54 protein-coding genes and 1 pseudogene (2 of these 55 only partly in view) are annotated in these 56,253 nt (G+C 59.9%); 28 read left to right on the top strand and 27 right to left on the bottom strand.

What is annotated here, in order from left to right; genetic code table 11:
* A protein-coding gene (locus tag H8B20_RS14985) for a SulP family inorganic anion transporter (protein ID WP_047301884.1) crosses the window boundary here: on the top strand, positions 1-374 show its end. Its footprint begins 1,072 nt before the window's first position; only the last 374 of its 1,446 coding nucleotides appear in the window; its start codon lies beyond the left edge, outside the window; the stop codon is at positions 372-374.
* 303 nt (positions 375-677) lie between these two features.
* Here H8B20_RS14985 and H8B20_RS14980 read toward each other — a convergent pair whose 3' ends face one another.
* Positions 678-1,190 (bottom strand): carboxymuconolactone decarboxylase family protein, encoded by a 513-nt coding sequence (locus H8B20_RS14980; protein WP_210623704.1) that lies wholly within the window; start codon positions 1,188-1,190, stop codon positions 678-680.
* Positions 1,191-1,322: 132 nt separating this feature from the next.
* On the opposite strand from H8B20_RS14980, the gene H8B20_RS14975 reads away from it, so the two are divergent.
* Positions 1,323-2,138: an AraC family transcriptional regulator gene (locus H8B20_RS14975; protein WP_042559824.1), complete on the top strand. Its 816-nt coding sequence runs from the start codon at positions 1,323-1,325 to the stop codon at positions 2,136-2,138.
* A 3-nt stretch (positions 2,139-2,141) separates the two neighbouring features.
* Here H8B20_RS14975 and H8B20_RS14970 read toward each other — a convergent pair whose 3' ends face one another.
* The gene (locus tag H8B20_RS14970) at positions 2,142-3,035 is read right to left on the bottom strand and encodes a DMT family transporter (RefSeq protein ID WP_210623703.1); all 894 of its coding nucleotides are present in this window, start codon (positions 3,033-3,035) and stop codon (positions 2,142-2,144) included.
* 91 nt (positions 3,036-3,126) lie between these two features.
* Here H8B20_RS14970 and H8B20_RS14965 point away from each other — a divergent pair, with 91 nt between their 5' ends.
* On the top strand, positions 3,127-4,458 hold the full coding sequence (locus H8B20_RS14965) for an aminotransferase-like domain-containing protein (RefSeq protein WP_210623702.1): 1,332 nt from the start codon (positions 3,127-3,129) through the stop codon (positions 4,456-4,458).
* 81 nt (positions 4,459-4,539) lie between these two features.
* A complete protein-coding gene (locus H8B20_RS14960; protein ID WP_042562127.1) occupies positions 4,540-4,926 on the top strand; it encodes a c-type cytochrome in 387 nt (128 codons plus the stop codon).
* Between the two features lie 228 nt (positions 4,927-5,154).
* Here H8B20_RS14960 and H8B20_RS14955 read toward each other — a convergent pair whose 3' ends face one another.
* Both H8B20_RS14955 and H8B20_RS14950 read right to left on the bottom strand, forming a co-directional pair.
* Positions 5,155-6,006, bottom strand: coding sequence for an NAD-dependent protein deacetylase (locus H8B20_RS14955; protein WP_210623701.1), 852 nt, complete (start codon positions 6,004-6,006; stop codon positions 5,155-5,157).
* A gap of 88 nt (positions 6,007-6,094) precedes the next feature.
* Complete coding sequence (locus tag H8B20_RS14950; RefSeq protein ID WP_210623933.1) at positions 6,095-7,141, bottom strand: class I SAM-dependent methyltransferase; 1,047 nt, start codon at positions 7,139-7,141, stop codon at positions 6,095-6,097.
* A gap of 538 nt (positions 7,142-7,679) precedes the next feature.
* On the opposite strand from H8B20_RS14950, the gene H8B20_RS14945 reads away from it, so the two are divergent.
* Complete coding sequence (locus H8B20_RS14945) at positions 7,680-8,519, top strand: HvfB family MNIO-type RiPP peptide maturase (protein WP_210623700.1); 840 nt, start codon at positions 7,680-7,682, stop codon at positions 8,517-8,519.
* The gene (locus tag H8B20_RS14940; protein WP_210623699.1) at positions 8,512-9,261 is read left to right on the top strand and encodes an HvfC family RiPP maturation protein; all 750 of its coding nucleotides are present in this window, start codon (positions 8,512-8,514) and stop codon (positions 9,259-9,261) included. The genes H8B20_RS14945 and H8B20_RS14940 overlap by 8 nt, the downstream gene beginning before the upstream one ends.
* A 130-nt stretch (positions 9,262-9,391) precedes the next feature.
* Here H8B20_RS14940 and H8B20_RS14935 read toward each other — a convergent pair whose 3' ends face one another.
* Together H8B20_RS14935 and H8B20_RS14930 are read right to left on the bottom strand one after the other, a co-directional pair.
* Positions 9,392-10,693, bottom strand: a complete 1,302-nt coding sequence (locus H8B20_RS14935) for an ATP-binding protein (RefSeq protein ID WP_210623698.1) — start codon at positions 10,691-10,693, stop codon at positions 9,392-9,394.
* Positions 10,690-11,430 carry a response regulator gene (locus H8B20_RS14930; RefSeq protein ID WP_047301869.1) on the bottom strand — a complete coding sequence of 247 codons (741 nt, stop codon included), beginning with the start codon at positions 11,428-11,430 and terminating at the stop codon, positions 10,690-10,692. Before H8B20_RS14930 ends, H8B20_RS14935 begins: the two co-directional genes overlap by 4 nt.
* A 295-nt stretch (positions 11,431-11,725) precedes the next feature.
* On the opposite strand from H8B20_RS14930, the gene H8B20_RS14925 reads away from it, so the two are divergent.
* Together H8B20_RS14925 and H8B20_RS14920 are read left to right on the top strand one after the other, a co-directional pair.
* Entirely contained in the window at positions 11,726-11,989 is a 264-nt protein-coding gene (locus tag H8B20_RS14925; RefSeq protein WP_042559815.1) for a DUF2790 domain-containing protein, read from the top strand.
* A gap of 73 nt (positions 11,990-12,062) precedes the next feature.
* Entirely contained in the window at positions 12,063-13,274 is a 1,212-nt protein-coding gene (locus tag H8B20_RS14920) for a cytochrome c biogenesis protein DipZ (protein WP_210623697.1), read from the top strand.
* Between the two features lie 17 nt (positions 13,275-13,291).
* Here H8B20_RS14920 and H8B20_RS14915 read toward each other — a convergent pair whose 3' ends face one another.
* Complete coding sequence (locus H8B20_RS14915) at positions 13,292-13,753, bottom strand: GNAT family N-acetyltransferase (protein WP_210623696.1); 462 nt, start codon at positions 13,751-13,753, stop codon at positions 13,292-13,294.
* A gap of 208 nt (positions 13,754-13,961) precedes the next feature.
* Between H8B20_RS14915 and H8B20_RS14910 the strand changes: the two genes are divergently transcribed.
* Positions 13,962-14,774, top strand: coding sequence for a class I SAM-dependent methyltransferase (locus tag H8B20_RS14910; protein ID WP_115147390.1), 813 nt, complete (start codon positions 13,962-13,964; stop codon positions 14,772-14,774).
* 139 nt (positions 14,775-14,913) lie between these two features.
* Here H8B20_RS14910 and pcsA read toward each other — a convergent pair whose 3' ends face one another.
* Positions 14,914-15,636 (bottom strand): phosphatidylcholine synthase, encoded by a 723-nt coding sequence (pcsA, locus tag H8B20_RS14905; protein WP_042559811.1) that lies wholly within the window; start codon positions 15,634-15,636, stop codon positions 14,914-14,916.
* 259 nt (positions 15,637-15,895) lie between these two features.
* On the opposite strand from pcsA, the gene H8B20_RS14900 reads away from it, so the two are divergent.
* The 4 genes from H8B20_RS14900 to ligD all read left to right on the top strand — a co-directional run bounded on the left by H8B20_RS14900 (position 15,896) and on the right by ligD (position 21,732).
* A complete protein-coding gene (locus tag H8B20_RS14900) occupies positions 15,896-16,648 on the top strand; it encodes a tellurite resistance TerB family protein (RefSeq protein WP_210623695.1) in 753 nt (250 codons plus the stop codon).
* A gap of 124 nt (positions 16,649-16,772) precedes the next feature.
* Positions 16,773-18,149: an iron-containing redox enzyme family protein gene (locus H8B20_RS14895; RefSeq protein WP_210623694.1), complete on the top strand. Its 1,377-nt coding sequence runs from the start codon at positions 16,773-16,775 to the stop codon at positions 18,147-18,149.
* An 11-nt stretch (positions 18,150-18,160) separates the two neighbouring features.
* Positions 18,161-19,114, top strand: coding sequence for a methyltransferase (locus H8B20_RS14890; protein WP_210623693.1), 954 nt, complete (start codon positions 18,161-18,163; stop codon positions 19,112-19,114).
* Between the two features lie 17 nt (positions 19,115-19,131).
* Positions 19,132-21,732 carry a DNA ligase D gene (gene ligD, locus H8B20_RS14885; protein ID WP_210623692.1) on the top strand — a complete coding sequence of 867 codons (2,601 nt, stop codon included), beginning with the start codon at positions 19,132-19,134 and terminating at the stop codon, positions 21,730-21,732.
* Here ligD and H8B20_RS14880 read toward each other — a convergent pair whose 3' ends face one another.
* From H8B20_RS14880 to sodC, 3 genes are all read right to left on the bottom strand, one after another.
* Positions 21,733-22,134, bottom strand: a complete 402-nt coding sequence (locus H8B20_RS14880) for a hypothetical protein (protein WP_196304164.1) — start codon at positions 22,132-22,134, stop codon at positions 21,733-21,735. It lies immediately after the preceding gene.
* Between the two features lie 80 nt (positions 22,135-22,214).
* Positions 22,215-22,529 carry a DUF2388 domain-containing protein gene (locus tag H8B20_RS14875; RefSeq protein ID WP_042559656.1) on the bottom strand — a complete coding sequence of 105 codons (315 nt, stop codon included), beginning with the start codon at positions 22,527-22,529 and terminating at the stop codon, positions 22,215-22,217.
* Between the two features lie 129 nt (positions 22,530-22,658).
* Positions 22,659-23,180: a superoxide dismutase family protein gene (sodC, locus tag H8B20_RS14870; protein ID WP_042559655.1), complete on the bottom strand. Its 522-nt coding sequence runs from the start codon at positions 23,178-23,180 to the stop codon at positions 22,659-22,661.
* A gap of 244 nt (positions 23,181-23,424) precedes the next feature.
* Here sodC and H8B20_RS28300 point away from each other — a divergent pair.
* From H8B20_RS28300 to mqo, 3 genes and pseudogenes are all read left to right on the top strand, one after another.
* Positions 23,425-24,180 (top strand): annotated as a pseudogene (locus H8B20_RS28300) (MCP four helix bundle domain-containing protein); the annotation flags it as partial.
* Positions 24,175-25,038, top strand: coding sequence for a methyl-accepting chemotaxis protein (locus H8B20_RS28295; protein ID WP_414704601.1), 864 nt, complete (start codon positions 24,175-24,177; stop codon positions 25,036-25,038). The pseudogene H8B20_RS28300 and the gene H8B20_RS28295, both read left to right, overlap by 6 nt.
* 540 nt (positions 25,039-25,578) lie before the next feature.
* Positions 25,579-27,225, top strand: coding sequence for a malate dehydrogenase (quinone) (mqo, locus tag H8B20_RS14860; protein ID WP_210623690.1), 1,647 nt, complete (start codon positions 25,579-25,581; stop codon positions 27,223-27,225).
* An 81-nt stretch (positions 27,226-27,306) separates the two neighbouring features.
* Here mqo and H8B20_RS14855 read toward each other — a convergent pair whose 3' ends face one another.
* Together H8B20_RS14855 and H8B20_RS14850 are read right to left on the bottom strand one after the other, a co-directional pair.
* Positions 27,307-27,735 carry a nuclear transport factor 2 family protein gene (locus H8B20_RS14855; protein WP_210623689.1) on the bottom strand — a complete coding sequence of 143 codons (429 nt, stop codon included), beginning with the start codon at positions 27,733-27,735 and terminating at the stop codon, positions 27,307-27,309.
* Positions 27,736-27,879: 144 nt separating this feature from the next.
* Positions 27,880-28,101, bottom strand: a complete 222-nt coding sequence (locus H8B20_RS14850; RefSeq protein ID WP_210623688.1) for a hypothetical protein — start codon at positions 28,099-28,101, stop codon at positions 27,880-27,882.
* Positions 28,102-28,176: 75 nt separating this feature from the next.
* Here H8B20_RS14850 and H8B20_RS14845 point away from each other — a divergent pair, with 75 nt between their 5' ends.
* Positions 28,177-28,623 carry an NUDIX hydrolase gene (locus H8B20_RS14845; RefSeq protein WP_115147381.1) on the top strand — a complete coding sequence of 149 codons (447 nt, stop codon included), beginning with the start codon at positions 28,177-28,179 and terminating at the stop codon, positions 28,621-28,623.
* A gap of 9 nt (positions 28,624-28,632) precedes the next feature.
* On the opposite strand, the gene H8B20_RS14840 is transcribed toward H8B20_RS14845, so the two are convergent.
* The 9 genes from H8B20_RS14840 to H8B20_RS14800 form a co-directional block, all read right to left on the bottom strand.
* Positions 28,633-28,815, bottom strand: coding sequence for a hypothetical protein (locus H8B20_RS14840; RefSeq protein WP_042559650.1), 183 nt, complete (start codon positions 28,813-28,815; stop codon positions 28,633-28,635).
* Between the two features lie 198 nt (positions 28,816-29,013).
* Positions 29,014-30,402, bottom strand: coding sequence for an amidohydrolase family protein (locus H8B20_RS14835; protein WP_210623687.1), 1,389 nt, complete (start codon positions 30,400-30,402; stop codon positions 29,014-29,016).
* Positions 30,403-30,415: 13 nt separating this feature from the next.
* Positions 30,416-31,783 carry a nucleobase:cation symporter-2 family protein gene (locus tag H8B20_RS14830; protein WP_210623686.1) on the bottom strand — a complete coding sequence of 456 codons (1,368 nt, stop codon included), beginning with the start codon at positions 31,781-31,783 and terminating at the stop codon, positions 30,416-30,418.
* A gap of 247 nt (positions 31,784-32,030) precedes the next feature.
* A complete protein-coding gene (locus tag H8B20_RS14825) occupies positions 32,031-33,080 on the bottom strand; it encodes a CobW family GTP-binding protein (protein WP_210623685.1) in 1,050 nt (349 codons plus the stop codon).
* Between the two features lie 90 nt (positions 33,081-33,170).
* A complete protein-coding gene (locus tag H8B20_RS14820; RefSeq protein WP_210623932.1) occupies positions 33,171-33,785 on the bottom strand; it encodes a UbiX family flavin prenyltransferase in 615 nt (204 codons plus the stop codon).
* A gap of 11 nt (positions 33,786-33,796) precedes the next feature.
* The gene (locus H8B20_RS14815; RefSeq protein WP_210623684.1) at positions 33,797-35,182 is read right to left on the bottom strand and encodes a UbiD family decarboxylase; all 1,386 of its coding nucleotides are present in this window, start codon (positions 35,180-35,182) and stop codon (positions 33,797-33,799) included.
* A gap of 242 nt (positions 35,183-35,424) precedes the next feature.
* Entirely contained in the window at positions 35,425-36,330 is a 906-nt protein-coding gene (locus tag H8B20_RS14810) for an amidohydrolase family protein (RefSeq protein ID WP_034152486.1), read from the bottom strand.
* Positions 36,331-36,334: 4 nt separating this feature from the next.
* Positions 36,335-37,264: an amidohydrolase family protein gene (locus H8B20_RS14805; protein WP_210623683.1), complete on the bottom strand. Its 930-nt coding sequence runs from the start codon at positions 37,262-37,264 to the stop codon at positions 36,335-36,337.
* A gap of 330 nt (positions 37,265-37,594) precedes the next feature.
* Complete coding sequence (locus tag H8B20_RS14800) at positions 37,595-38,485, bottom strand: LysR substrate-binding domain-containing protein (protein WP_210623682.1); 891 nt, start codon at positions 38,483-38,485, stop codon at positions 37,595-37,597.
* Between the two features lie 118 nt (positions 38,486-38,603).
* Here H8B20_RS14800 and H8B20_RS14795 point away from each other — a divergent pair, with 118 nt between their 5' ends.
* The 5 genes from H8B20_RS14795 to H8B20_RS14775 all read left to right on the top strand — a co-directional run bounded on the left by H8B20_RS14795 (position 38,604) and on the right by H8B20_RS14775 (position 44,184).
* Positions 38,604-39,068, top strand: a complete 465-nt coding sequence (locus tag H8B20_RS14795; protein ID WP_210623681.1) for a (2Fe-2S)-binding protein — start codon at positions 38,604-38,606, stop codon at positions 39,066-39,068.
* The gene (locus H8B20_RS14790; protein WP_210623680.1) at positions 39,068-41,281 is read left to right on the top strand and encodes a xanthine dehydrogenase family protein molybdopterin-binding subunit; all 2,214 of its coding nucleotides are present in this window, start codon (positions 39,068-39,070) and stop codon (positions 41,279-41,281) included. Before H8B20_RS14795 ends, H8B20_RS14790 begins: the two co-directional genes overlap by 1 nt.
* Before the next feature lie 6 nt (positions 41,282-41,287).
* Positions 41,288-42,172: a LysR substrate-binding domain-containing protein gene (locus tag H8B20_RS14785; protein WP_210623679.1), complete on the top strand. Its 885-nt coding sequence runs from the start codon at positions 41,288-41,290 to the stop codon at positions 42,170-42,172.
* Between the two features lie 122 nt (positions 42,173-42,294).
* Entirely contained in the window at positions 42,295-43,791 is a 1,497-nt protein-coding gene (locus H8B20_RS14780; RefSeq protein WP_210623678.1) for a helix-turn-helix transcriptional regulator, read from the top strand.
* 135 nt (positions 43,792-43,926) lie between these two features.
* Positions 43,927-44,184: a DUF1652 domain-containing protein gene (locus tag H8B20_RS14775; RefSeq protein WP_047301839.1), complete on the top strand. Its 258-nt coding sequence runs from the start codon at positions 43,927-43,929 to the stop codon at positions 44,182-44,184.
* 635 nt (positions 44,185-44,819) lie between these two features.
* Here H8B20_RS14775 and H8B20_RS14770 read toward each other — a convergent pair.
* The 3 genes from H8B20_RS14770 to H8B20_RS14760 all read right to left on the bottom strand — a co-directional run bounded on the left by H8B20_RS14770 (position 44,820) and on the right by H8B20_RS14760 (position 47,825).
* Positions 44,820-45,587, bottom strand: coding sequence for an SDR family oxidoreductase (locus H8B20_RS14770; RefSeq protein ID WP_042559635.1), 768 nt, complete (start codon positions 45,585-45,587; stop codon positions 44,820-44,822).
* A gap of 38 nt (positions 45,588-45,625) precedes the next feature.
* Positions 45,626-46,693: a phosphotransferase family protein gene (locus tag H8B20_RS14765; RefSeq protein WP_210623676.1), complete on the bottom strand. Its 1,068-nt coding sequence runs from the start codon at positions 46,691-46,693 to the stop codon at positions 45,626-45,628.
* A gap of 163 nt (positions 46,694-46,856) precedes the next feature.
* Positions 46,857-47,825 carry a 2-hydroxyacid dehydrogenase gene (locus H8B20_RS14760; protein ID WP_210623674.1) on the bottom strand — a complete coding sequence of 323 codons (969 nt, stop codon included), beginning with the start codon at positions 47,823-47,825 and terminating at the stop codon, positions 46,857-46,859.
* A gap of 316 nt (positions 47,826-48,141) precedes the next feature.
* Between H8B20_RS14760 and H8B20_RS27840 the strand changes: the two genes are divergently transcribed.
* The 3 genes from H8B20_RS27840 (at position 48,142) to H8B20_RS14745 (ending at position 50,281) form a co-directional block, all read left to right on the top strand.
* Positions 48,142-48,396 carry a hypothetical protein gene (locus tag H8B20_RS27840; RefSeq protein ID WP_228732689.1) on the top strand — a complete coding sequence of 85 codons (255 nt, stop codon included), beginning with the start codon at positions 48,142-48,144 and terminating at the stop codon, positions 48,394-48,396.
* A gap of 168 nt (positions 48,397-48,564) precedes the next feature.
* The gene (locus tag H8B20_RS14750) at positions 48,565-48,747 is read left to right on the top strand and encodes a hypothetical protein (RefSeq protein ID WP_150597952.1); all 183 of its coding nucleotides are present in this window, start codon (positions 48,565-48,567) and stop codon (positions 48,745-48,747) included.
* A gap of 253 nt (positions 48,748-49,000) precedes the next feature.
* Positions 49,001-50,281: an HAAAP family serine/threonine permease gene (locus tag H8B20_RS14745; RefSeq protein ID WP_210623672.1), complete on the top strand. Its 1,281-nt coding sequence runs from the start codon at positions 49,001-49,003 to the stop codon at positions 50,279-50,281.
* Between the two features lie 266 nt (positions 50,282-50,547).
* Here H8B20_RS14745 and acnB read toward each other — a convergent pair whose 3' ends face one another.
* Positions 50,548-53,157: a bifunctional aconitate hydratase 2/2-methylisocitrate dehydratase gene (gene acnB, locus H8B20_RS14740; RefSeq protein ID WP_042559629.1), complete on the bottom strand. Its 2,610-nt coding sequence runs from the start codon at positions 53,155-53,157 to the stop codon at positions 50,548-50,550.
* A 470-nt stretch (positions 53,158-53,627) separates the two neighbouring features.
* Between acnB and H8B20_RS14735 the strand changes: the two genes are divergently transcribed.
* Positions 53,628-54,098, top strand: a complete 471-nt coding sequence (locus H8B20_RS14735; RefSeq protein WP_047301825.1) for a DUF1289 domain-containing protein — start codon at positions 53,628-53,630, stop codon at positions 54,096-54,098.
* A gap of 87 nt (positions 54,099-54,185) precedes the next feature.
* On the opposite strand, the gene H8B20_RS14730 is transcribed toward H8B20_RS14735, so the two are convergent.
* Positions 54,186-55,049 (bottom strand): universal stress protein, encoded by an 864-nt coding sequence (locus tag H8B20_RS14730; protein WP_210623670.1) that lies wholly within the window; start codon positions 55,047-55,049, stop codon positions 54,186-54,188.
* A 159-nt stretch (positions 55,050-55,208) separates the two neighbouring features.
* Here H8B20_RS14730 and H8B20_RS14725 point away from each other — a divergent pair, with 159 nt between their 5' ends.
* Positions 55,209-55,817, top strand: coding sequence for a MiaE family protein (locus H8B20_RS14725; protein ID WP_042559626.1), 609 nt, complete (start codon positions 55,209-55,211; stop codon positions 55,815-55,817).
* 238 nt (positions 55,818-56,055) lie between these two features.
* Positions 56,056-56,253: the beginning of a response regulator gene (locus H8B20_RS14720; protein WP_210623931.1), read on the top strand. It continues 510 nt past the right edge of the window; only the first 198 of its 708 coding nucleotides appear in the window; it begins with the start codon at positions 56,056-56,058; its stop codon lies off the right edge, out of view.

The raw sequence follows: 56,253 nt of genomic DNA, 5'->3' as shown, positions 1-56,253 counted from the left end.
TCACGGTGTTCACCGATCTGGCCACGGCTGTGCTGTGCGGCATCATCATCGCTGCGCTGAATTTTGCCTGGCAGCAGGCTCGTGAGTTGTATGCCGATGAGCATCTGGAAGCTGACGGCAGCAAACTTTATCGACTGCACGGCACACTGTTCTTCGCCTCGACCACGCCGTTCCTCAACCGCTTTGATCCGGCCAATGACCCGGCGCGGGTTACGCTCGATTGTCAGCATTTGAGTTTTGTCGATTACTCGGCCATCGCCGCGCTGAAAACCCTGCGCGAGCGTTACGCCAAGGCGGGTAAGCATTTGCAGGTGTTTCATTTGTCGGAGCGCTGTAAGAAGTTGCTTAAGCGCGCTGGTGTTGATCACGATTAACGGTGCATATCCATTGCTGCGGTAACGGCTTTTTGCGGTTCCGCCCCTACGGCGGGTCACTTTGGCAAACGCCGGAGTGCCGGCCCAGCCCAAAGTAACCAAAGGTCTTTGCCCTGACGTCCGGCCCGACGGGCCTTCGAGATCAAGAGCTGCACTCGAGCTCACGCTCATAGTGGTGAGAAGCGAAAAGCGGTCTGCTTTTGCTTTTCTGTAGGTTTGATCGGCTCAAATTTACGGGTCACCCACGATAGATTGTGGGAGCTGGCAAGCCAGCTCTCACAGGGTTTTCGTGTGTGGCCAGGTTTAGATCGCCGGGAAATCGATATCGGTCAGCGCCACGTTGTTCAGGTAGTTCGTCAGCGTTTGCACGGCGACCAGTGCGATCACTTCAATGATTTTCACGTCGTCGATACCGGCAGCGCGGGCGGCGGCGATTTGTTCGTCGCTCAAGTGGCCGCGGCTTTGCGTGAGTTGCTGGGCGAGGGCTGCGTAGGCGTTGAGTTCGCCTTCACGTGCCGCGATGATGTCCTGCGCCGACAGTCCGGCCTTGCCGGCAAACAGGGTGTGCGCCGCCAGGCAATAATCGCAACCGTTGACCTGCGACGTGGCGAGGTAGACCGCTTCTTTCTCCTTGGCGCTCAACGAGGTTTTGCCGAGGATGGCCGAGGCTTGTACGTAAGTTTCGAGGGCGGCCGGCGCCTTGGCCAGGGTGGTGAAAAGATTGGGCAGGAAGCCGATTTTCTTTTTCACGCCTTCCAGTACCGGGCGGGTGGTGTCGGTGGCGGATTCGAGGCTGATGGCGTTGATGCGGCTCATGGTGTTTCTCCGAAGATCCGGTGCGAAGTGCACCGGCGATGGAGGTGATGTTAATCAGCGCTAGTGGTGCTTTGGCGTCAAATCGTCGAGGATATGCGGCAGATCGTCCAGATATTCGCTCGGGAGTTGCCCATGGATCGCCTTTCCACGTTGCTCAGCCATTTCGCTGTGCATGCCGGTACGTTTCACAGCGGCGACTTTTGCGGCGTCAGTGTTCATGAGGGTGAGCCGAGTGGGCACGTGCATCTGTTGCAGGCGGGTGAGTTGCTGCTCAAGCCTGGCAATGAACGCGAGATCCGCCTCGATCAGCCGTCGCTGATTTTCTTCCCTCGACCCTTCGCCCATCGCATGATTGCCGACGCATCCATGGAGACCAGACTGGTCTGCGCAACGCTGACGTTTGACGGCGGTTCGGGTAATGCATTGGCGGCGGCGCTGCCGGATTATCTGGTGCTCGAACTCACCGATATTCCAGAGTTGAGCAGCACCCTGGAGTGGCTATTCAAGGAAGCCTTCGAAGGTCATTGCGGACGTGTGGCGGTGATGGACCGGTTGTTCGAGTTGTTGGTGATCCTGCTGTTGCGCCACCTCATCAGTAATCGTGATCAAGCCCCCGGGATGATGGCCGGCCTAGCCGATCCGCGCCTGTCCCGCGCCTTGAACCTGATGCATGAACAGCCCGAAAAGCCCTGGAGCGTGGCCGATCTGGCGACGGCTGCCAACCTGTCTCGCGCAGGATTTGCCGAGCAGTTTCACCGTGTTGTCGGGCAGACACCGGGCGATTACCTGCTGAGCTGGCGGGTCAGTCTGGCGCAGAAACGTCTGCGCGAAGGCCGGCCGATTGCGTTGATCGCCGAAGAGGTCGGCTACGAAAGTCCTTCGGCGCTGGCCCGCGCTTTTCGCCGCAAGACGGGGCTCAGTCCTCGGGAGTGGAAGGCTGGGATTTGAGGGTTATTTGGCGAACTTCTTCGCCCCGGCGACACACAAAATCACTCCCAATGTCACCGCAAGCATGCCGATGCTGACCTGTTCATGCAGCAACGTCGCCGCCAGCGCCAGGCCGAAAAACGGTTGCAGCAATTGCAACTGCCCAACCGCCGCGATGCCGCCCTGCGCCAGCCCGCGATACCAGAACACGAATCCGATCAACATGCTGAACAGCGACACATAGGCCAGACACAGCCACGCCGACAGGCTGATGTTGCTGAACGAGGCGGGCGCCAGCCACAGACTCAGCAACGCCATCGGCGGCAGGGACAAAACCAGCGCCCAGCAGATCACCTGCCAGCCGCCGAGGGTGCGCGACAGCTTGGCGCCTTCAGCGTAACCGAGGCCGCAGACCAGAATCGCTGCGAGCATCAACAAGTCGCCGGTGGGCGAAGCAGTCAGTCCCTGGGACAGCGCGAATCCAACCACCAGAGCGCTGCCCAGAATCGAGAAGAACCAAAACACCGGTCGCGGACGCTCACCGCCGCGCAGCACGCCGAAAATCGCCGTGGCCAGTGGCAGCAATCCTACGAAAACAATCGAATGCGCTGACGTCACGTGCTGCAACGCCAACGCGGTCAGCAGCGGAAAACCCAGCACCACGCCCATCGCGACAATGAACAGCGAGAACCACTGACTGCGCGCCGGACGCCGCTCGCGAAACAACCACAACAATCCCAACGCCAATACCCCGGCGATGGCCGCGCGCACCACTGTAAGAAACACCGGGTCGAACTCCAGCACCGCCAGGCGCGTGGCCGGCAGCGAGCCGCTGAAGATCACCACGCCGATAAAGCCGTTGATCCAGCCGCTGGTTTTTTCAAGTGCCGGGTTACCCAGGTTCGAAGTCCGTTCCATACGAGGTCGCGCTCAAAGGTGGGGTTGCGTGGGTTTAATCGTAGGGGCGAGAATCAGGACAATCAAAAAATTGTCATGGATACATCTCCACATGCCACGCTCCCGCTACAAGACCCTCGTTGATACCTATGCGGCAGACATCCGCTCGGGCCGTCTCGCGCCGGGCACGCGACTGCCGACCCACCGGCAACTGGCCGTGAGCGAAGGGCTGGCGCTGGTCACGGCCTCGCGGGTGTACGCCGAGCTGGAGGCGATGGGCCTGGTCAGTGGCGAAACCGGTCGCGGCACCTTTGTGCGGGAAACCTCGTTGTCGCCGGGGCAGGGCATTGATCAGAAGGATGTCGCGGTCGGCATGATCGACCTCAATTTCAACTACCCGTCATTGCCCGGTCAGGCTGAGCTGTTACGCACGGCGTTGCGCCAATTGGCGCTGTCCGGTGACCTCGAAGCACTGCTGCGTTATCAACCACACGCCGGCCGCCAGCACGAGCGCGCCTCGGTTGCGCGGCATCTGCTGAGTCGCGGGGTGAGCGTTGAGGCCGGGCAAGTGCTGATCGTCAACGGCGCCCAGCAAGGGCTGGCAGTGACGCTGATGGCACTGCTCAAACCGGGCGATGTGATTGCGGCAGATGCGCTGACCTATTCCGGGTTCAAGGTGCTGGCCGAAGCGCTGCATCTGGAAGTGGTGGCGATTCCGATCGGTGACCACGGGCCGGATCTGGCGGCGCTGGATAAACTCTGTCGCAGCCGCTCGGTGCGCGCCGTGTACAGCATGCCGACCCTGCACAACCCGCTGGGCTGGGTGATGCCGACTGAGCAACGCGAACAGTTGATATCGATTGCCCGTCAGCATGATCTGACGATCATTGAAGACGCGGCCTACGCCTTTCTGGTGGAAAACCCACCGCCAGCGCTGGTCGACATGGCGCCGGAGCGCACGGTTTATGTGTCGGGGCTTTCCAAGAATATCGCTACCGGTTTGCGCGTCGGTTTCATCGCTGCGCCGGAGGCCAAGGTGCCGGCGCTGGAGCGAATCATCCGCGCCACCACCTGGAACACTCCCGGCGTGATGACCGCCATTGCTTGCGCCTGGCTCGACGACGGCACTGTCACCTTGCTTGAAGAACAAAAGCGCAACGACGCCAAGGCTCGTCAGGCACTGGCCGCCGAGTTGCTCAAAGGGTTGCCCTATTTCGCACATCCATCCTCGTATTTTTTGTGGTTGCCGCTGCCGGAAGATGTGCGCGCCGATCGGATTGTCATGGAGTTGATGCACGAACAGATTTCGGTCACCAGCGCCGAACCGTTTTCGGTGGCGACGCATACACCGCATGCGATTCGGTTGGCATTGGGTTCAGTGGATATGAGCGTGTTGCGCCAAGCGTTGATCACCGTCAGAAACGTCGTCGGCGCTTATCTGTAGAACCGTTGGCAAGGGAACAAGCTCCCAGGCCACAAAATGTTAGCCTTGGCGCATTCGCATCAAATCGCTTTGGATCGCCTGATGAAAAACACCGCTTCACTGTCCCTCGCCCTGATACTCACCGCTGGCCTGCTCGGCACAACCGCCCACGCAGCGGGCGATCCTGAGGCCGGCGCAAAAATCTTCCCGCGCCTGTGCGGCGGCTGCCATCAAGTCGGCGAATCCGCCCGCTCGGGTTTCGGTCCGGAACTCAACGGCATCATCGGCCGCCCGGCCGGGACGTCGGCGAACTATGTGTATTCCGATGCGATGAAAAACTCAGGCGTGACCTGGGACCACGAAACGCTGAAGGCTTACCTGAAAGATCCGAAAGGCGTGGTGCCCGGTACGCGGATGATTTTCTGGGGGCTGAGTGATGAGGAGAAGCTTGAGAATTTGCTGGCGTACCTGCAAACATTTCCGCGATAACGCCAGCTTCTAAAGTGGTATCGAGGCAGTGGCCTGCCAGGCGAATCATTGCATGATCAATTGTTCGCCAGAGCAATACGTCACCGATCCCGAGACATTGCGCAAGGCATTTACCCATGTGTCTGACTGGGTCATGAACAAACTGGTCGATGATTTGAAACACTAGCCAGCGCCGACTTTCAAGGGTTGCCTGGGCTGCTGAAGGCTTGTCGCAACTTGCATCAACGCCTACATGGATTCAGTCGTCAGGTGTTGTGTCAGCAAGGGCAGCAGTTGTTCGCAAGCACCCTCAATCTTCAAATCCAGCAAATCATCCGCCCGTGTCTTGCCCATATTGATCGCAATCAGCGGCTTGCCGCGATCTGCGATCACCCGGCACAGGCGAAACGCTGAATAGGCCATTAACGAAGACCCCACCACCAGCATTCCCGCCGCCGTCTGCGCTGCATCCATGGCCCGAGCGGCGGTAGGTTGCGCGACGTTTTCGCCGAAAAATACCACGTCCGGTTTCATCCGCTCGCCCGCGCAAAACGGGCAGTGTGGCACCTGAAAGCGTGCTTCGAATGCCGGGTCAAGCAGGGTGTCACCGTCAGGCGCCTGCACTGCATCGACGCCGGTCAAATACGGATTCTGCCGTTCCATCAGTTGCTGAATCGAATCGCGATCGCTGCGCTGGCCACAATCCAGGCACAGCACGCGGTGCAGGCTGCCGTGCAGTTCGATCACATCATGACTGCCGGCCTGATCGTGCAAAGTGTCGACGTTCTGCGTGATCAAGCCGCTGATCCTGCCATGACGCTGCAAACTGGCCAACGCCTCGTGCGCTGCATTCGGTTGCGCTTGACGCACCCGAGGCCAGCCCAGCATCGCCCGCGCCCAGTAGCGGCGGCGTGACTCGGGGGCGGCGAGGAACTCCTGATACATCATCGGTTGCCGGCCACGTCGCACGCCGTCGCTGTCGCGGTAGTCGGGGATGCCCGAGGGGGTGCTGATGCCGGCGCCGGTGAGCACCAGGAAGTCGCCATCAATCATCGCCTGTTGCAGCGTGTCGAGGTGTTCGCGGATCGGGCTGTCGAGCATGGCTGGCATTCCATTAGCGATGAGTGCCCTGCAGGTTAGCACTGACCTCCGTGATGAGGGAGAGAGCTCCCGCGCCACAGATTCGCGATTACTTGCGAGCCTCCAGTATCAGATTGAACGGCGTCTGCGTGGCGCGCCGGAACTGGTTGAATCCGGCCTCGGTAAACACTTTGCGCAGACGCTTTTCACCGGCCTGCGCACCGAGGCCCAGGACGACTTCCTGGGACAGCGAGTTCGGCGTGCAAATGAACGTCGATGCCGCGTAGAAAAGCCGTCCCACCGGGTTGATGTTGTCGTCCAGCGCATCGTTGGCGAAGGGTTCGACCAGCAACACCGTGCCGTCGTCCTTGAGCGAGTCGTAGGCATGACGCGCGGCGCCCACCGGGTCGCCCATATCGTGCAGGCAATCGAAATAGCAGATCAGGTCATAGTCATTGCCGGGGTAGTTTTTCGCTGAACCCTGGTGGAAAGTCGCCCGACTGCTGACCCCGCCTTCTTCGGCGCGCTGGTTTGCGACGGTGATCGACGGTGCGTGAAAGTCGTAGCCGACGAAACGCGAGTTGGGATACGCCTGGGCCATCAACACGGTCGAGGCGCCGTGGCCGCAGCCAATGTCGGCCACTTTCGCGCCTTTCTCGAGTTTGGCCACGACGCCGTCCAGCGCCGGCAACCATTCGGCGATCAGGTGGCCTTTGTAGCCAGGGCGGAAAAACCGTTCGGTACCGCTGAACATGCACGGATGGTGATCGCCCCAGGGCAGGGCGCCGTTGCCGCGCATGGCTTTGACCAGTTTGTCCTTGTCGTGGAAAAACGACGCTACCACCCCCAGACCGCCGGCGACGTAAACCGGCGAGTCCTCGACGGCCAGCGCCATGGCCTGTTCTTCTGGCAGGCGAAACTGCCCGTCGCGGTGCTCCATGTAGCCGGAGGCGGCGTGAGCGCTGAGCCATTCGCGCACCAGGCGCGGGTTGCAGGTGGTTTTTGCTGCGAGGGCTTCGGGGCTGATCGGCTGACTGTCGGCCATCGCCCGGTACAGCCCGAGTTCTTCGCCGACGATGACATTGGCCAGCATTGCCGCGCCGCCCATGTCGTTGACCAGTTTGCCCATGAATTCGTTGAGTCGGGCCTCGTCCATCATGTGTGCTCCTGAAACAGGATCACCGTCCGGCGCCGTTGAGCGTCGAGGCATGCGCCACCGGGCGGTGGTCATGGAAACAGGCAGGGCACGGCAAAAGTCCTGCGGCCCCCTCGACTGGGTCATGAATGAGTCTAGCCCGGATTCTTTGATCGACGCGGAGCAAATGTGGGAGCGAGCCTGCTCGCGAAGGCATTGTGTCAGCCGCTGCATTCATTAACGGACACACCGCTATCGCAAGCAGGCTCACGCTTACAGGAAAGCTGTATGGATTGAGGAGCGGTGATCACCGCTAATCCTTGTGGGAGCTGGCTTGCCAGCGATGAGGTCGGCACAGTCGATCATGATGTTGGCTGTGCTGACGCCATCGCTGGCAAGTCAGCTCCCACAGGTTTTCTCAGTGAGTTCAAAGGGTGTGTATCGCTGTGTATCGCTGTCGCGGGGGGATACATGGGGTGGCAAATATCGGGTGCGTTGAACACAGCGTCGATACAGCCACCAGTTGAACTGCGTGGGTCAACCACCGAGGTCAGCTACCATGCAAACCCCTCATGTATCAAGGCAACCCAGCGTAGGGCTGGGCCTGCGCCGTGGTCTGTTGAAAGATCTGCAAGGCGCCGCCACCGGCGATTTCGACTTTCTGGAAGTCGCCCCGGAAAACTGGATCGGCGTCGGCGGTGCCCACGGCGCGGCGTTACGCGACCTGGCCGAGCGTTATCCGTTGTCCTGTCACGGTTTGTCGTTGTCGCTCGGCGGCCCGGCGCCGCTCGACTGCGGTTTTCTGCAGGAAGTGCGGGTTTTTCTCGATCATCACCGCGTTGAGCATTACAGCGAACATCTGAGTTACTGCAGCGACGACGGCCATCTCTACGACCTGTTGCCCTTGCCGTTCACTGAGGAAGCGGTGCACCACGTCGCCGCGCGTATCCGCCAATCCCAGGACATTCTCGGTCGCCGCCTTGCCGTAGAAAACGTCTCCTACTATGCCGCCCCGCGTCAGGACATGGACGAAGTGACCTTCACCAATGCGGTGTTGCGCGAAGCTGATTGCGACCTGCTGCTGGACGTCAACAATGTCTACGTCAATGCCATCAACCACGGTTTTGATCCGCGGGATTTTCTGGCCCGGATCGAGTCGGGCAGGGTGGTCGGGATTCACGTGGCCGGGCATTTCGATGAGTCCGACAGCCTTAAGATCGACACTCATGGCGCCTCGGTGAAACCGCAGGTGTGGTCGTTGCTGGCCGAAGCCTACACGCGGTTCGGCGCGCTGCCGACGCTGCTGGAGCGTGATTTCAATTTCCCGGCATTTGCCGAACTGGTCGCCGAGCTACAGACCATTCGCCGTCTGCAAGGCGAAGGAGTTCAGCGTGGATAACCTTGAACAGCAACAACGGGCGTTGACGCGTTATCTGCGTGATCCCGACAGCCACGTACCTCCTGCTGAAATGGATACTGCGCGGGTCAATGTGTACCGCGATCTGCTGTTCAACAATCTTTCGCAATTGTTGAGTGGGACCTTTCCTGTACTGATCCGGATCGTCGGCGATCAACGCTGGCAAATGCTGCTTCGCGGTTTTTTGCGCGATTACCATGCGCAAACGCCGAAGTTTTCCGAGATTGCCGAGACGTTCCTCGACTATCTCGCCACGCAGCCTGCGGTGTTGAGCGAGGGGGCGTGGCCCGCGTTTTTGCTGGAACTGGCGCACTACGAATGGGTAGAGATGGTCTTGCAGCAATCCGACGTCGATCCCTTGCCTGCGACGGATAAAGGCTTGTTGCTGGAGCGGCCATTGCGGATCTCGGCGCTGGCCTGGCCTTTGGCTTACACGTGGCCGGTGCAGTGGCTTGGCCCGGATTATCAGCCTTCAACCGCCCCGGCGCATCCGACGCTGTTACTGGTGCGGCGGGAGGCGGATTTCAGCGTGAAGTTTTCGCAGTTGAGCCCGTTGGCCTGGCGGTTGCTGCAGCGGATCGGCGAGTTGCCGTCATTGACCGGGCGTGAGCAGTTGCAGGGCTTGGCGCAGGAGGCTGGGCAGTTCGCAGATGAGTCGTTCATGGCCAGTGGATTGGCGTTGTTGCAGCAAATGCATGAAGACCGGGTAATCGGTATTACTTGAATCACCGCAAACCCCCTGTAGGAGCTGTCGAGTGAAACGAGGCTGCGATCTTTTGATTTTGATCTTTAAAAACAACATCAAAAGATCGCAGCGTGCCGCAGCTCCTACAGGGGATTTGTGGTGGGCAGGTTTAGAGTGGCAACTTCAGTTCAGCACACAACCCGCCGCCCTCGCGGTTGCTTAAGGTCAGCGAGCCGCCGAGGGCTATTGCCAATTGCTGGGCTATGGCAAGACCCAGACCCGTGCCGCCAGTGCTGCGATTGCGCGAGTTTTCCACGCGGTAGAACGGCTCCATCACTTGCGCCAGATCGGCTTCGGCGATGCCCGGGCCACGATCCATGACGGTGATCGACAGCTTTCCCTTGTTCGCTGCGACCCACACCTCGGCACCACCAGCGAATTTCAAGGCATTGTCGGTCAGGTTCACCAGCACCCGGCGCAACGCGTGCGGACGGGTCTCGACGACTACATCACTTTTTCCGATCAGTTGTACTTTTTTGCCCATGTCCTGATAGTCGAACACCAGGCTCTCGAGGAATGAATCCATGTTGGTGCGCCGACTTTCTTCGGTCGAGCCATGGATGCTGCGGGCGTAGGCCACACCTTCGCGCACCAGGTGTTCCATTTCGCCGAGGTCGTTGCACAGTTTTTCCTTCTCTGCTGAGTCGTCCATGAACTCGGCCCGCAGTTTCATCCGCGTGATCGGGGTTTGCAGGTCATGGGAGATCGCGGCCAGCAGTTGCATGCGTTCCTTGAGATAGGTGGCAATCCGCGCCTGCATCGTGTTGAAGGCACGGGCGGCGTAGACCACTTCGTTCGGACCTTTCTCGTCCAGTTGAATCGGGTGCGCGTTGGGATCAAGGGTTTCCACGGCGTTGGCCAGCCGCGTCAAGGGCCGGATGGCGATGCGCACGGCCAGCCAGGTGCAGGCGATCATCAGCGCCAGTTGCCCGAGCAGCACCACTGGCAGCCACGGCGACAGTGGCGTCATCGCGGGGCGCACGTCGATGGTCACCGGGCTGCCGTCGCTCAGGCGCAGGTGGCCTTGAAAATGCTTTTTTGGGCCGGGAATATCGGTGAAGGTCAGGGGGTATCTATCGCCCAGGACCTCAGTGATTGAGGTGACCGCAATGGGCACGTCAGCGGACTTGATCGGCGTACCGCCGTCGCCTTCGCTCAGCAGATAGCCGTAATTGTTGCGCGCCAGGCGCTCGAGCCAGGCCGGACGCTCCTCGGCCGGCAGGCGATCAAGAATCGCAATTGAGGTCGAGACGTCGGTTTGCAGATTACCGAGCATGGTGCTTTTCGCGCTCTGGTAACGCTCGTAATACTGCGCACCGAATGACAGCGCCTGGGCGAGAATCAACCCGACCAGAAAAATCAGCGACAAGCGCGAGGCCAGTGTGCGCGGCCAGTGCAGGTTAAGTGTCATGCCGGGGCACCGAGTAACTCGACCGGCAGTGAGAACACGTAACCTTCGCTGCGCACGGTCTTGATGTAGGCCGGCTCACGGGCGTCATCGAGCAGGCGCTGGCGCAAACGGCTGACCAGCAAATCGATGGAACGGTCGAACAGATCCGCGTCGCGGCCTTGGGTCAGGTTGAGCAATTGATCGCGGCTGAGTACCCGTTGCGGATGATCGAGAAACACCCGCAGCAAACGATATTCGGCGCCACTGAGCGCCACCATGGTGCCGTCCTTGTCCAGCAGGTGCCGGGCCGAAGTGTCCAGTTGCCAGCGACCGAACGCCAGCAAACGACCCGCTTCGGTGACCACCAGATTCGGCGGCAGCATTCGCGTGCGGCGCAGTACGGCGTTGATCCGTGCCAGCAGTTCGCGGGCGGCGAAGGGTTTGGTCAGGTAGTCGTCCGCGCCCATTTCCAGACCGATGATGCGGTCGGTTTCGTCATTGCGTGCGGTGAGCATCAACACTGGCGTCGCCTTGTGCTTGCCCACGCGCAATTCGCGGCACAGCTGCAGGCCATCGTCGCCGGGCATCATGATGTCGAGCACGATCAGGTCGACCGTGTTGGTTTCGAGAAAGCTGCGCATCTGCCGGCCATCGGCGACGACGGTGGTGCGCAGGCCGTTCTTTTTCAGGTAATTGCCGACCAGCTCGCGGATCTCGCGGTCGTCGTCGACGATGAGAATGTGATCGACATGTTCCATGGGGCCTGGCCTCTGGCAAAGGGGAATGTCACGCAGTCTATCGAGCCTTCGGGTGCTCGCCTGCCTGCCTTTGTATTGCAGTGTATCTGGCGTTACAAGCGATACACGCAGACGTAAAAAAGCGATTTGTTCAGGGTTTTGTATCGCTGTGTATCCCCGGGCGGTGCAGATACACAGCGAGGGTTAGCCGCCATTTCCCGACACATGCGCGATACCTCGTGAGCCTCAAATAGGCTCCATCGAGGCACTCCATGACGCCTCGGCTCAAACCCTTTGCAGCCATGAGGAACACGCCATGAAAAACTCGTCCGTTATCGCCGCCTGCCTGTTTGCCGCCCTGAACATCTGCACCCTGTCGGCCCGCGCCGAAGCCGAAGTCACCGCGCAAACTTACAACTACGGCACCCACCTGGATATCCAGAAAGTCATTTCGCTGACCCAGGACAACTCGGTGACCTGCGGGATTGTCGATGCGCGCATGACTTATCTGGATTCGGCCGGCAAAACCCGCGTACTCGATTACAGCAAATTCGCTGACGGTTGCAACGACGGCAACTGAGTATCACTTGTTTACAGGCAGAACCTTATGAACAACGTCTCTCGGTTCCCTCCCGCCAATCCAAGGTGATTTTATGTACTTGATCGCGTTTCTCGGCGGCCTGTTGACCGTCCTCAGTCCCTGCATCTTGCCGGTGGTGCCGTTCCTGTTTGCCAACGCCGACCGTAAACGCTCCTCGATCCTGCTGACCCTCGGCGGCATGACCCTGACCTTCGCCCTGATCTCAAGCCTGGCCGTGGTCAGCAGTGAGTGGGTGATTCAGGCCAGCAACACCGGCCGCCACATCGCCTTGATCGTCATGGCGCTGTTTGCGCTGTCACTGATCTCGGCGCGCGTGGGTGACTGGCTGGCGCGACCGTTTGTGTTGCTCGGCAACCGCCTCGACCCGGACGCCAGCAAGAAGACCGGGCCCATGGGGTCGGTGATGATCGGCGTGGCCACCGGGTTGCTCTGGGCACCCTGCGCCGGGCCGATCCTCGGCGTGATCCTCACTGGCGCCATGCTGCAAGGCGCCAACGCCCAGACCAGCCTGTTGCTGCTGGCCTACGGCGCGGGGAGTGCGCTGTCGCTGGGGACGTTGATTTTCGCCGGTCGTGGCGTGGTCAATCGCTTGAAACCTTCGATTCCGTTCACCGGGTGGTTTCGTCGCTGCGCCGGTGTTGCAGTGCTTGCCGGAGTGGCAGTGATTTCCACCGGCGCCGATAAAACCTTGCTGGCCGGTGCGTCGTCCGAAGGCGTCAGCAGCGTCGAGAGAAACGTGCTGGAGAACGTGCCGAAAGTGGTCGACTTCCTCGTCAGCAAAGTCAGCGCAGATTCGAGGATGGACGAGAGTAAAGGCGCGATGCCGTCGCTGTCCGGCGCCGTGCAATGGCTCAATTCACCGCAACTGAGCGCCGAATCCCTGCGTGGCAAAGTCGTGCTGGTGGATTTCTGGACCTACGACTGCATCAACTGCCAGCGCACCCTGCCGTACGTCAAGGACTGGGCGAAGAAGTACGAGAAGGATGGCCTGGTGGTGATTGGCGTACACACCCCGGAATACGGCTACGAGCGGATCATCGACAATGTTCGGGACCAAGTGCAGAAACTCGGCATCACCTACCCGGTGGCCATCGACAACAACTATGCGATCTGGCGCGCCTTCGACAATCAGTACTGGCCGGCGCACTACCTGATCGACGCCAAGGGGCAGATGCGTTACAGCCACTTCGGCGAAGGTCGCTACGAAGCGCAGGAGCAGATGATCAAGCAGTTGCTGGAAGAGGCCAAGGCCCCGGCTGCCTGATCAAACAACTCAATGGCTCAGAGGTCACGCACCATGAGCCATTGCTCATTGTCCCAGGCGCGAAAGCGTTCCAGTACTGCCCAGCCGCGTTTGGCGTAGTAGCCCTGTTTGTTTTGCGTGTGCAGATACAGGCGGGGGAGGCCGCGGTTTTTTGCTTCCCGACAAACCCCGTCGATCAACTGCTGTGCCAGACCTTGCCCGCGAACCTCTGGGTCGACGAACACGCAGGCCAGCCACGGGCCGAGATCCTGCCGATGTTCGAGATCATCGCGGGCCAGCGCCGCACCACCGACCAAGCGGTCGCCGTCCAGTGCGATCAGGCAGGACCAGTCGCCATTGCTTTGGCCCTCGGCAAACTCACGCTGCCATTGAGCCAAAGGTTGATGGGCGTATTCGTATTGAAATTGCTGGTGGATCCATGCGGCATAGGTGTCGCTGTGCTGCATGTGGCTGGCGAGCCATTCGAATTGCACGGGCATGACTGAAGTCCGTTCAGAGGGCGAGCGGGCATCAGAAACCAATCGCCGGATTCTGGCAATGCCGTGAGTGTTGCGCCCGCTTAACAAATGTTCACCACTTATCGGCAAAGCGGCGGTTTTATGGGGCTGCCGGACGATCGGCGGAGACGCCAAACAGGCTCGGCGCGATAGTGGACAAGCCGCCTAACAGCAAACGGAGCTCAAATTCATGAGTACCCCGATTGATCTCACTGCCTTGAAGGAACGCCAGAAAGTCGCCTGGGCCAGTGGCGACTACGCCGTGATCGGCACCACACTGCAAATTGTCGGCGAAAACCTCGCCGAAGCCTGCGATCTGCGCTGCGATGAAGAGGTGTTGGATGTGGCTGCCGGTAACGGCAATGCGACCCTGGCAGCGGCGCGGCGCGGTTGTCTGGTGACCTCGACCGATTACGTTGCGATGCTGCTGGAGCGCGGCCAGGATCGCGCCCGCGCCGAACATCTGGAAGTGACTTTTCAAGTCGCCGACGCGGAAGCCTTGCCGTTCGCCGATGGCAGTTTTGCGGCGGTGCTGTCGACGTTCGGGGTGATGTTTGCCCCCGATCAGGACAAGGCCGCTGCCGAATTGGCGCGGGTCTGCCGGCGTGGTGGGCGGATCGGTCTGGCCAACTGGACGCCGGAAGGATTTGTCGGGCAGATGTTCAAGACCCTCGGCCGGTATCTGCCACCGCCGGCCGGCGCGCAGCCGCCGTCGAACTGGGGTACGGAGGCGTGGCTGCACAAACATTTTGATGATCACGATTTTGTCGTGCAGGTCACGCGGCGCGAATTCAATTTCCGTTATCGTTCGGCAGCGCATTTCATCGACATCTTTCGGCACTGGTACGGCCCGGTGCACAAGGCTTTCGCGGCGCTGCCACCGGAAAGCGGTCAGGCGCTGGAAAGTGATCTGGCGGATTTGCTCAACCGGTCGAACCGCGCGGGGGAGGACTCGCTGGTGGTGCCGAGTGAGTATCTGGAGGTGGTGATCAACAAGCGCTAGTTCAGATCAGTGAACATCCTCCCTGTGGGAGCGAGCCTGCTCGCGAAAGCGGTGTGACAGTCAATTAATGAGTCGACTGAACCACTACTTTCGCGAGCAGGCTCGCTCCCACAAGGGACTGCAGTATATCTGGTGAGGTTTATTTCACCTGCGACCGATCAAACCATTCCAGCGCCGTACGCCAGATGCAGATCCCCAGAAAGTAAGCTGACATCAGCAACCACAAACCCATCACCAATGGGTTGATCACCGGATGGTTGAGCACCAGCGACAGACTGCACAGCAGCCAGATCGCCGTCACGGCAATGTTGATCGGCATGAACCGACGCACACGGAACGGATGCAGGAACTTCATCCGTGTCACGGTCAGCAGCGCCAGGCCGATGACGGTCAGAAAAGTGATCCATGGCCCAGGGCCGATGATGTAGAGGCACAGTGCGACCACGTTCCACGCAGCAGGGAAGCCGACGAAGTAGTTGTCCTTGCTCTTCATGTTGACGTTGCAGAAACAGAACAGTGACGACACCAGAATCAGCGACACCGTCAGCAACAGTGTGTAATCCGGCAGCGGAATGTAGCGGTAGATGAACAGTGCCGGGATGAACACGTAAGTCAGGTAATCGATCACCAGATCAAGGACCGAGCCGTCGAAACTCGGCAGCACCGACTGCACATTGACCTTGCGCGCCAGTGCGCCGTCAAGGCCATCGACGATCAGCGCCACACCCAGCCACATCAGGCAGTGGGTGGGTTGGTTTTCCAGCAGGGCGAGGGTGGCCAGAAATGCAGTGACCACGCCGGTCGCGGTAAAACCATGGGCGCCCCAGGCTTTGAGCCTGGCTATGTGGACGGTGGATATCACGGGGGCGTTCTCCAGAAATTAATGCCAGCCGGGTATTACCCTTGGACAGCAAGGGCGCCGGCAAACCGGTTCGGGTTGCAGCTATCGACCGGTCGGGCCGGGATAAGGTTCACCCACCCTGAATCTTAGCTGGCCATCGAAAAAACAGGCGAGCGAAATAGATTAGCAGTTTCGGCATCGGCCAAACGGTGCTGGCGCAACGCCCGCAGCGGTCTATCGTTGCCAGACGCAATAAATTTCAATGCTTGAGGATGACGTCATGAACACCAGCGATTTGCTTGAACAACTGCTGCGGGGCCAAGGCTCGGCGGGTCAGCAAAGGGGGGCGGCGGCCGGTGGCGGTTTGGGCGGCCTCGGTGGATTGCTGGGGGGCTTGCTCGGTGGCGCGGATTCTACAGGCACACGTGGTGGCGCTGCGGCTGGCGGCCTTGGCGGGTTGGGAGGCTTGCTCGGCGGGCTTCTCGGCGGCAGTGGCGGTGGGTTGGGCGGCGCACTGGGTGGGGGCACGCAAAGCCGCTCCGGCGGCACTAATTATGCGGCGCTTGCATCGTTGGGGATGATGGCCTATCAGGCGTATCAAGCCTGGCAACGCAACCAGGCCAGCACGGCGGCGCAGCAAACGCCGCAGACGGCCAATCTGCTCGCCGGCCCGGAAATCGAAGAGCACAGCCACGCGGTGTTGCGCGCCTTGATCGCAGCGGCCAAGGCGGACGGGCGCATCGACGAAACGGAAAAACATCTTATAAGCAGCGAAATCGGCAAACACACCGATGACCCGCAACTACAGCAATGGCTGGACGCTGAAGTCGCCAAACCACTCAATGCCGCCGAAGTCGCAAAAGCCGCAAACAACGACCCGGCTGTGGCCGCCGAAATGTACCTGGCCAGCATCATGCTGGTGGACGACCAGCAGGATGCCGAACGCACTTATCTGGACGAGTTGGCGGCGGCGCTGGGGATTGATCCTGAGTTGCAGGTGCATCTGGAGCAACAGGCCAATGGAACAGCCTGAAATCAGAGGATAAACACCGTCCGTCAGGGCTTTTTTGAGGTCGATTGAATTTTTGGCACGCGCAGCCCCTCTGCTGCTGTAGAGGCGCGAAACAGCGCCGTACCAATCGACCGAGAATATTGCCATGACTGTCCTGACACGTTTGCAATCTGTGCCGGCCCGCGCACAAGCGATCACTCCCGCCGGCAACCTGCGTGGCATTTACGAAGCGCTATTGCGCGAGGAGAACTCGCGAGGCCTCGCGCAAACGTTCTTGAACGAACAACTGCAACGCGCCGCGGCGTTGCCCGAGGAACTCCCGCACGATCCATCGACCTGGCACGACTGGGTCGCCGAGCACTGCGCCGATGTTGCCCGCCAATACGCCGATTACCTGCAACAACGCAAGGCAGGTGGGCCGCGGCAATTCTTTACCAGCAAGGCGCATGCGCTGTACTTTCTGCAAGCGGTTGCACCTACCAAACTGGTCGATGGTGCGTGGCTGTATGGGTTGTTGCAGCATTGGCGCGATCCACGCTTTAGCGGCTTGCTGTGCACCTATCTGGAAGAACTGGGGGAGGGTAATCCGGCGCAAAACCATGTGGTGATCTACCGCAAACTGCTGGCCGAGCACGACCTCGATCATGCCTGCCCCCTGGAAGACGGCCGCTATCTGCAAGGCGCGCTGCAACTCGCGCTCGGTGCCTGCGGCGATGATTTCCTGCCTGAGGTGATCGGCTACAACCTCGGCTATGAACAACTGCCGCTGCATTTGCTGATCAGCAGTTACGAACTCAGCGAGTTGGGCATTGATCCGTACTACTTCACCCTCCACGTGACCATCGACAACGCCAGCACCGGCCATGCGCAAAAAGCCGTGCAGGCCGTTCTGGATCTGTTGCCACTTGAGGCTGATCGCGCCGACTTTATGCGTCGGGTTTCGCTGGGTTATCGGCTCAATGATCTTGGGCAGGGCAGCCGCGCAATCATCGAAGGGTTCGACCTTGAGCGCGAATTGCTGGCGATGCTGGAGCGCAAGTGCCCATTCGCTCAGCACATGCACTCGGACTATTGCCGCTTTGAAGGGAAAACCGTCAACCAGTGGCTGGCCGAGCCCGAGCATCTGCCCGGCTTCCTGCAAGCCTTGCAGAACAAAGGCTGGATCAAACGCCACGAAGACCCGCAGGCCAGCCGCTTCTGGCAGTTGATCGACGGCGATGGCGCGGCCATGTTCGGTGTGTTCAGCGCCTACGAAAAACAACTGGTGCGTGACTGGATTGCCGGCGACTGGAAACCCGCGAACAAACCCACCCCGTTACGTCGGCACGCCCCCGCCAACACACCGATCGAGGTGCCTGAACAGGACCCCGATGTGCAGCAGCTCAACGACACGCTGCAAGGGCAGGATGGTCACGCCCAAATGGCGACGCTCATCCCATGGCTCGCGCCGGCCCGGCATGCGCACCCGGCCGGTCTGCTCGCGACCCGCCGCTTCATCGAACTCAAATCCCGTTTGCCTTAAGGAAATCGTCAATGACTCAGGAAGATCAACTGTCCACCCATGACCTCGCGCTGCTGCAATTGGGCCGGCGCTTGCAAGCTGACGGCTACCGCTTCACCACCCCGACGCCGTTGACCCACCAGCGGGTCAACCAGCGCGATGAAGGTCAGTTCGCCGACTCTTTGCGCGATGTCTTTGGCTGGTCACGGCCCTTTGAACCGGGCTTGTTGTCCGCCGATGAACAGCAGCAACTGCTGGAAGCTCAAGTCATCGACACGTACGAAGGGCACCTGAAGAGTCGGGTGCGCTGGTCGAGCCTGGACGATATGTTGTTTGTGCATTCGGCGTTTCCCACGGATGCCGCCGACTCGGTTTTTTTCGGCCCGGACACCTACCGCTTTGCGCAGTTGATTCACGCACATTTGCAGCAGAACTTCGCGCCGATCCACCGCGCAGTCGACATCGGCTGTGGCGCCGGCGTCGGCGCGATCCTGATCGCCCGTGCCCGCCGCGAAGCGCAAGTGCTGGCGCTGGATATCAACCCCGCCGCGCTGCGCCTGACCACAGTCAACGCGGCGCTGGCGGAAGTGGCCAACGTCGAAGCGTGTAACAGCGATATTCTGCAAGGCGTCGACGGCGATTTCGATTTGATCGTTGCCAACCCGCCGTACATGGCCGATCCGGCCGCACGTGCCTACCGGCATGGCGGCGGCACACTGGGCGCCGGGCTGTCGCTGCGCATCGTCGAGCAGGCACTCAACCGGCTGACACCGGGCGGTTCCCTGGTGCTGTACACCGGCGTGGCGATGGTCGATGGTCGCGACCCGTTTCTCGACACCGTATTGCCACGACTCGATGAATCGCGCTTTGGCTGGACGTACCGCGAGCTGGCCCCGGATGTGTTCGGTGAAGAACTGATGAACCCCGGTTATCAGCGAGTCGACCGGATTGCCGTGGTCGCCCTGACCGTGACCCGTATTGGCTGAAACAAGGCAGGTGCGCCATGAGCAGGAACCTCGATGACTACAACAGCATGCGCGATTTCTCGGCAACCTCTGAACCGGCGGCAGTAAAGCGTTCGGGCAAGAAAACGGCCGGCGATCACGCCTTGCAGTTTTGCATCCAGAAACACGACGCCTCGCACCTGCATTACGATTTTCGCCTCGAACTCGATGGCGCGCTGAAGAGTTGGGCGGTGCCGAAGGGGCCGTCGCTCGACCCCAAGGTCAAACGCCTGGCAGTGCATGTCGAAGACCATCCGCTGGATTATGCGACGTTCGAGGGCAGTATTCCTGAAGGGCATTACGGCGCCGGGGATGTGATTGTCTGGGATCGCGGCGTATGGATTCCGCTGGAAGATCCGCAAAAGGCCTACGCCAAGGGCAAGCTCAAATTTGAACTGCAAGGCGAGAAACTCGCCGGCGTCTGGAATCTGGTGCGCACGCACATGCCGGGCAAAAAGGAAAACTGGTTTCTGATCAAACATCAGGACAGCGCCGCCCGCCCGCAGGACGACTATGACGTGCTGGTGGCGGAGCCGGACAGCGTGCTCAGCGAGCGAACGTTGGTCGACAAACCGAAGCTTGCGGCCAAGCAGGTCAAACCGCTGGAGAAGCCTGCCCCCAAAACCCGCAAAAAGGCTTCGGGTACGTTGACCGGCGCACACAAAGCGAAGATCCCCGCGCAGCTCAAACCGGAGTTGGCGACCTTGGTCGACAGCGCCCCGGCAGGCGAGTGGAGTTACGAGATCAAGTTCGACGGCTACCGGATCATGGCGCGGATTGATCATGATCAGGTGCAATTGTTCACGCGCAACGGTCATGACTGGACGCACAAGTTATCGAAACAGGCCGAAGCCCTTGCCGCCTTGGGACTGGAATCGGCCTGGCTCGACGGTGAAATGGTGGTTGCCAACGAGCAGGGCGTGCCGGATTTTCAGGCGCTGCAAAATGCCTTCGATTCCGGCAGCAGCACCGACATCCTGTATTACCTGTTCGACTTGCCCTATCTCAACGGCGTCGACCTGCGGGAAGTCGCGGTGGAGGAGCGCCGTGCAGCACTGTCCACGGTTCTCGGCGCCCATGAGCAGCCCTTGTTGCGGTTCTCTGAAGCCTTTGATGAGACCCCGGATGCGCTGCTCAACAGCGCGTGTCAGATGCAAATGGAAGGCCTGATCGGCAAGCGCCTCGGCTCGCCCTACGTGTCGCGGCGCAGTGGCGACTGGATCAAGCTCAAGTGCAAACATCGCCAGGAATTCGTCATCGTCGGCTACACCGACCCAAAAGGTGCGCGCAGTGCGTTTGGCGCATTGTTGCTGGGGCTGCATGACCGCGACAGTGGTGAGTTGCGCTATGCCGGCAAGGTCGGCACCGGTTTCAATGAAACGACGCTGAAAAGCATCCTCGCCCAACTCAAACCGTTGCAGGTCAAGACCGCTGCAGTGGTCAATCCACCCAGCGGTTTCGAGGCCAAAGGCGTGCACTGGCTCAAGCCGAAGTTGCTGGCAGAAGTCGCGTTTGCGCAAATGACCAAGGATGGCTCGGTGCGCCACGCGGTGTTTCATGGTTTGCGCGATGACAAACCGGCGAAGGACATCACTGAGGAGCGAGCCAAGCCCGTGAAGAAGTCAGAGAGCAAAACCACCGCGAAGAAACCGGCGAAAAAAGCCGTTGCGAGTAAACCTGCACCGGCCGAAACCGCGCCTTCACAGCTCGGTCTGGCCAATGGCAAAGTACGCATCACCCACCCCGATCGAGTGATCGACGCCGTCAGTGGCACCACCAAAATGCAGTTGGCCGAGTATTACGCCAGCGTCGCCGAATGGATTCTGCCGCAACTCAAGGATCGCCCGGTTGCCTTGGTGCGCGCGCCGGATGGCATCGCCGGCGAACTGTTCTTCCAGAAAAACGTCGAGCACTTGGCGATACCCGGCATCACCACGCTGGACAAGGAGGTTACCGGTCAACCGGTGATGCTGATCAACAATGCCGAAGCGTTGATTGGCGCCGTGCAGATGAGCACTGTCGAACTGCACACCTGGAACGCCACCACGGTTGACCTGGAAAAGCCCGATCGCTTCGTTCTCGACCTTGACCCGGACCCGGCGCTGCCGTGGAAAAGCATGGTCGAAGCCACTGCGTTGACCCTCACGGTGCTGGATGAGCTGGGGCTCAAGGCGTTCCTCAAGACCAGCGGCGGCAAGGGCATTCACCTGGTGGTGCCGCTGACGCGCAAACTGGGGTGGGACGAGGTCAAGGATTTCAGCCACGCGATTGTCAGTCATATGGCCAAGCTGTTGCCGGATCGTTTTTCCGCGGTGTCCGGGCCGAAAAATCGGGTCGGGAAGATCTTCATTGATTACCTGCGAAATGGCCTCGGGGCCACGACCATATGCACTTATGCGGCGCGTACTCGCGAAGGCCTGCCGGTGTCGGTGCCGCTGTTTCGGGAGGAAGTGGCCGAGATCAAGGGCGGTAATCAGTGGAACATCCACAACGTCCATGAGCGGCTGACCGAGGTCGGCGACGAGCCTTGGGCGGACATGAAGAAAACCCGCCAGAGCATCACTGCCGAGATGCGCAAACGAGTGGGCATGAAGAAGTGATCAGGTACCGCGCAGCAAGTCGTGGGCGTTGAGCAGTTCGAAGGCGATCTGCGGGTTATTGCTGAGCCCCCGGCGAATGGCTGCCGGTATCGACTTGCGCGTCTTGCGGCACAGCCCCGGAATTTTCTCGATCTGAATGTCGATGCCCAGCATGGTGCGGACTTCGTGAAAGCCTGGCGATATGTCGACACGAATCCCCAACTGCTCATACATGCGATTTTGCAGATGCCGGAGATCGGCGAGGTCTTTGAGCGTTTCCAGTCGTGCGAGCAGGACTTTCTCTTGCTCGCGGGTCAACAGCAGGATGCGCAAATCCGCATCTGACATTTCCACCAACAGGTCGCGCCCGCAATCGCAGGCGCCAGGTGGGCAGGGTGAGCGCATTGGCGCAGGAGTCGTCATGGCCTCCATCATAGAGGCCGTCGGACAATTTTGCCTATGCGCCTTCAGCTGCCGTCCATCGGCGGCTTCGTCCGTGACAGCTACTGATTCAACCCTTCGTAATGCACCAGAATCGCGTTGGCCAGGTCTTCATCGCTGGCATTGATGCCGGGATTGTCCTGACGAACCTGTTGCAACACCGATTCAAGATAAACCCCACGAATGGCCCCGCCACTGGCGACAAATGCAGACAAGTCGTCACGAGCCGGAATCACCATTTTGTGATCCTTGAAGGTCGAATACAGCGACGCGGAGACACCTGCAGAGGTCGCGACATCTTTGGCATCAACTCTGGCCAGAGCAGTACCCACGGGCAGGCATAAGAGTAAAGAAGAAACGAGCACTAACTTGCGCATGACGGTATTCCTCCACAAGCGCGAAGCAAAAGGGAAGTACTACATAGGTGAGAGGGGCGCGAGGGGCGGGAGTTCCCTGAGGGGGCGCGGGTGACGCGGTCGCGAGTCACCCGGCCTGATGAAGGGTGGTCAGATGACGCCGCACGCCATGCGATCGCCGCCACCACCCAGAGGTTTGGGCATGTCGGCATGGTTATCGCCGCCGGCGTGAACCATCAGCGCGTGGCCTTTGATCTCGGAGATTTTCTTCAGGCGCGGCGCCAGCACCGGATAATTGGCGATACCGTCAGCGGTCACGTAAACCGCCGGCAGGTCGCCCAGATGACCGTCTGCATAGGGCCCGAGGTGTTTGCCGGTTTTCTGTGGATCGAAGTGGCCACCAGCAGCCAGTGCAGCACCTTTGACGCCGTCCTTCATGCCGGCCTCGCAGCTGCCGTTTTCATGCACATGAAAGCCATGAACGCCGGCCGGCAAGGATTTCAGATCCGGTGTGAACAGCAGGCCATAAGGCGTCTCGCTGATCGTCACCGCACCGATTGCCTGGGGTGCACCGTCAGCGCTAACCAGATTGATGGTGACTTTTTCAGTTGCCGCCTGAGCGGTACCGATGGCCAAGGTGCCGAGCAAACCCAACCAGATTGCGCGTTTCATAAGCGTTTCCTTTTGCTACACGATTTTCAGAACACCGAATCAACTACCTTTGCGCATTAACGGGCGATGAACGCTGGATTCGGCTACGTTGCAAAATGAGACTCGTCGCACATTCCGAAAGTTTTGTCGGGGTTGCGTCTGCACGCTGACAACTGCTGACACGTTCTGGCGTAGCAGAACGGCGCAAACAGGCTTAACTGAAGGACTAACGGGCTTTTTCAGCGTACCCAGAGAGGATTTCACCGTGTCGATCAAACTGCGTTTAGTGTTGCTGATTGTTACCAGTCTACTGACGGCATTGATCGTCAGCCTGGTCAGCTACGTCGGCAACCTGCGGATGGCTACGGCCGTCAGCGACAACGCGGTCAGCATGAGCGCGCTGCGCAACCACATGGAAGCCGACATGATGCACGACGCCCTGCGTGCCGATGTCTACTCGGCGATGCTGGTAGGCCTGGGTAAAAGCACCAGCACGGCGGCCGAAGTACGCGCGTCGATTGGTGAACACGCGGGGCATTTCCGCGAAGTGCTTGAGGAGAACATCAAGCTGCCGATCAACCCGGCATTGCGCAGGGCGCTGGAGCAGATCAAGCCCAGCCTCGACACGTATATCGACGCCGGTGAGCGCATTGTCGGGCTGGCGCTGGACAATCCAGAGGCGGCGCAACAGCAACTCGGCAGTTTCAATAACGTGTTTGGTCAGCTCGAAGAGCAAATGGCTGCGCTGAGTGAATTGATTGAAAGCAATACAGCGCAAACCAGCCAAGGCACTGAAGCGGCGATTCGCAATGCCAATATCGCACTCGGCGTTGTATTGGTTGCCAGTTTGCTATTGCTTCTGGCGCAGGGTCGCTCGGTGATCCTGAGCATCATGGGGCCGTTGAAGTCCGCCAGCCGTATCGCCGAAAGCATCGCTCACGGCAACCTCAGCGAGCCGATCGTCGAGCCTTCAGGCAAGGATGAGGCCAGCGTCTTGATTCGCACGTTGGCAACCATGCAGCGCGACCTGCGCAACATGATCGATGTGGTGCGGCGCAATGCCCAAGGCGTCAGCGGCATGAGCCAACAGCTGAGCCACGGCTGTCATCAGGTTGCCGACAGCAGCCAGCAGCAAAGCGCCGCTGCCGGGACCATGGCCGCGGCCGCCGGCCAGATGACCGCGAGTATCGAGGACATTACCCGCCACGCCGAACGCGCTTTGGGCATGGCCAATCAGGCGCAGTCCCTGGCGAAGAATGGTGGCCAGGTGATCCATCAGGTGGTGAGCGACATGGACGATATCGCTCGTTCGGCGCAACAGTCGGCGCAGGTTATTCGTACGCTGGATCAGGAGTCCGAAGGTATTTTCAACATCATCCAGGTGATCAAGGGCATTGCCGACCAGACCAACCTGCTGGCGCTCAATGCCGCCATCGAAGCGGCCCGGGCGGGCGAGCAGGGCAGGGGCTTTGCGGTGGTGGCTGATGAAGTGCGCAGTCTGGCCGCGCGAACCAGTGCATCGACCCAGGAAATCGCCGCCATGGTTGCACGCATCCAGCACAGCACGCGCGAGGCCGTCAGCAGCATGGAGGCGGGCGTGGCGCAGGTCGACAAGGGCATGGCGGTGACAGCTGACGTCGAGCGGGCGATTCGCGAAATCCTTGAGGCGACGTTGAGCACCACGCAACTGGTCAACGACATCACCCGCACGATCGGAGAGCAGAGCCTGGCCAGTAACGAAATCGCCCATCAGGTGGAAATGATTGCGGGGATGTCCGAGGGCAATAGCCGAGTGATTGGTCAAACGGCGAATACCACGGATGAGTTGTCGAGCCTCGCGGGGCAGTTGGCGCAGTCGGTGGATCGGTTTCGGTTGTGAGAGGGTTGACCGTGGATTTGTGGAGCCTTTGTCGGCCGTCATCGCGGTCAGGCTCACTCCCACAGTTCTGATCCGCGCCAGACACCCTGTCCGCATCCAGCACCAATCCCTGTGGGCGCTGGCTTGCCAGCGATAGCGGTGGACCAGTCGACATCGATGCTGATTGTGCCGGCAGGGTCATGTTCGGCGCCCGGCTGCCGATAAGTCCCTGAGCGGAAAAAGACTCTCAGGTCGGGAACAGACGCGCGGGTTTGCCATGACGTGATATTCTGCGCGCCAACTTGGTTTGACCTCATTCAGTTTGCTTGCCTTACGGGCGGGCTGACGGAATCCCTGTCGCTCAAGTAGCTGAGCCAATAATGATAAGAAGTCAGTTCAGAAGGGACATTAACTGAGGTCGATGCGGCATGTCGGCCTTGTGTGCCCACCCGTCAAAATTGAAGTGTGCCGCAATCCCAGACGCCAGCCTGAGCGTCATCAAAGCGGATCGCATGCAGATAACAGAGGCGGGCGGAAGGCGTTTTATCATAGGTGCAACAGATGTTTAAGAAAGTGAACACGGCCTTGCTAGGGCTGGCTTTGTCGATGGGGCTGACCTCCGTTCATGCGGCAGAGGCCAAGAAAGTCGACGTACTGCTGATCGGCGGCGGCATCATGAGCACCACCCTGGGTGTGTGGATCAATGAGCTGGAACCGACCTGGTCGATGGAAATGGTCGAGCGCCTTGATGGCGTCGCCCTTGAAAGCTCCAACGGCTGGAACAACGCCGGTACCGGTCACTCGGCCCTGGCCGAGCTGAACTACACCCCGGAAGACGACAAAGGCAACGTCACGATCCCGAAAGCCGTCGAGATCAACGAAGCGTTCCAGGTTTCCCGTCAGTTCTGGGCCTGGCAGGTTCAGCAAGGCGTTCTGAAGAACCCTCGCTCATTCATCAACACCACTCCGCACATGAGCTTTGTGTGGGGCGATGACAACATCAAGTTCCTGAAAAAGCGTTACGAAGCCCTGCAAGCGAGCCCGCTGTTCGCCGGCATGCAGTACTCCGAAGACCCGGCTGTGATCAAGAAGTGGGTCCCGCTGATGATGGAAGGGCGTGACCCGAACCAGAAAATCGCGGCCACCTGGAGCCCGCTGGGTACCGACATGAACTTCGGCGAAATCACCCGCCAGTTCGCCGGTTACCTGCAGACCAAGCCTAATTTCGACTTGAAACTGTCCAGCGAAGTGCAGGACATCACCAAGAACGAAGACGGCACCTGGCGCGTCAGCTACAAAAACCTGAAAGACGGCACCAAAACCGAAACCGACGCCAAGTTCGTGTTCATCGGCGCGGGCGGCGGTGCACTGCACCTGCTGCAGAAGTCGGGCATTCCAGAAGCCAAGGAATATGCTGGCTTCCCGGTTGGCGGCTCGTTCCTGGTGACCGACAACGCAACCATCGCCGAGCAGCACTTGGCCAAGGCCTACGGTAAAGCCTCGGTTGGCGCACCGCCGATGTCCGTTCCGCACTTGGACACCCGTGTCCTGGACGGCAAGCGCGTCATTCTGTTTGGCCCATTCGCGACCTTCAGCACCAAGTTCCTGAAGGAAGGCTCGTACCTGGACCTGCTGACCAGCACCACCACCCACAACATCTGGCCTATGACCAAGGTCGGCATCAAGGAATACCCGCTGGTCGAGTACCTTGCCGGTCAACTGATGCTGTCGGATGAAGACCGTCTGGACGCGCTGAAGGAATACTTCCCGAACGCCAAAGCCGAAGACTGGCGCCTGTGGCAGGCCGGCCAACGCGTGCAAATCATCAAGCGTGATGAAGCGGCTGGCGGCGTGCTGAAACTGGGCACCGAAATCGTTGCTTCGCAAGACGGCTCCATCGCCGGCCTGCTGGGCGCATCGCCAGGCGCGTCGACCGCTGCACCGATCATGCTGAGCGTGCTGCAGAAAGTCTTCAAAGACAAAGTCGCGACCCCAGAGTGGCAATCCAAGCTGCACCAGATCGTTCCAAGCTACGGCACTCAGCTGAACAGCGATCCAGCCAAAGTGGCTGCAGAGTGGGCTTACACCGCTAAAATCCTCGAGCTGCCGACGCCTCCAGTGATCGGTCAGGTTGCTGCTCCTGCAGCGCCTGCAGCTGAAAAAGCTGAAGCACCAAAGGAAAACGCTGCACGTGACATGGCTCTGTAACTAGACCCCTGACACACAAAGCCCACTGAACCGGCGACGGTCAGTGGGCTTTTTTGTGCCTGCAGGGAATTGTGGTTGGTATCAGGCTTTGGCGGCAGCCAAGTAGGCACCGAGGCGTCGGCCCATTTCTTCGCCCAGCGCTTGCAGCCCGCCGAGTGGTCGCACCATCACCTCAAACTCGACGATCTTGCCGCGCTCATCGAAGCGAATCATGTCGATACCTTTGAGTTCCTTCGCGCCCACCTTGGCACTGAACTCCAGAATCACATTCAAACCGTCAGCCGTCGCCAGTTCGCGGTGATATTCAAAATCCTCGAATACCTCAAACACCGTGTTGAGAATCATCGCCACGACCTGCGCGCCAGGGTAAGGCGTGTGCGCCATCGGCGAGCGAAACACGGCGTTGGCATCAAGTAGCGCGGGCAGGGCGCTCAGGTCGCCGGTACGGATCATCTCGTGCCAGCGGTTCAGGGATTCGGCGGCACCGGGTTGCAGGTTCAGATCAGTCATTTGCACCTCTGGATTTTTGTTGTTCTTGGACTCTAGATCAAAGCGCCGGCAGGGCAAGCTTGTTGTCGCTGCTTGAATACCGCCCTATGACAATCGTATTGGGGCTCTTACAGATCAGATCTCATCTGATACGCTTTTTTCGTTTCAATCTGCCTCTGTATTCGGTTCAGATGCAGGATCAAACTGCCCCCGCAGTTCGGTCACTCGCGACAGTCCTTCATCCCGAAGCGTCCAGTGCACCGCAAGCTCAGCATTAAGGAGAGCAACATGAACAAGATGGCGTATTTTCTGGGTGGGTTTTTGATTCTTACCGTTCTGATTGGCATGCTTGCGACGATTTCTCCTGTCTGAAGTGATGTGCTTCATATGACGGCCACAGGTGTGCCGCGCGAATCGTGTTTAAATGCCGCGCCTCACACCTGTAAATGGATTTACCCCCCCATGGCCGAACCGCGTATCCGCGCCCTCGCACTCTGCGTTTTTCAGCACAACGGCAGAATTCTGGTTAACGAGTTTCGTGACCCAGTCAGTCAGCAAACCTGCTTTCGGCCCATCGGCGGCGGGATCGATTTCGGCGAGACCAGCGCCGAAGCGATCGTGCGCGAAGTGCAGGAAGAGTTGGGCCAGTCGATAACGGACCTGCGCCTGCTCGGCACGCTTGAAAGCCTGTTCATCTATAACGGCAAACCGGGACACGAGATCGTTCAGGTCTACGACGCGTCGTTTACCGACCCAAGCGTGTACACGCATGCGCAGATCAAAGGTCACGAAAGTGACGGCGCGCCCTTTACCGTGCGCTGGCATGACAGCTCAAGCTTCAGCGAGCAGGCGCCATTGGTGCCGAAGGGATTGGGCGATTTGCTAAAGAGCGCCGGATTACTGGATTGACCTAAGCCCTCAGCGCTGGCGACGTTCGGTGCCTTCAGGGTTGCCAGTGTCGAGCAATCTTCTTTCCACCAATACGTTCTCCAGCGCCTGACGCTCGACGGGCTTCATTTGGTGTTCGCGCTTTTTCAGTTCCAGCAGGATGGGACTGGACCAGGTGCGATAGGTCTGTTCGATGTTGCGGCGGGACATCATCAGTCTCTCCTTGATTAAGAGCCCGGTGTGGCTGGCAGGGGCTCTGTCCGATGAGGTAATAATCCTAGACGACAAACCCGTATCGTGCGAATGCGTACACCGTGTAGGAGCTGCCTGAGGCTGCGATCTTTTGATCTTGATGTTAAAAAACAAGATCAAAAGATTGCAGCCTCCGGCAGCTCCTACAGGGGATTTCGATCAGTCGTCAACCATCATCATCGCCTGCACCCCCTCCCATGCCTCGGCGCGCATGCGTTCAATATCCAGCCCCGGAATCACGCCGTTATCGACGACGATCCGCCCGCCCACCAGGCTGTATTTCACCGTGATCGGTTCACCCGCCACCACCGGTGCGACGGCGCTGTCGTGGAAGCCGTAGAAGCGTGGGTGGTCGAGGCCGTAGACCACCAGATCCGCCGCTTGGCCGACTTCCAGCGTACCGACGGCGCCAAGGCCCAGCACCTGCGCGCCGCCCGCCGTACCCCAGTGGATGACATCTTCTACTGTCGTCGCCGAGGCGCCTTGTTCGGCGCGGTGGATCAGCCATGCTGTGTTGGCTTCGCCGACCATGCTCCCGGATTCGTTCGAGGCGACGCCGTCGACGCCAAGGGAGATCGGCACGCCAGCCTCGTACATCTGCGGCACCGGGGCGACGCCACTGCCCAGTCGTGCATTGCTCACCGGGCAGTGGGAAATGCCGGTGCCGGTTTGCGCGAGCATGCGGATTTCGCCGGGTTGCAGGTGCACGGCGTGGGCAAACCAGACGTCAGGGCCGAGCCATTCGTGTTCGGCGACGAACTCCACGGGCAGGCAGTTGTATTTTTCCCGGCAGAAGTTCACGTAATTCTGCGTCTCCGACAGGTGCGTGTGCAGGCGCAGACCGAGACCGCGCGCGGTGTGGGCCAGTTCGCGCAGCAGGGTGGGCGGCAGCGAGAAGGTCGGCGTGGTGGGCGCAACCACGACGCGGCGCAATGCGTCTGGCGTGTCCTGGTGATACAGCGACTTCAACCGCTCGATGTCACCGACCATCTGGTCGAGGCTTTCCGGTTGCAACGCGGTTTTCGAGAAACCCGGATGGGCGCTGGCCGACTCCAGTGCGCCACCCCGACACAGGACGAAACGCAGGCCGAATTCATCAGCCAGGTCGAACAGCAAGTCGCCGGTCTCGGTGCTGCCGTGGGCGTGGTAGAGGTAATGATGATCAGCGCACGTGGTGACGCCGGACAACAGTAATTCGACCATCCCCAGGCGCGCGGCGATCCGCGCCAGTTGCGGGGTGAAACGGTTCAAACGCGGGTAGGGCACGCTGGCGAGCCAGCCTTGCAGGTCCTGATTCAAACCTTCGGGCACTGCTTTGAGCAAGTTCTGAAACAGATGATGGTGGGTGTTGATCCAGCCCGGATAAACCACGCAGTTGCGCGCATCGATTACCCGTTCGCCGGGTTGCGCTGCCAGATCGGTAGCCATTTCGGCGATACGACCATTGACCACGCGGATGTCCACGGCGCCCGCTCGGGCACGCGTGCCGCGCAGGCCGGTCATGACCGCGACCGGGTTCTTGATCAGGATGTTCTGAAGTTGAGTCATGGGCAGGCTCCAGTCAAAGGATGTGCGAGGCGGATTTGGCGGCGGTGGTTTGCGGCACGCTGACGCCATTCAGCGCGGCGTTGAGCAGCACCGACACCAGGCAGGCGATGACCACGCTGCTGTGCAGGAACGGCTGCGACCACTCGGGTAATTGTTTGAAGAGGGTTGGCGCGAGCACCGGCACCAGCGCCGCGGCGAGGGTGAAACCAACGATCAGCACGTTGTAGCGATTGCGCTCGTAGTCGACCTTGGCCAGGGTCTGAATCCCCGCCGCCGCGACCACGCCGAACATGGCGATACCGGCACCGCCGAGTGCGGCAGTCGGCATCGACGCGATGATCGCCCCGGCCTTGGGCACCAAGGCAACCGAGCACATCAGCAAGCCACTGACCGCGACCACCCAACGGCTGCGCACGCCGGTAAGGATCACCAGACCGACGTTTTCCATGAAGGCAATAAACGGGAACGCGGCGAACATCCCGGCGATGGTGCTGGCCAGACCGTTGGCGCGCAGGCCGTTGATGACCTGTTTGTCTTCGACCGGTTTTTCGACGATGTCGCCGATGGCCACGAACAGCCCCATTGACTCGACCATCTGCACGATCATCACCACCACCATGGTGGCTATGGGGATCAGGCTGAACGTGGGCAGACCGAAGTAGAACGGATAGGGCACGGTCAGCCACGGCGCTTCTTCGACGCTATGAAAACTGCCCATGCCCAAACCGTAGGCCAGACCGGCGCCCACCAGCATGCCCACCAGCACCGCCATGTTGCGCATCAGCGGGCTGCCATAGCGGTTGACCAGCAGAATCGTCAGCAATACCACCACCGCCACGCCGAGGAAGGCCGGCGCGCCAAAGTTGCTCGCACTGCGCCCGCCGCCGACCCATTCATAGGCGATCGGGAACAGCTGCAAACCGATTACCGTGACGATGCAGCCGGTTACCACCGGCGGGAAAAATCGCCGCAATCGACCTACGAAGGGCGCGATCAGCATGGTGAAAATCCCGGCCCCGATCACCGTCCCGCAAACGCCGGCAAAGCCCACATCGGGGTTACTGCCGATGGCGATCACCGGGCCAACGCTGCTGAACGCGACGCCTTGCAGGATCGGCAAACGCACGCCGAATTTCCAGAAACCGACGGTTTGCAGCAGGGTCGCGATACCGGAACAGAACAGCGTGGTGCTGATCAGCGCCACTGTTTCGGCGTGGGACATTTTCAGGGCACTGGCGACAATCAACGGCACGGCGATGGCGCCGATGTACGAGACGGCCATGTGTTGCAGGCCGAGTGTGAGCATCTGTCGCACCGGCAGAACCTGGTCGACGGGATGGACGGTGGAAGCGCTTTGCGATGGGGATGTGGCTGACGACATGGGGAAACACCTCTGGCTGTTTTTATGCGGTAGAGAGGGGTATTCGTCTGATGCCGCTTGGCTCGAGAACACAGTGGAACCTGTGGGAGCTGGCTTGCCAGCGATGGCAGTTGATCAGTCACCCTCTTCATCAACTGACAGTCCGCTATCGCTGGCAAGCCAGCTCCCACAGGTTTTGTGTTGTTCAAAAAACAGGCATCAGTCATTCGTGCTGCGAAGCCGCCATTCACCGGCTCCGATGCCTTGTTCAGCCTGCCAGGCAGGCGGCGAAGCCCTGGTTCAGCGCCGCACGATCCAGGTCGCGGCCGATGAACACGATCTTGCTTGAGCGGGGCTCCGTGCCCCACGCGGTCGACGCCCGGAATTCCACGAGGCTGTGCACGCCTTGCAGCACGTAGCGTTGGTCTTCGTTAGCCACCGCCAGCACGCCTTTCATGCGGTACAGGTTGTCGGCTTGGGATGAGCGCAGTTCGCTGATCCAGCGGTGGAACGCCATCAGATCGACCGCGCCGTCGACGGCGATACCCACCGACGACACGCTCGGGTCATGTTGGTGATCCAGCTCTTCGATAGAGTGCTCATGGGCATGTTCGTGGTGGTCATGCTGTTCAGCGCCGATTTCCATGAGTTTTTGCGTGCATTCGAAAGCGCCGATGCCGAGGATCTTCGTCAGGTCGATTTGCGCGTGGGTGGACGTCACCAGATCCGCCGTGGCATTCAATCCACGGATCTTGCCGCGCAATGCTTCCACTTCTTCAGCGCTGACCAGGTCGACCTTGTTGATGACGATGCGGTCGGCACAGACAATCTGATCGACCGCCTGATTGTCGACGCCGTCCAGTTGCAGATCTTCCAGATGCTGGGCGATGTGCTTGGCGTCGACCATGGTCACGATCGCGTCGAGTTCGACTTCATCGGCAATCGGGTCATTGATGAAAAAGCTCTGCGCCACCGGGTACGGATCGGCCAGACCGCTGGTCTCGATCAGGATATGGTCGAGCCGCACCGGGCGCGCCACCAACTCGCGGACGATGCGCACCAGGTCCTCGCGAACCTCGGCGGTGCAGCACACGCAGCCATTGACCATCTCGTAGATTTCTTCGGTTTCCGAGCTCAGCACCAGGTCGCCGTCGATACCGACTTCGCCAAACTCGTTTTCGATCACGGCGATTTTGCGGCCGTGGTTTTCCTTGAGGATGTAATTGAGCAGGGTGGTTTTACCGGCACCGAGGAACCCGGTGAGGATGGTCACGGGGATTTTGGTGTTCGGGGTTGGGGCGTTGAATGGGGTGTTCATTGAGAGCTCCTTGGTATTGATAAACCGGTGCACGATGAAATGAGTGATGACGCTTTCTGTGGGAGCTGGCTTGCCAGCGATGGCGGTGTGTCATTCACCAGTGATGCCGACTGACCTATTGCTATCGCTGGCAAGCCAGCTCCCACAGGGGCCGGGGGGTTCTCTCCAGCGTGTGGCGGTGCCCGCGTCGAGGCCGAACAGGTCGAGTACCCGCCCAAGGCTGTGGTCGACCATTTGCGCGAGGTTATCGGGGCGGGCATAGAAGGCCGGCACCGGCGGGGCGATGATGGCGCCCATCTCGGTGACGGCAGTCATGTTGCGCAGGTGCGCGAGGGTCAGCGGAGTTTCGCGGGCCATCAGCACCAGCGTGCGGCGTTCTTTGAGGGTGACGTCGGCGGCGCGGCCGATCAGCCCGGATGACGCCCCGGTGGCGATCTCTGCCAGCGTTCTCATCGAGCACGGCGCAACCACCATGCCCAGGCAGCGGAACGAGCCACTGGCGATCCCGGCGGCGACGTCATCGGCACGGTGGTAGTGGCTGGCCAGGGCGATGATGTCGGCCAGTTTGTAGTCGGTTTCGTGGGCCATGGTCAGTAACGCAGCGCGGCTGATGATCAGGTGGCTTTCGATGTCCAGTTCGCCGAGCAATTGCAGCAGGCGCACGCCGTAGATGAAGCCGGACGCGCCGCTGATGCCGACCACCATCCGTTGCCGAATCACGATTCCAACCCCTTGAGCAGTTGCCGCGCGCGTTCGAGTACGTCCTGATCGAGCTGCGCCTTGATCCCGTCGAACCCGGAACCGCGCGTTGCATCCAGCCCCATCCGCGAGGTGGTGCCATTGACCGAGGACGACGGGTCGAGCGGACTGCCGGGCAAGCCGTCGATGGTGAAAATATCCAGATGCGGCTGGAAGTGCGTGGCCAGCGCCCATAGCACCTGGCTGTCGTCGCTGATGTCGATATCACTGTCCACCGCGATCACGGTTTTCAGATACGGGTCCCAGCCGAGCAGGGCCAGCATGATCTGCCGCGCCTCGCCGTCGCGGCTCTGATCCAGTGCCACGTAGCAATGAAAATGCGTGCCGGAATTCGGGTAGTGCACGGCGGTGACGGCGGGGAAACGTGCCCTGAGCTTCTCGCTCATTTCCGCTTCCCGCGGCAGGCGCGCAAGCGTCAGATGCTCGGCGTAGCGGCCGCCCATTACATCGACCAGCCAGGCGTCCTTGCGCCGTAGAAGGGTGTCGACGCGCAGCACATTGTTGGTCGAGCGATCCGAGGAGTAACCACTGAATTCGCCGAATGGGCCTTCCTCGGCGTAGGCCGCCGGATCGATGGCGCCTTCCAGCACAAACTCGGCATACGCCGGAACACCAATGCCATAGCGCGGGGTTTTCACCAGCTCCAGCGGTGCACCAAACAAGCCGCCGGCCACCGCACGTTCGTCACTGCCATAGGGCAGGCGCGCCGCAGCGGCAAGCATGAACAATGGATGCGCGCCGACCACCATCGCCACGCGCAGTTCTTCGCCACGTTCGCGAGCGGTTTGCAGCATCCGCCACAGGTGCCCGCGTGAGTGCAGACTGGTGGCCAGGGCCTGACGGGCATGACGCATCGAGCGGTGGTAGCTCATGTTGGCGATGCCGGTCACCGGGTCTTCGGCGATGATGATCGCGTTGGTGATGTACGGCCCGCGATCACTGTCGAAATGCTTGAGCATCGGCAGCAATGCCAGATCCAGCGCTTCGCCTTCGAAGACTTCATCGAGGATCGGACCGGTTTCTACATAGCGCGGCGGGATTGGCCGGTTGGCGCGGGTCTGGAAGCTTTCGTGCAGTTGCGCAGGGGTTACGCCGAACAACCGGGCGATGCGGGTGCGGGAGGCGAACAGGTTGGTCGCGACAGGCACGCCAAGGTTGCCGACGTTCTCGCAGATCAACAGTGGATCGCGGCCTTGGGCGGCGAGGGCATCGACCAGGGCAGTGACGTCCTGATCGGCAGAAATCGGATGGGTGATGGTCAGCACATCGTCCGGGTACTCGCGGCGATAGGCATCGATGAATACGTGAAAATCCTGAGAATCGCCGAGCGTCGAACGGGTCATGGTTTCACCTCGTAAAAAGCAGGCACGCAGGGGTGAGAGGGCGTTCGATCGACAAGCCGTTGGCCTGCCGGTCGAGCGAACGCCGGGTCATCTTCGTGCCTGTAAAGTCGCTGTGTGTCGGTCTTAACACTGGCCCCTGTGGGAGCGAGCCTGCTCGCGAATGCGGTTTTGCATTCAATGTTGATGGCGACTGATCCACCGCTTTCGCGAGCAGGCTCGCTCCCACAATGGGTTGTGTGTGGCTAGAGATACGTGGTGGTCAGGCGTATGTCGGCCTCGACCAGATCCTTCGGCGGTGGCGTCGGTTCGATCCCGCACAAGCGGGCAATGTTGTTGCCCAGGTAGTCTTCCAGATGATCCTCATCGATCCCCAGACCCTGCGGCGCTGGCGAGCACAACACTTCCAGCTCACGCAGCCACATGCCCGGTTCGTTCGGCGGTGAGTCAGTGCCGAACACAATCTTGTTGCGCGGCAACTCCTTGGCGAACTCGACGATCCGTGACTGGAAGCACCAGCCCGATTCGCAGTACACGTTCGGCGTGTCCATCGCCATCCAGAACGCTTCGAACGAGTAGTTGCCGCCGGTCTGGATACCGAAGTGGCCGATGATGAAATTGACCATCGGGAATTCACGGATGATCGGGTAAAACATTGTTGGAATCGTGTACGGGCCATCGCCTGTGTGGATCAGCACCACGATGTTGTATTTGGCGCAGACCTTCATCGCCGGACGCAGCCAGTCCAGCGCCCGGTCCGGGCGATAGCCGTGCATGTTGGCGTGCAGCTTGAGCATCTTGAAGCCGTATTCCTTGATGTGGAATTCCAGCTCCGCCGCACCGTTTTCCGGCCCCCAGCGCGGGTTGAAGTTGAAGTTGCCGATGAAGCGATCCGGGTACTTCATGCACAGTTCGGCGATGTACGACATGTAGTCGCGCACGCCCTCACGGCCACGGCGGTTGCCGTCGCGATAACCGGTGTTGCCCGGTGGTGGCTGGATGAAACCCATGTCGATGCGGCGTGGTTTGCCGTTGATCATGTACGGGCCGTCCATCAACTTGAGCATGCGCTCGCCAGTGAACGGTTCGCCGGTGTGGCGCCAGGCCTCGTCGACCAGGTTGGTGGGGTGCAGATGGGTGTCGATGATCATCGGTTCAGCTCCTGGCCAGTTGAGTGGTGACGGGACGCTTGAGTTGCGCCTCTGCTTCGGAAACGGAACGCGGTGGCGGGGTTGGCTCAAGGCCGATCATCCGCGCGGTGTTGTTGCCCAGGTACTCTTCGAGAATGTCTTCGTCGAGGTTGAGGCCCTGCGGCGGCTCATGACACAGCACTTCGAGCAGACGCAGCCACATGCCCGGTTCATTCGGCGGGGTGTCGGTGCCGAAGAGGATTTTGTGCGTCGGCAGGACCTTGGCGAATTCGACGATCCGCGATTGCAGGCACCAGCCCGACTCGCAGTAGACGTTGGGCAATTCCATCGCCCATTGCATCGGCTCGAACACGTAGACGCCGCCGGTCTGCACGCCGAAGTGGGCCATGATGAAATCGACGTTGGGAAACTCCTTGATCATCGGCACCCATTCCGACGGGATGCTGTACGGCCCGTCGCCGGTGTGCAGCTTGACCGGGATGCCCAGCTCGGCGCATTTCTCGAAGCAGGGACGCACCCAGTCCAGCGCACGGTCCGGGCGATAGGCGTGCATGTTGGCCTGCATCTGGACCATCTTGAAGCCGTGCTCCTTGACGTAGCGCTCGATCGCCTCGACGCCGTTTTCCACGCCGCAGCGCGGGTTGTAGACGAAGCAGCCGATGAACCGGTCCGGGTAGGTCTGGACCATTTTCAGGGTGTAGGCCATGTAGGCGTCGATGGATTCACGGCCGGTCAGGTCGCCGTCGGTCCAGGTGTAGATGGTGTTGCCTTGCGGCGGCTGGATGAAGGCTTTGTCGATGCGGCGAGGCTTGCCGTTGACCATGTAGGGGCCATCCATCATCTCCAGCAGACGCTCGCCGGTGAACGGGTCACCGTCATGCCTCCAGGCGAGGTCCACCAGGTCGGTGGGATAGCAACTGATATCGATGATCATTGAAGTCGATCTCCTGATAGCGGGGAAGGGAGCCTTGCGGCTCTCGGCATCCACGTCCCGGGCAATCGGCCATTTCTATGCGCAACGTGCACGCATTCCCTCGCCTGGTCGCATCCGGCCCGGGTGGGTGGCTGCTGAGGGCGAGTATTGGAAAGGGGGGAGGGGTTCGTACAATATTAATTGGGAGCGGTGGTGATATGCGTTCGATATGGTTTTGCGGTGATGGGACTGGCCTCATCGCTGGCAAGCCAGCGCCCACAATGATCGAGGTGTTAATCCGATCTGCGTCGCAACACAGAAACTGTGGGAGCTGGCTTGCCAGCGATGGCGTCAGGATTGTGTTCGCTGGGCCAACTGCTTGATCACCTCAACCACCGGCGACACGCGCTCTGCCTGGCCCTGCGGCCACACGGCATACAGGTTGTAATGCGCCGCAATCTGCGCCTCGTTCAACGCCACCAACCGTCCGCTGCGCAAGGCATCGGCGGCCAGTAATCCACGCACCAGTCCTGCGCCGACGCCAGCCTCGGCAGCGGCAATCAGATTCGCCGCGTTATCGAAAATCACCCGTGCCGTGGGTTCGGTCGGTGTCATCCCGGCAGCATCCAGCCAAGGAATCCACGAGCGCCGCGTATACCCCAGCAACGGTAACTCGAGCACTTGCGCCGGACTCAATGGCAACTGCAATCCATGCCGTTCCAGCAACTCAGGCGAGGCCACCGCCATCACCCGGTCGCCACAGATTTGCGTCATCTCACAGTCTTCCCAATCGCCATATCCGTAACGCAACGCCAGATCGACCCGTTCAAACGTGCTGCGATCACTGCGCGGCATCGACAGCAGCGTCACTTCGTAATCCGGCAGGCCATCGAGCAACTGCGGCAGGCGTGGATTGAGCCAGCTCTGCGCCAGTTCACTGTCGACATCCAGCGTCAGGCGTTGCGCCACGCTGCGGTTTTTCACTGAGGACAACGCCCGATCAATCTGCGCCAGCCCGTCCGACAGCACGCTGGCAAACAACTGCCCGGCGTCCGTCAGGTTGCTGCCGCCACCTTCACGCACGAACAACGGCTGGCCGATGAAATCCTCCAGCGCACGGATCTGCTGGCTGATGGCGCTGTGGGTCAGGTCGAGTTTGCGCGCCGCGCTGGAAAAACTGCCGCTGCGCGCCGCGTGAATAAACGCGCTCATGGACTGCACCGACGGGTATCGCTTGTACATGTTGTTAGTCCTGCTTACACCGGTTGGCAGAAATCGTCGCTGGCCGCAGATTGCCGTGGCTTCCAATATTCGGTGACCAGGCCCGCACAAAGACGGGCCGCTCTCTTGGAGCCTGACAATGATTACATTCACGGTTAATGGCGAACGACGCGAGCTGGATGAAGCGTCCCCCACCATGCCCTTGTTATGGGTCTTGCGTGATCAGTTGAAACTCACCGGCACCAAATTCGGTTGTGGCATGGGCCTGTGCGGTGCCTGCACCGTGCATCTGGACGGTGTAGCCGTGCGTTCCTGCCAGTTGCCGCTGGCCGCCGTCGCGGGCCACAGCATTACCACGATCGAAGGCCTGTCGCCGACGCAAAACCATCCGTTGCAACTGGCCTGGGTCGCCGAAGATGTGCCGCAATGCGGCTACTGTCAATCGGGGCAAATCATGTCGGCGGCTGCGTTGCTCAGCACCGGTGCGGCAGTGACTGATGATTCGATCCGCAATGCCATGTCCGGCAACATCTGCCGCTGCGGCACCTACGGGCGTATCAACAAAGCCATCAAACGCGCGGCGAATACGCCGAAGGAGGCTTGATGAGCTTTCTCGATGATAGCTGTGCCGAACTGCCGCGCCGGGTGTTTCTCAAGCAAGCGGTCACGGTCGCTTCCGGGTTGGCGATAGCCTTGTATCTGCCGAGCGGGATGGCGGCGACTGACCCGAAGGCCCCGGCACCGGCCAGCGAATTCGAACCCAATGCCTGGGTGCGCGTGCTGCCCGACGGCACGGTGAAACTGGTGGTGCACAAGCACGATTCCGGCACCGGTACGCATACCGCGCTGGCCGCGTGTGTCGCCGAGGAACTCGATGTCAATCCGATGACCGTGCAGGTGATCACCCCGGAAGATCCGTTCTTCGAAACCTACATTCACCCGATCTGGAAAGTCTTCTCCACGGGCGGCAGCACCAGCGTTTCGCTGGAGTACGACCGCTTGCGTATGGCCGGTGCCACGGCGCGGGCGTTGTTGATCAAGGCAGCGGCCAAGCAGTGGAAAGTCAGGCCCGAGAGTTGCTCCACCGAAGAAGGTCGGGTGGTGCACCCTTCGAGCAAACGCAGCTTGGGCTACGGCGAACTTGTCGGCGTGGCGGCGCATCTGCCGGCACCCGACAAGGTCACGCTGAAGGATCCATCGCAGTTCAAATACATCGGCAAACTACGGCATAAACGCGACGCGGCAGCCAAGGTCTGCGGGCAGTTCATGTACAGCATCGACGTGCAATTGCCAGGGATGCTGGTGGCGGTGATCCAGCGTGCGCCGGTGGTGGGCGCGAAAGTGGTCAGCGTGGACTCGGCGGCAACGTTACGGGTGCCCGGGGTGCGCAAAGTGATCGCGATTCCCGGGCGGCCCGATGTGCTGGGCGGCAATCTGGAAGGTGTCGCGGTGTTGGCCGATACGTACTGGGCGGCGCAGGAGGGGCGCAAGCTACTGGACATCCAGTGGAGCGATTCGGCGCTGGCCGGATTCGACAGCGACCAGTTGTTCAGCGCCCAGGCCAAAGCCATCGGCGATCCGCAAGCGCAAACCGTCGTTGCCATGACTCAAGGCGATGTCGCCGGGCAATGGGCGGGCGCAGCGAAGCTGCTCAAAGCCGATTACACCATGCCCTACAAGGTGCAAAACCCGCTTGAACCGATCTGCATCACGGCACACGTGAAAGACAAGGCAATCACCTATTGGGGCGGCGTGCAGGTGCCGTCCTCGGCGCTGGAAGCAGCGCAAACCGTGTGTGGGATCGAGAAGGCCAGCGTCACCATCCATGAGCTGGTTTCCGGCGGCAGTTTCGGTGCGCGGGAGGCCAAATACTGGTTGTTCGAAGTGGCCTATCTGGCGCAGAAAACCAGTGTGCCGGTGAAGCTGCTCAACAGCCGCGAAGACGAAATGCACGCGCTCTTCTATCACCCGGCAACGCTGAACCGGATCAAAGGTGCACTGGACGCTCAGGGGAAACTCGCCGCATTGCAATTGCACGCTGTTTCGCCGGCTTCGCCCGAGCAGTGGGAGCCGGGTTACTTCCAGCGCCCGGATCACATGGATTACAGCACCACCGAAGCCATCACAGCCTGGGACTTCGCCTACCGTCCACCGCATCTGCAACTGAATTGGGTCAGGCATGAAAGCAACGTGCCCAGCGGTTGGTATCGCTCGGTGAGTTTCATTCCCAACGTGTTCGCCGTGGAAAGCTTCATGGACGAACTGGCCCACGCGGCGGGTGCTGATCCGCTGGCCTTCCGCCTGGCCAACATGCAGGAGCGACCGCGTCATGTAGCGGTGCTCAAGCAGGCCGCCGAGCGCGCCGGATGGTGCCAACCATTGCCGCCGGGCACGGCGCTGGGGATCGCGACCAATCAGGGTTACACCAGTTTTATCGCCGTGGTGGCGCGGGTCACGACCGTCGATGGCAAAGCCCGGGTCGAAAAACTCACCTGCGTGGTCGATTGTGGCTTGGCCGTGTCGCCGAGCGGTGTCGAGGAGCAGATCTACGGCGGCCTGATGTGGGGCCTGGGCCATGCGTTGTTTGACAAGCTCGATATCAAACAGGGCAGGGTGGTGCAGAGCAACTTCCACGACTATCGCGTGGCGCGCATGTCCGACATGCCGGCCACTGACATCGTTGTGCTGGACGGCGAGCCGAGTAAACCCGGCGGCGTTGGTGAACTGGGCAGCCCGTCCGTGGTGCCGGCCATCGCCAATGCGCTGTTCGCGCTGACCGGTGTGCGTCAGCGCTCGACACCGCTGAGTCTGGGGTAAACGGCCATGGATCTGCGTCTGCTGCGGTATTTCATGGCCCTGGCCGATGAACTGCATTTCGGCCGTGCCGCCGAGCGGCTGCACATCTGTCAGCCGCCGTTGAGCCAACAGATTCGTCTGCTGGAAGAGGAACTCGGCACGCCGCTGTTTGAGCGCAGTCATCATCGCGTCGAGCTGACTGCTGCGGGGCAGATGCTCAAGGAGCAGGCGCCGCTGGTATTCGAACAGCTTGAACGCGCCCTGGACCTGACCCGGCAAACCGGGCGCGGGCAGCTCGGTGAGCTGGAAATCGGCATGATCAGCTCGGTGATGGTCGGCGTGCTGCCCAAGGCGCTGCATCTTTTCCGAGAGCGCTATCCGCACGTCACCTGGCGTTTGCATGAAATGACCCCGGCGGCGCAGGTCAAGGCATTGAAGGAGAAACGCATCGACGCCTGCGTGTTCCGCGTGGGCTATGACGACCCGCAATTGCGCAATGAATTGCTGATCTACGAGCCGATCCATGTGGTGATGCCAGCGGATCATCCGTTGGCTGGTCGCGACGTGTTGGCCCCGGCGGATCTGGCGCTGGAGCCGTTTGTGGCGATGGAGTTGAAGCAGTCACGGTTTGCCAATTTCCTCTACCAGTGCTGCATTCAGGCCGGCTTCACGCCGCAGATTCGCCAGCAGGTGATCGAGGTGCAGACCCTGCTCAGCCTGGTGCGTGCGGGTTTTGGTGTGGCGCTGTTGCCAGCGTCCATCGAACAGTTGGCGCCGGCGGGCCTGGTGTTCCGCAACCTGACCCCGGCGTTGCCGGAAGTGCCGCTGTACGTCACGTATCGCGCGGATGATGCTTCGCCGGTGCTCAAGCTGTTTCTCGATACCCTGCGTGAATTGCGCGAACCCCCCTGAACCTCCTACAGGGTGTCTGTCGTGCGAATACAAGGGGATATGCGTAGTGCAACGTCGCGGCGCACGATCTCGGTGCCGCGCGGTCGTAACCTTCACATGGGCGTATCACTTGTGGAGATCCAATGAGCCAGGAAGTCCTGACCCGCGAAACCAATCGTCGTCAGTTGCAGCAGATCATCGCCGGGCTGTCCGACGGTGTGATTTTGCTCGAGCTCGATCAGAGCATCCTCTGGGCCAACGAAGCGGCGCTGGCCATGCACGGCGTCAGCCGGATCGGCGAGTTGGGCACGAATGCCGACGAGTACGCCAAGCGCTTCAGCCTGCGCTATCGCAACAATCATATGGTGCCGCCCGAAAACTATCCGATCAGCCGCGTTGCGCGTTGCGAAGTCTTCAGTGACGTCTTGATCGAGGTGTTCACGGTGGATGATCCGGAGCGCGTCTGGGTTCATAGCGTGCGCAGCATGGTGCTGACCGACCGCGAAGGGCAGCCAGAGTCGCTGGTGCTGATCATGAGCGACGTCACCGATTGGGCCAACGCAGAGCTGCGTTTCGAAAAAACCTTCAACGCCAACCCGGCGCCGGCGGTGATCTGCCGTCTCAGCGACTTGCGTTACATCAAGGTCAATCCGGGGTTTCTGGAGATGACTGGTTATACCCGCGACCAAGTGATCGGCACTTCGGCCTATGAAATAGACATTTTCGAGCAGGCCGAGAAAAGAGATCTGGCCATCCAGCGCCTGCGCGACGTGGCGACCATTCCGCAGATGCAGGCCGAGTTGCGCCTGCCCGATGGCAGCAGCAAGCAAGTGATTGTCGCCGGGCAACCCCTGCTGCTCAACGATGAGCAATGCATGTTGTTTTCCTTCGTTGATGTGGAGCTGCGCCGCCGGGCTGAGGTGGCGCTGCGCCAGAGCGAGGAACGCTTCGCCACGGCTTTTCGACTGACCCCGGTGCCGATTCTGATTTGCACGGCCGACGATCAGCAAATCATGGACGTCAATCAGGCTTTCCTCGATTCCCTGACCTATACCAGTGATGACGTATTGGGCAAAACCGTGACGCAACTGGACTTTATCGACGACGAAGGCGCCCGGAATCGCCTGCTGACGGCGTTGGCAAAAAGCGGTCGGGTTGACCGGGTGGATTTGCGCGTGCGCAAAAGGGATGCCGATCTGCTGGAATGCGCGGTGTCCGCCGATACCGTCAACATTCACGACGTACCGTGCTACCTGCTGGTGCTGATGGACATCACCGAGCGCAAACGTACCGAGCTTGAACTGGTGTCTGCGATTGAGGAGGTGATGAAAGACGCCTCCTGGTTCAGTCGTACGCTGATCGAAAAACTGGCGAATGTGAAGAAGATCAATTCACCGCAACTGCCGAGCGTGTCGTTCACCGATCTGACGGCACGGGAACGTGATGTGCTTGGCCTGATCTGCGAAGGCCTGGCGGACAAGGAGATTGCGGCGCGCTTGAAACTGGCGCCGAACACTGTGCGCAATCATGTGGCGACGGTGTATTCCAAGCTCGATGTGCATAGCCGCAGCGAGGCGATTGTGTGGGCGCGGGAGCGCGGGCTGTTTTCCGGTGAGTGGCGCACCAAGGGGCAACGTTAGGTGCAAATGCACTAGTGGGCAGGGTGCAAATTGATGTGTTGGGGCGAGGACACTTTTTTTAGTCTGTTGGAGTGCGGTACAAGCCTTTTCGGCTTGGGATCGCGTCCCTTCGATACAGATTAAGGAACGGCCTCAATGATCAATCTTGCGCAGTTGCGCGCCCAGCTTGAGCACAGTTTTGCGCCGCTGGCGTGTGAGTGTTCGGTGGATGGCGATCATTCGCTGACGGTAAAGCTTTATCACCCGGTGTCGGGGCAGGTCGATCTGGTGATCAGTGGCTTGAAGCTCAATGCCTTGCGTACGCCTGAGTCGGTGGCGGCTTTGATCGATGAATTGCGGTATGAGTTGGAGAGTAATTCTTTGCGCTCTTCTCGGGATACTGATCTGGCCTAGGCATTTGCTTGTGCGTGGGGCTGGGTTGTCAGCGATGGCGGCCTGACTGGCGACGGGAGATTTAAGTCTTAGGCTCTCGAATCCCAACGCAAAATCGACAGCCAATGGCCCCGCACACCTGCGGTTTACTGGCGCTCGCGAAGGTCTCGTCTATAAAGAATGAGTGGTCAGGTTTTCCGTGGGCGTTTTGGTCGCGGAAGTTTGTCTCCCCTTTATCGCGGGTCGTCCTATGAACAGTCTTGGGAAACGCGTGTGTTTGCCGTCGTCACTGGCTTTTTGCGTGGCGTTGTTGGCCGGTTGTGCCAGTCCGCCGCCGCCTCCACCTGTAGCGCCACCTCCACCGCCGGAACGTACTTGTCAGGTCATCGAGAACACTGAGGTGGCGGGGGATGCTTATGTCGACGAGCAGGTGACTCGACATATCACTACTACCCGTTGTGTCACTCAATAACGCCGGCGGGGCGCAAGTCTCGGGTTGTGCTGGCAATTGCCCAAAGTGCTTGATGAATGAAATACATACCTTGTGGGAGCGAGCCTGCTCGCGAAAGCGGTATCTCAGTTAACCAATAGGTTGACTGACATGGCCTCTTCGCGAGCAGGCTCGCTCCCACAGGGTCAGCTGTTTGCCTCGAGTATCAGGACAGGAAACCACCATCCACGTTCAGCGAAACCCCAGTGGTGTAGCTCGACGCATCACTCGCCAGATACAGCACCGCCCCCGCCATTTCACTCGGATCCGCCACGCGCTTGAGCGGGATCTGCGTCAATGCTTGCTTGAGAATCGCATCGTTTTTCACCAGTGCCGAGGCGAATTTGGTGTCGGTCAGACCCGGCAGCAGGGCGTTGCAGCGGATGCCGAATTGCGCGCACTCCTTGGCGAAGACCTTGGTCATGTTGATCACCGCTGCTTTGGTCACCGAATAGATGCCTTGGAACACGCCCGGCGAAATACCGTTGATCGACGCGACGTTGATGATGCTGCCACCGCCGTTTTCGCGCATCAGCTTGCCCGCTTCCACGGACATGAAGAAGTAGCCGCGAATGTTCACATCGACGGTCTTCTGGAAAGCGCCGAGGTCGGTGTCCAGCACGTTGCAGAACTGTGGGTTAGTCGCGGCGTTGTTGACCAGAATATCCAGGCGCCCGAACTGTTCCTTGATCCCGGCGAACACCTGGCTGATCTGCTCCATTTCCCCGATGTGGCAGGCAACCGCAGTGGCTTTGCCGCCAGCGGCGATGATCGCGTCGGCGACATGTTGGCAGCCGTCGAGTTTGCGGCTCGAGACGATCACGTGGGCGCCTTGCTGGGCCAGCAGTTTGGCAATGGCTTCACCAATGCCACGGCTGGCGCCGGAGACGAAAGCGATCTTGCCGTCGAGGTCGAACAACTGAGTCTTGGACATGGGATTCCCTTGTGAAAATTTTTGTTGGAGGGCCTGGATCAGAGGCTTGATTTCTGGATGACCTGCAAGCTCATCTGCTCCAGCAGTTTGTTCATGTGAATGAACTGCGCGAAGCGTTTGTCCTGGGTCTGGCCATGGTAGAAGCGGTAGTAGATCTGCTGCACGATGCCGGCCAGGCGGAACAGACCGTAGGTGTAGTAGAAGTCGAAATTGTCGATCTGGATGCCCGAACGCTCGGCGTAATAGTCGACGAATTCGCGGCGGGTCAGCATGCCCGGTGCGTGGCTCGGCTGGCGGCGCATCAGTTGCACTGGCGCCGGGTCGTCGGCTTCGATCCAGTAGGCGAGGGTGTTGCCCAGATCCATCAGCGGATCGCCCAGGGTGGTCAGTTCCCAGTCGAGCACGCCGATGATCTGCATCGGGTTGTGCGGGTCGAGGATGACGTTGTCGAAGCGATAGTCGTTATGGACGATGCTTGAGGTTGGGTGATCGGCTGGCATCTTTTCGTTGAGCCAGGCTTTGACCGCTTCCCAGTGAGGCGCGTCCGGGGTCAGGGCTTTTTCGTAGCGTTCGCTCCAGCCTCTGATCTGACGGGCCACGTAGCCTTCGGGTTTGCCCAGATCGCCCAGGCCGCAAGCGTTGTAGTCGACCTGGTGCAGTTCGACGAAGCGGTCGATGAAGCCCTTGCACAGTGCTTCGGTTTTCGCCGAATCGAGGCCCAGTTCCGGCGGCAGTTCCGAGCGCAGGATAATTCCGTTGACCCGCTCCATCACGTAGAACTCTGCGCCGATCACCGATTCGTCGGTGCAGTGCACATAGGCTTTGGGGCAATACGGGAAGCCGTCGCGCAACTGATTGAGAATGCGGAATTCGCGGCCCATGTCGTGGGCGGATTTGGCCTTGTGGCCGAACGGCGGCCGGCGCAAGACGAACTCCTGCTGCGCGTATTCCAGCAGATAAGTCAGGTTCGACGCACCACCGGGAAACTGGCTGATCGCCGGGGAGCCGCTCAGGCCCGGAATGTGTGCCTTGAGGTACGGATCAATCAGGCTGGCATCGAGTTCTTCGCCAGAGCGGATACGGGTGGACTGGTCAGTAAGCGCCATGCTTATCCCTTCTGCTTATTTTGTAGGCCAGACATCATTGGCTAATCTAATGGCGCGCCGGGACGGCCACAAGCGCGCTGCGGTCTTATAGGTTAGCGTGTTGCCCGATAATCACCTGTGGGAATGTGCAGGGCGGGGTGGGTAAATGGCGGCGCGTGATCCTCTAGTGCACGCGTTGATTGTTGATTTTCGGCGGTAACTGAATCGGTGTGAGCACCGGTTGCCCGGAGAAGAACGCCTGCAGATTTTTCCCCACCAGTTCTACCGTGCCTTGGGTCGCTTCCGGTGACAGACCGGCGACGTGAGGCGTGAGCAACACATTACTCAGGGTTTTCAGCGCATCCGGTACATGCGGCTCATGGTCGAAGACGTCCAGCGCAGCGCCGGCTATGCGTCGCTGCTCCAGCGCGGTGATGAGGTCCGCCGTGGCGATCACACTGGCTCGGGCAATGTTGACGATGAAACCGTTCGGCCCCAGCGCATCGAGCACCGCACGCGTCACCAGATGCTGCGTGCCGATCCCGCCCGGCGTGGCGACGATAAGGAAATCGGACGCCCGCGCCAGTTCGTTCGGGGTTGAGCAAAACGCGTAAGGCACCTCGCTGCGCACCTGACGGCTGTGATAGCTGATCTGCATGTCGAACCCAAGGCTGGCACGTTTGGCGATCGCCAGACCCACTGCACCCAAGCCAAGAATGCCCAGCCGTTTGCCAGACAGGGACGGGCGCATGATCTTTGGCCATTCTCCTCGGCGCACAGCGGCATCGCAGCGCGGAATATCGCGCACCAACGCCAGCAGCATCGCCATCGCATGATCAGCCACCGACGAGGCGTTGACCCCGGCGCCGTTGGTCACGGTAATTCCGCGATCACTGGCGGCTTGCAGGTCGACCTGTTCGTAACCGGCACCGATCACCGTGATGATTTTCAACGCCGGCAGCGCGGCAATTTCATCGGCGGTCAGGCCTAACGGACCACGGGTCAGCACTGCATCGATCCGCGTGCCGTGGGTGGCGATGGCCTGTGCGCGTTCGGCAGGTGTGGGGGCAAGGATCAGGTGAAAGCCCTGGTGCTCGAGAATCGGTAAATAGTCATTGATGGTTTCAACCAGTACCAGAACGGTGGCGGGCATTGCGCGGCTCCTTTGAACAATGGCGGTTCAGTCGCGAAGTCGTAGCAGAGTGCTGATTCCTGAGCGGATTGGCAATGACTGAGCGCTGCCCCGTTTCAGCCAGTGTAGGAGCTGAAACGGGGAGCGCGCGGGCACTTCGTCAGAAGGCCGGTGCGGGGCAATAACTCAGCGAAAAGCGGGATCGGGGTTTTTTCTGATGTCGAGGCGAACGAGGGGCGTGGGCAGGCTCCATGGGGCAGGGGACTCATTCACGCTAGACCCTGTGGGCGGGATTGAAAGGATCAGGTGTCTTGAGCGACGCGTTCGCGAGCAGGCTTTGGCTGAGCTGGCGACCAATCAATTGCTCGATAACTGGGTGCCGCCGCGGTTTCCACTGCGATTCTGTATGAGCCAGCCTACCCAACTCGCGGATTTTGCCTACGAAATCGCCGGATTCATCTGCTATCTGGTAAGGGATAAACAGGAAATCATAGGGCACAAAGTAGCTCGGGCAGTCAGTGCCAATAGCCAAGGACGGCGCATGCTTCAGGATGATCGCGAAAATCTGGAACTTGAAAAGCTTCAAAATTAAACGCGGAAACTGGTTGTTGAGAGGCTCAAACTCATGGCGGAGGAAGGCAAGTTAAAGCGAGAAAAATTCTGGTACCCAGTCGCGGTAGGAACCGGGGTTCTAACTGCTTTTGCTGCTGTATTAAGTCTTTTGGTGAAGTTTTAAGTTAACCCGCAAAGGAGAATAATCATGACCCTGGAAGAACGCGTTGCCAGAATTGAACGTCTGTATCGAGAGGACGCCGAGCTTGCCGAAAAGGTGCCAGACCTGTCCCCGGCGGAAATTCGCTCAGAGTTGTTCAGGTTCAGCATGGGGGCACTATTTGCATTGGTGATGCTGACCCTCGGCACGGTAGTTCTCCGTTGGCTCTGAAGCGACTCGGTGAACGACTTCGGCGCGAAAGTATATTCAAAAACGACACTGCACATACCCAGCGCCGACAGCTAATTTCCCAAAAACGACACCCCTCTCATCTGCTCCGCACAACCATTCCTCAGCTAAGTCTTTGCTTCTGCTCATTTATCACGGAGAATCGCGCCCCTGTTTCGGCCGGAGCATGTCTGTCGGTTTTTTCCGACGCGTCCTGACCGAGTGGCAAGTGACCGGAATGCGGAGATCCGACCGGATGAATGATCAGGCCAAAAGCGTTGATCAACGCTTTGATGCAGCAGCACCCGCTGAACTTTCGAGCTGGAATCGCCAGGACACCACCTGGATGTTGGGACTGTTCGGGACGGCCATCGGCGCCGGCACCCTGTACTTGCCGATCAACGCAGGGATCGGTGGCTTCTGGCCGCTGGTGATCCTCTCGCTGTTGGCCTTCCCCATGACGTTCTACGCACACCGCGGTCTGACCCGGTTTGTGCTGTCCGGTCGCGAAGGCGCCGACATCACTGACGTGGTCGAAGAGCATTTCGGCATCAAGGCCGGCGCGCTGATCACACTGCTGTATTTCCTTGCCATCTTCCCGATCCTGCTGATCTACAGCGTCGGTCTGACCAACACGGTCGCCAGTTTCCTCGAGCATCAACTGCACATCACGCCGCCGCCGCGCGCGTTGCTGTCGTTCGTGCTGATCCTTGGTTTGCTGGCTGTGGTGCGTTGTGGCGAGCAGGCGATCGTCAAGGCGATGAGCTTGCTGGTCTATCCGTTCATCGTCGCGCTGCTGTTCCTCGCGGTGTACCTGATTCCGCACTGGAACGGCGGCATCCTCACCACCGTGTCGCAAGTCCCCGCGCCGTCGGAGCTGCTGCACACGCTGTGGCTGGCGATTCCGGTAATCGTGTTCTCGTTCAACCACTCGCCGATCATCTCGGCGTTCGCGGTCGATCAAAAGCGCCGTTACGGCACCCACGCCGATGAGCGCAGCTCGCAAATTCTGTGTCGTGCGCACCTGCTGATGGTGGTGATGGTGCTGTTCTTCGTGTTCAGCTGCGTGCTGACACTGTCGCCAGCTCAACTGGCTGAAGCGAAGGACCAGAACCTGTCGATCCTGTCGTACCTGGCCAACCACTTCAGCAACCCGACCATCGCGTTCGTGGCACCGCTGATTGCGTTCGTGGCGATTTCCAAGTCGTTCCTCGGTCACTACATCGGTGCCAGTGAAGGCCTGAAAGGTCTGATCATCAAGAGCGGCAAGCGTCCCGGCGCCAAGGCGCTGGATCGCATCGTGGCGGCTTTCATGCTGGTGGTGTGCTGGATCGTGGCGACGTTGAATCCGAGCATCCTCGGCATGATCGAGACCATCGGTGGTCCGGTCATCGCGGCGATCCTGTTCCTGATGCCGATGTATGCAATCCGCAAAGTGCCGGCGATGGCGCGCTTTCGTGGTCAAGCGTCCAACGTGTTTGTCACCGTGGTAGGTCTTGTGGCGATTTCGGCGGTGGTTTACAAACTGACGATGTAAAGCAAGATCAACAGAAAAACCGCTGCACACGATGTGCGCAGCGGTTTTTTTTCGTCTGGAAAGACGATGGTACCTGACACGCCGCCATCGCTGGCAAGCCAGCTCCCACAGGGATTGCGGGTGTTTGCGCATTGGTGCGCATCACACAGAACACAGTGGGAGCTGGCCTGCCAGCGATGAGGCCGGAGCATGCGGCGACTCTTCTGCAGGCATAAAAAAACGCCGCTCATCTCGCGATGGGCGGCGTTTTTCATGGCGTTGTAACGTTAGGCTTGAACGACCGGGATGTTGGCGTTCGCAGCAGCTTCACGGAACTCGGCGATCTGGTCGAAGGACAGGTAACGGTAGATATCGGCCGCCATGCTGTCGATCTTGCCAGCGTATTCCATGTACTCCTCGACGGTCGGCAGGCGACCCAGGATCGAAGCAACCGACGCCAGCTCGGCCGAGGCCAGGTAGACGTTAGCGCCGTCGCCCAGACGGTTCGGGAAGTTACGGGTCGACGTGGAGACCACGGTGCTGTTCGGCTCAACGCGTGCCTGGTTACCCATGCACAGCGAGCAGCCTGGCATTTCCATGCGCGCGCCAGCCTTGCCGTAGATGCCGTAGTAGCCCTCTTCGGTCAGTTGGTGAGCGTCCATCTTGGTCGGCGGCGACAGCCACAGACGGGTTGGCAGCTGACCCTTGACCTGATCCAGCAGTTTACCGGCAGCGCGGAAGTGACCAATGTTGGTCATGCACGAACCGATGAACACTTCGTCGATCTTCTCGCCTGCAACGCTGGACAGCAGACGGGCGTCGTCCGGATCGTTTGGTGCGCAGAGCACAGGCTCGCTGATGTCGGCCAGGTCGATTTCGATGATTTCGGCGTATTCGGCGTCAGCATCGGCTTCCATCAGCTCAGGGTTGGCAACCCAGGCTTCCATCGCTTGTGCGCGACGTTCCAGAGTACGTGCATCGCCGTAGCCTTCGCCGATCATCCAGCGCAGCAGGGTGATGTTGGAGTTCAGGTACTCGGTGATCGACTCTTTCGACAGCTTGATGGTGCAACCGGCAGCCGAGCGTTCGGCCGAGGCGTCGGACAGCTCGAAAGCCTGTTCCAGCGTCAGACCTTCCAGGCCTTCGATTTCCAGGATGCGGCCGGAGAAGGCGTTTTTCTTGCCTTTCTTCTCGACGGTCAGCAGACCGTTCTGGATAGCGAAGTAAGGAATGGCATGAACCAGGTCACGCAGGGTGATGCCAGGTTTCATTTTGCCTTTGAAGCGCACCAGGATCGATTCCGGCATGTCCAGCGGCATGACGCCGGTGGCAGCGGCGAACGCGACCAGACCGGAGCCGGCCGGGAACGAGATGCCCATCGGGAAACGGGTGTGCGAGTCACCACCGGTACCGACGGTGTCCGGCAGCAGCATGCGGTTCAGCCACGAGTGGATGATGCCGTCGCCCGGACGCAGGGAAACGCCGCCGCGGGTCATGATGAAGTCAGGCAGGGTGTGGTGGGTGGTCACGTCGATCGGCTTTGGATAAGCCGCGGTGTGGCAGAAAGACTGCATCACCAGATCAGCGGAGAAGCCCAGGCACGCGAGGTCTTTCAGTTCGTCACGGGTCATTGGACCGGTGGTGTCCTGAGAACCTACGGTGGTCATCTTCGGTTCGCAGTAGGTGCCAGGACGAACGCCTTTGCCTTCTGCCAGACCGCAAGCCTTGCCGACCATTTTCTGCGCCAGGGTGAAACCCTTGGTGCTTTCAATTGGGGCATCCGGCTTCTTGAACAGATCGAACGGTGGCAGACCCAGTTCGGCGCGAGCCTTCTCGGTCAGGCCACGGCCGATGATCAGCGGGATACGGCCGCCAGCGCGAACTTCGTCCAACAGCACCGGAGTCTTCATTTCGAAGGTGGTCAGGACTTCGTCGGTGCCGTGTTTGCAGACTTTGCCAGCATGCGGGTACAGGTCGATCACGTCGCCCATGTGCATGTTGGAAACGTCGAATTCGATTGGCAGTGCGCCGGCATCTTCCATGGTGTTGTAGAAGATCGGAGCGATTTTGCTGCCGAAGCAGAAACCGCCAGCGCGCTTGTTCGGCACGTAAGGAACGTCGTCGCCGAAGAACCACAGTACCGAGTTGGTTGCCGATTTACGCGACGAACCGGTACCGACCACGTCACCGACGTAGGCGATCGGGAAGCCTTGACCGCGCATTTCTTCGATCTGCTTCATCGGGCCGATGGCGCCCTGCTGATCAGGAACGATGCCGTCGCGAGCCATTTTCAGCATGGCCAGGGCGTGCAGCGGGATGTCTGGACGCGACCAGGCATCTGGAGCCGGGGACAGGTCGTCGGTGTTGGTTTCGCCGGTTACCTTGAACACGCGCAGGCTGATCTTGTCGGCCAGGGTCGGGCGGTTCTTGAACCACTCGCCGTCAGCCCAGGATTGCAGCACGGCTTTGGCGTGAACGTTGCCGTTCTTGGCTTTTTCGGCCACGTCGTGGAACGCGTCGAACATCAGCAGGGTGTGCTTGAGTTGTGCGGCAGCGACTGGCGCCAGCTCGGCGTCGTCCAGCAGGTCAACCAGGGTCACGATGTTGTAGCCGCCCTGCATGGTGCCGAGCAGTTCTACAGCGCGCTTCTTGTCCAGCAGAGGGGAGGAGACTTCGCCCTTGGCCAGAGCAGACAGGAAGCCGGCCTTTACATAGGCAGCTTCGTCCACACCTGGTGGAATGCGATTGGTGATCAGGTCAACGAGAAAAGCTTCTTCGCCAGCCGGAGGATTCTTCAACAGCTCGACCAGGCCGGCTGTTTGTTCGGCGTTAAGCGGCTGGGGAACGATACCCAGTGCTGCGCGCTCTTCGATATGTTTGCGGTAGGCTTCAAGCACAGTTATTACCCTCATCAGTGGTCCCAAATGGGTGTCCGGGACGCTCGTCGCGAAATGCTCGTACTCATGCGCTGCGTGGCGTTGTGGGCCACTTAGCCAGAATTACCGACCATTCCTTACAGAAGCTGCTTTCAAAGTTTTACGCCTGCAGAGGGGGAGCTGATGAGGGTTGGCGTTGGGCTTTTCCCCGCTGGAAAAACCCGTCGCCAACACCGCTCTGAAGGAACGACTGTGCTCGTGACGCTTTGAAAACAGCTTCTAACGGACATTTGCGCCTTAAAAGGCTGGCTGATTCTACGGCAAAAAAAATTTTAAGGTAAGTCGGGCTCTATTGGACTTTGGTGGCGTTGTGCGCGGCCGGGCCAAACACCGGGCCGGTGCTTGCCCCTGACGTTTGAGGGGTGATCAATGCCTGACAAAGGGCTAACATGCCGACCTGTTCCGCGTTTTAGTGCCTTTGCCTACCTTATATGCCCAATCAGACCATCAAGACCCCCTGCGTCGGCCTCTGCTCCACTGTTTACGGTGATCTGGTGTGCCGTGGCTGCAAGCGTTTCCATCACGAAGTGATCAATTGGAATGGTTACGGCGAGGAGGAAAAACGTGCGGTGTGGCTGCGTCTGGAGCAGTTGCTGTCACAAGTGATGGCGAGCAAGGTCGAGATTTTCGACCCGGCGCGGCTGCGTCAGCAGCTCGAGCAGCGCAAGATCCGCTTCGTGCCGCATCAGTCGGAATATTGCTGGGCGTATCAACTGATTGCCCGTGGCGCGCGGGTGATCATTAATCTGGAAGCCTACGGCATGGTGTTGCTGCCGGAGTTTCGTGACTGGGGTCTGCCGCAATTGCGCGATGCCATTGATCGGGAATTCTTCCTGCTTTCGGAAGCGCATTATGAGCGCTACATCGCCCCCGGATTTCTCAAAGACGCCTTTGGCGCCTGAAAGTCAAAAGATCGCAGCCTTCGGCAACTCCTACAGGTAGGACGCATTCCCTTGTAGGAGCTGCCGAAGGCTGCGATCTTTTGATCTTTATTGTTTTACCGCCAACTCCACCAGATGATCCTCAACCTCCTGCGGCTTGAGCACCAGCACATCACTCTCCAGCGCATCCAGTATCACTTCGGCCGTATTCCCGATCAACGCCCCTGACAATCCGGAACGCGCGACGGTGCCAATCACCGTGACCGCCGCTTGCAGCTTGTGGGCCATAAACGGAATCAACACATCCGCCGGACCTTCCTCGATATGCAGGTGCGCGTCATCAACGTCGAACTCGGCTTGAAATGCCCGGCATTGCTCGCGATATCGCGCTGCGATGGTTTCGCTGAGCTGCAACGTCGGGTCGGCCGCCGACAGCATCGGCGACGGGTGGGCGCTGATCACGTGCAGGTGCGCCTTGGCCAGGCTGGCAATGTCATAGCCGTGATCGATGATCGTCGTGTGCAGATGCCGATGCTCCCCATCGGTATTTCCTACGTCGATCGCCGCCATAATCACTTTGTCCTTCCACGAAGTTGAGGTTTTCACCAGCAGCACCGGTGTAGGGCAGTGACGCAGCAGTTTCCAGTCGGCGGGTGTCAGCAGCGCTTTTTTCAACGAGCTGTCGGGGAAATGCTGTTTGATCACCAGCCCGCAACCTTCGGCTTGCTGCACATCGATGATGGTTTCGTGCAGGCTCTCGTTCCATGCCTGTTCGGTGGTCACGCTGTAACCGTCCGCCAGCAGCGCGGTTTTGAGCACGCTGAGCATGCCGGCGTGATCATGCTTCCTGTCGCACACCAGCAGGTGCAAATGGGCCTGGGTCACGCCAGCGATCAGTTTGGCGCGCTTGAGCGCCAGGCTTTCCGAATGTTCGGGTTCGATGACCACCAGAATGCTGCGAATGGCTTGCATGAGCGGAGTCTCCAACAAAGAAAAGGCACGGCGTTGCACAACTATAGTTGCTGCTTGAACACCTGCGACTTGATGCATATCAACGCCAGCCGCTGGTGGTCTGTCCGCAGGCCGGTATAATCGGCGCCCTTCGCTCGAACACCTTTTGCCGTGAGCCCCATGATCCTTCCCGAAATCCACGAATTCCTTGGCTGCCGCACCCCCGACGCCTGGGTCCAGGCCGCACTGGCCGATCAGGAAACCCTGCTGATTGACCATAAGAACTGCGAGTTCAAGGCTGCCAGCACCGCGCTTAGCCTGATAGCCAAGTACCATTCCCACGTCGACCTCATCAACATGATGTCGCGTCTGGCCCGGGAAGAACTGGTGCACCACGAACAAGTCATGCGCCTGATGAAGCGCCGCAAGATCGAACTGCGCCAGCTCCACGCCGGCCGCTACGCTTCGAGCCTGCGCAAAGTGGTGCGCAGCCACGAGCCGGTGAAACTGGTGGATACTCTGGTGGTGGGCGCGTTTATCGAAGCGCGCAGTTGCGAGCGTTTCGAAGCACTGGTGCCGCATTTGGACGAAGAACTCGGCAAGTTCTACTTTGGTCTGTTGAAAAGCGAGGCACGGCATTTTCAGGGTTATCTGAAACTGGCTTATCAATATGGTGAGGCGAAGGATGTTGCGCAGGTGGTTGAAAGAGTTCGCGCCGCCGAGCAGGAGTTGATCGAATCGCCGGATACGGAATTCCGCTTCCACAGCGGCGTGCCTGCCGCTGTGTGAACCCGTCTATGTAGGAGCTGCCGAAGGCTGCGATCTTTTGATCTTGCTTCCAAAATCAAAATCAAAAGATCGCAGCCTGCGGCAGCTCCTGCATGGATACTGTTAAAAACTCTTAAGAGTATGAAACATCACCGAAAACCGGCCCCCGCGGCCGGTTTTTGCTGCCCGCGATAAACGTCTTGCCCCTGAATGCCGCCATAATGCCGCCCACTTCACAGACGGTTGGCAGATGGTCGTTATGGATAACCTGGGTTTTGGCAAAGTCCTGCTGGTGGAAGACGATGAGCGCCTCGCCACGCTGATCGCCCACTTCCTCGAACAACATGGCTACGAGGTGCGCACGGTGCATCGCGGTGATCTGGCCGTGGCGGCTTTTCTGGAGTTCAGACCCAAAGTCGTGGTGCTCGACCTGATGCTGCCGGGGCAGAGCGGTCTG

Origin of the sequence: Pseudomonas sp. P42, assembly GCF_017973755.1 — a bacterium.
Taxonomy (GTDB): Bacteria; Pseudomonadota; Gammaproteobacteria; order Pseudomonadales; family Pseudomonadaceae; genus Aquipseudomonas; species Aquipseudomonas iridis.
This window is presented reverse-complemented; position numbering and strand designations above follow the sequence as displayed.

Excerpts from the sequence above, each read along its gene's own strand:
- H8B20_RS14960 (WP_042562127.1), top strand. The coding sequence starts at position 4,540 with ATGAAAAACACCGCTTCACTGTCCCTCGCCCTGATACTCACCGCTGGC.
- H8B20_RS14785 (WP_210623679.1), top strand. The coding sequence starts at position 41,288 with ATGGATCTGCGTCTGCTGCGGTATTTCATGGCCCTGGCCGATGAACTG.
- H8B20_RS14880 (WP_196304164.1), bottom strand. The coding sequence starts at position 22,134 with ATGACGACTCCTGCGCCAATGCGCTCACCCTGCCCACCTGGCGCCTGC.
- H8B20_RS14975 (WP_042559824.1), top strand. The coding sequence starts at position 1,323 with ATGGATCGCCTTTCCACGTTGCTCAGCCATTTCGCTGTGCATGCCGGT.
- ligD (WP_210623692.1), top strand. The coding sequence starts at position 19,132 with ATGAGCAGGAACCTCGATGACTACAACAGCATGCGCGATTTCTCGGCA.
- H8B20_RS14840 (WP_042559650.1), bottom strand. The coding sequence starts at position 28,815 with ATGATGTCCCGCCGCAACATCGAACAGACCTATCGCACCTGGTCCAGT.
- H8B20_RS14795 (WP_210623681.1), top strand. The coding sequence starts at position 38,604 with ATGATTACATTCACGGTTAATGGCGAACGACGCGAGCTGGATGAAGCG.
- H8B20_RS14745 (WP_210623672.1), top strand. The coding sequence starts at position 49,001 with ATGAATGATCAGGCCAAAAGCGTTGATCAACGCTTTGATGCAGCAGCA.
- H8B20_RS14760 (WP_210623674.1), bottom strand. The coding sequence starts at position 47,825 with ATGCCCGCCACCGTTCTGGTACTGGTTGAAACCATCAATGACTATTTA.
- H8B20_RS14900 (WP_210623695.1), top strand. The coding sequence starts at position 15,896 with ATGAACACCAGCGATTTGCTTGAACAACTGCTGCGGGGCCAAGGCTCG.
- H8B20_RS14910 (WP_115147390.1), top strand. The coding sequence starts at position 13,962 with ATGAGTACCCCGATTGATCTCACTGCCTTGAAGGAACGCCAGAAAGTC.
- mqo (WP_210623690.1), top strand. The coding sequence starts at position 25,579 with ATGTTTAAGAAAGTGAACACGGCCTTGCTAGGGCTGGCTTTGTCGATG.
- H8B20_RS14925 (WP_042559815.1), top strand. The coding sequence starts at position 11,726 with ATGAAAAACTCGTCCGTTATCGCCGCCTGCCTGTTTGCCGCCCTGAAC.
- H8B20_RS14955 (WP_210623701.1), bottom strand. The coding sequence starts at position 6,006 with ATGCTCGACAGCCCGATCCGCGAACACCTCGACACGCTGCAACAGGCG.
- H8B20_RS14810 (WP_034152486.1), bottom strand. The coding sequence starts at position 36,330 with ATGATCATCGACACCCATCTGCACCCCACCAACCTGGTCGACGAGGCC.
- H8B20_RS14780 (WP_210623678.1), top strand. The coding sequence starts at position 42,295 with ATGAGCCAGGAAGTCCTGACCCGCGAAACCAATCGTCGTCAGTTGCAG.
- H8B20_RS14825 (WP_210623685.1), bottom strand. The coding sequence starts at position 33,080 with ATGAACACCCCATTCAACGCCCCAACCCCGAACACCAAAATCCCCGTG.
- H8B20_RS14915 (WP_210623696.1), bottom strand. The coding sequence starts at position 13,753 with ATGCCCGTGCAATTCGAATGGCTCGCCAGCCACATGCAGCACAGCGAC.
- H8B20_RS14750 (WP_150597952.1), top strand. The coding sequence starts at position 48,565 with ATGACCCTGGAAGAACGCGTTGCCAGAATTGAACGTCTGTATCGAGAG.
- H8B20_RS14850 (WP_210623688.1), bottom strand. The coding sequence starts at position 28,101 with ATGAAGCACATCACTTCAGACAGGAGAAATCGTCGCAAGCATGCCAAT.
- H8B20_RS14800 (WP_210623682.1), bottom strand. The coding sequence starts at position 38,485 with ATGTACAAGCGATACCCGTCGGTGCAGTCCATGAGCGCGTTTATTCAC.
- H8B20_RS14980 (WP_210623704.1), bottom strand. The coding sequence starts at position 1,190 with ATGAGCCGCATCAACGCCATCAGCCTCGAATCCGCCACCGACACCACC.
- H8B20_RS14965 (WP_210623702.1), top strand. The coding sequence starts at position 3,127 with ATGCCACGCTCCCGCTACAAGACCCTCGTTGATACCTATGCGGCAGAC.
- H8B20_RS14730 (WP_210623670.1), bottom strand. The coding sequence starts at position 55,049 with ATGCAAGCCATTCGCAGCATTCTGGTGGTCATCGAACCCGAACATTCG.
- H8B20_RS14830 (WP_210623686.1), bottom strand. The coding sequence starts at position 31,783 with ATGTCGTCAGCCACATCCCCATCGCAAAGCGCTTCCACCGTCCATCCC.
- H8B20_RS14945 (WP_210623700.1), top strand. The coding sequence starts at position 7,680 with ATGCAAACCCCTCATGTATCAAGGCAACCCAGCGTAGGGCTGGGCCTG.
- H8B20_RS14920 (WP_210623697.1), top strand. The coding sequence starts at position 12,063 with ATGTACTTGATCGCGTTTCTCGGCGGCCTGTTGACCGTCCTCAGTCCC.
- H8B20_RS14770 (WP_042559635.1), bottom strand. The coding sequence starts at position 45,587 with ATGTCCAAGACTCAGTTGTTCGACCTCGACGGCAAGATCGCTTTCGTC.
- H8B20_RS14765 (WP_210623676.1), bottom strand. The coding sequence starts at position 46,693 with ATGGCGCTTACTGACCAGTCCACCCGTATCCGCTCTGGCGAAGAACTC.
- H8B20_RS14855 (WP_210623689.1), bottom strand. The coding sequence starts at position 27,735 with ATGACTGATCTGAACCTGCAACCCGGTGCCGCCGAATCCCTGAACCGC.
- H8B20_RS14725 (WP_042559626.1), top strand. The coding sequence starts at position 55,209 with ATGATCCTTCCCGAAATCCACGAATTCCTTGGCTGCCGCACCCCCGAC.
- H8B20_RS14805 (WP_210623683.1), bottom strand. The coding sequence starts at position 37,264 with ATGATCATCGATATCAGTTGCTATCCCACCGACCTGGTGGACCTCGCC.
- H8B20_RS14835 (WP_210623687.1), bottom strand. The coding sequence starts at position 30,402 with ATGACTCAACTTCAGAACATCCTGATCAAGAACCCGGTCGCGGTCATG.
- sodC (WP_042559655.1), bottom strand. The coding sequence starts at position 23,180 with ATGAAACGCGCAATCTGGTTGGGTTTGCTCGGCACCTTGGCCATCGGT.
- H8B20_RS14790 (WP_210623680.1), top strand. The coding sequence starts at position 39,068 with ATGAGCTTTCTCGATGATAGCTGTGCCGAACTGCCGCGCCGGGTGTTT.
- H8B20_RS14820 (WP_210623932.1), bottom strand. The coding sequence starts at position 33,785 with ATGGTGGTCGGCATCAGCGGCGCGTCCGGCTTCATCTACGGCGTGCGC.
- H8B20_RS14935 (WP_210623698.1), bottom strand. The coding sequence starts at position 10,693 with ATGACACTTAACCTGCACTGGCCGCGCACACTGGCCTCGCGCTTGTCG.
- H8B20_RS14890 (WP_210623693.1), top strand. The coding sequence starts at position 18,161 with ATGACTCAGGAAGATCAACTGTCCACCCATGACCTCGCGCTGCTGCAA.
- H8B20_RS14970 (WP_210623703.1), bottom strand. The coding sequence starts at position 3,035 with ATGGAACGGACTTCGAACCTGGGTAACCCGGCACTTGAAAAAACCAGC.
- H8B20_RS14845 (WP_115147381.1), top strand. The coding sequence starts at position 28,177 with ATGGCCGAACCGCGTATCCGCGCCCTCGCACTCTGCGTTTTTCAGCAC.
- H8B20_RS28295 (WP_414704601.1), top strand. The coding sequence starts at position 24,175 with ATGCAGCGCGACCTGCGCAACATGATCGATGTGGTGCGGCGCAATGCC.
- H8B20_RS14815 (WP_210623684.1), bottom strand. The coding sequence starts at position 35,182 with ATGACCCGTTCGACGCTCGGCGATTCTCAGGATTTTCACGTATTCATC.
- H8B20_RS14950 (WP_210623933.1), bottom strand. The coding sequence starts at position 7,141 with ATGGACGAGGCCCGACTCAACGAATTCATGGGCAAACTGGTCAACGAC.
- H8B20_RS14895 (WP_210623694.1), top strand. The coding sequence starts at position 16,773 with ATGACTGTCCTGACACGTTTGCAATCTGTGCCGGCCCGCGCACAAGCG.
- H8B20_RS14875 (WP_042559656.1), bottom strand. The coding sequence starts at position 22,529 with ATGCGCAAGTTAGTGCTCGTTTCTTCTTTACTCTTATGCCTGCCCGTG.
- H8B20_RS14930 (WP_047301869.1), bottom strand. The coding sequence starts at position 11,430 with ATGGAACATGTCGATCACATTCTCATCGTCGACGACGACCGCGAGATC.
- H8B20_RS14775 (WP_047301839.1), top strand. The coding sequence starts at position 43,927 with ATGATCAATCTTGCGCAGTTGCGCGCCCAGCTTGAGCACAGTTTTGCG.
- H8B20_RS14735 (WP_047301825.1), top strand. The coding sequence starts at position 53,628 with ATGCCCAATCAGACCATCAAGACCCCCTGCGTCGGCCTCTGCTCCACT.